The 54940-nt window shown below is 48.8% G+C and carries 53 protein-coding genes and 1 pseudogene; 45 read left to right on the top strand and 9 right to left on the bottom strand.

What is annotated here, in order from left to right:
* Positions 1 to 87 precede the first annotated feature (87 nt).
* Positions 88 to 621 (bottom strand): DUF2937 family protein, encoded by a 534-nt coding sequence (locus C2M35_RS05010; RefSeq protein ID WP_105264741.1) that lies wholly within the window; start codon positions 619 to 621, stop codon positions 88 to 90.
* Positions 622 to 635: 14 nt separating this feature from the next.
* Positions 636 to 1334: a lytic transglycosylase domain-containing protein gene (locus C2M35_RS05005; RefSeq protein ID WP_158677917.1), complete on the bottom strand. Its 699-nt coding sequence runs from the start codon at positions 1332 to 1334 to the stop codon at positions 636 to 638.
* A gap of 416 nt (positions 1335 to 1750) precedes the next feature.
* Here C2M35_RS05005 and C2M35_RS05000 point away from each other — a divergent pair, with 416 nt between their 5' ends.
* From C2M35_RS05000 to C2M35_RS04915, 17 genes are all read left to right on the top strand, one after another.
* Positions 1751 to 2050, top strand: a complete 300-nt coding sequence (locus tag C2M35_RS05000) for an isoamylase early set domain-containing protein (protein WP_105199862.1) — start codon at positions 1751 to 1753, stop codon at positions 2048 to 2050.
* Positions 2051 to 2054: 4 nt separating this feature from the next.
* Positions 2055 to 4088 carry a 4-alpha-glucanotransferase gene (malQ, locus tag C2M35_RS04995; protein ID WP_105264740.1) on the top strand — a complete coding sequence of 678 codons (2034 nt, stop codon included), beginning with the start codon at positions 2055 to 2057 and terminating at the stop codon, positions 4086 to 4088.
* The gene (glgB, locus tag C2M35_RS04990; RefSeq protein ID WP_105264739.1) at positions 4078 to 6312 is read left to right on the top strand and encodes a 1,4-alpha-glucan branching protein GlgB; all 2235 of its coding nucleotides are present in this window, start codon (positions 4078 to 4080) and stop codon (positions 6310 to 6312) included. Before malQ ends, glgB begins: the two co-directional genes overlap by 11 nt.
* Positions 6293 to 8395 carry a glycogen debranching protein GlgX gene (gene glgX, locus C2M35_RS04985; protein ID WP_234000022.1) on the top strand — a complete coding sequence of 701 codons (2103 nt, stop codon included), beginning with the start codon at positions 6293 to 6295 and terminating at the stop codon, positions 8393 to 8395. Before glgB ends, glgX begins: the two co-directional genes overlap by 20 nt.
* A complete protein-coding gene (locus C2M35_RS04980) occupies positions 8392 to 10881 on the top strand; it encodes a glycogen/starch/alpha-glucan phosphorylase (protein ID WP_105264744.1) in 2490 nt (829 codons plus the stop codon). The genes glgX and C2M35_RS04980 overlap by 4 nt, the downstream gene beginning before the upstream one ends.
* Before the next feature lies 1 nt (position 10882).
* Positions 10883 to 12175 (top strand): glucose-1-phosphate adenylyltransferase, encoded by a 1293-nt coding sequence (gene glgC / locus C2M35_RS04975; protein WP_105199866.1) that lies wholly within the window; start codon positions 10883 to 10885, stop codon positions 12173 to 12175.
* A 5-nt stretch (positions 12176 to 12180) separates the two neighbouring features.
* The gene (locus tag C2M35_RS04970) at positions 12181 to 13746 is read left to right on the top strand and encodes a glycogen synthase (RefSeq protein WP_105264737.1); all 1566 of its coding nucleotides are present in this window, start codon (positions 12181 to 12183) and stop codon (positions 13744 to 13746) included.
* A 432-nt stretch (positions 13747 to 14178) separates the two neighbouring features.
* Positions 14179 to 14997: a hypothetical protein gene (locus C2M35_RS04965; protein ID WP_105264736.1), complete on the top strand. Its 819-nt coding sequence runs from the start codon at positions 14179 to 14181 to the stop codon at positions 14995 to 14997.
* A gap of 35 nt (positions 14998 to 15032) precedes the next feature.
* The gene (locus C2M35_RS04960) at positions 15033 to 15440 is read left to right on the top strand and encodes a GFA family protein (RefSeq protein ID WP_105264735.1); all 408 of its coding nucleotides are present in this window, start codon (positions 15033 to 15035) and stop codon (positions 15438 to 15440) included.
* Between the two features lie 162 nt (positions 15441 to 15602).
* Positions 15603 to 16016 carry a hypothetical protein gene (locus C2M35_RS04955; protein ID WP_105264734.1) on the top strand — a complete coding sequence of 138 codons (414 nt, stop codon included), beginning with the start codon at positions 15603 to 15605 and terminating at the stop codon, positions 16014 to 16016.
* 80 nt (positions 16017 to 16096) lie between these two features.
* A complete protein-coding gene (locus C2M35_RS15645) occupies positions 16097 to 16645 on the top strand; it encodes a hypothetical protein (protein WP_158677916.1) in 549 nt (182 codons plus the stop codon).
* 760 nt (positions 16646 to 17405) lie between these two features.
* A complete protein-coding gene (locus C2M35_RS04940; RefSeq protein ID WP_105264732.1) occupies positions 17406 to 17675 on the top strand; it encodes a hypothetical protein in 270 nt (89 codons plus the stop codon).
* Positions 17676 to 17798: 123 nt separating this feature from the next.
* The gene (locus C2M35_RS04935; protein WP_105259220.1) at positions 17799 to 18029 is read left to right on the top strand and encodes an Imm32 family immunity protein; all 231 of its coding nucleotides are present in this window, start codon (positions 17799 to 17801) and stop codon (positions 18027 to 18029) included.
* Between the two features lie 111 nt (positions 18030 to 18140).
* Positions 18141 to 18566 carry a lysozyme inhibitor LprI family protein gene (locus tag C2M35_RS04930; protein WP_105264731.1) on the top strand — a complete coding sequence of 142 codons (426 nt, stop codon included), beginning with the start codon at positions 18141 to 18143 and terminating at the stop codon, positions 18564 to 18566.
* A gap of 94 nt (positions 18567 to 18660) precedes the next feature.
* Positions 18661 to 19299 carry a class I SAM-dependent methyltransferase gene (locus C2M35_RS04925; protein ID WP_105264730.1) on the top strand — a complete coding sequence of 213 codons (639 nt, stop codon included), beginning with the start codon at positions 18661 to 18663 and terminating at the stop codon, positions 19297 to 19299.
* A gap of 102 nt (positions 19300 to 19401) precedes the next feature.
* Positions 19402 to 20736, top strand: coding sequence for a Na+/H+ antiporter NhaA (gene nhaA, locus C2M35_RS04920; protein WP_105264729.1), 1335 nt, complete (start codon positions 19402 to 19404; stop codon positions 20734 to 20736).
* Between the two features lie 204 nt (positions 20737 to 20940).
* Positions 20941 to 21156, top strand: a complete 216-nt coding sequence (locus C2M35_RS04915; RefSeq protein WP_105264728.1) for a TIGR02450 family Trp-rich protein — start codon at positions 20941 to 20943, stop codon at positions 21154 to 21156.
* 102 nt (positions 21157 to 21258) lie between these two features.
* Here C2M35_RS04915 and fur read toward each other — a convergent pair whose 3' ends face one another.
* The 5 genes and pseudogenes from fur to C2M35_RS04890 all read right to left on the bottom strand — a co-directional run bounded on the left by fur (position 21259) and on the right by C2M35_RS04890 (position 23785).
* Positions 21259 to 21702: a ferric iron uptake transcriptional regulator gene (fur, locus tag C2M35_RS04910; RefSeq protein WP_105199873.1), complete on the bottom strand. Its 444-nt coding sequence runs from the start codon at positions 21700 to 21702 to the stop codon at positions 21259 to 21261.
* A gap of 138 nt (positions 21703 to 21840) precedes the next feature.
* A pseudogene (gene fldA, locus C2M35_RS04905) lies at positions 21841 to 22367 on the bottom strand (flavodoxin FldA).
* A 14-nt stretch (positions 22368 to 22381) separates the two neighbouring features.
* A complete protein-coding gene (gene ybfE, locus C2M35_RS04900) occupies positions 22382 to 22660 on the bottom strand; it encodes a LexA regulated protein (protein WP_105264727.1) in 279 nt (92 codons plus the stop codon).
* Positions 22661 to 22662: 2 nt separating this feature from the next.
* Positions 22663 to 22884, bottom strand: a complete 222-nt coding sequence (locus tag C2M35_RS04895) for a DUF2788 domain-containing protein (protein WP_105199876.1) — start codon at positions 22882 to 22884, stop codon at positions 22663 to 22665.
* Positions 22885 to 23008: 124 nt separating this feature from the next.
* Positions 23009 to 23785, bottom strand: coding sequence for an alpha/beta fold hydrolase (locus C2M35_RS04890; RefSeq protein WP_105264726.1), 777 nt, complete (start codon positions 23783 to 23785; stop codon positions 23009 to 23011).
* A gap of 188 nt (positions 23786 to 23973) precedes the next feature.
* Between C2M35_RS04890 and seqA the strand changes: the two genes are divergently transcribed.
* From seqA to C2M35_RS04855, 7 genes are all read left to right on the top strand, one after another.
* Positions 23974 to 24546, top strand: a complete 573-nt coding sequence (seqA, locus tag C2M35_RS04885; protein WP_105259216.1) for a replication initiation negative regulator SeqA — start codon at positions 23974 to 23976, stop codon at positions 24544 to 24546.
* Between the two features lie 10 nt (positions 24547 to 24556).
* The gene (gene pgm / locus C2M35_RS04880; RefSeq protein ID WP_105264725.1) at positions 24557 to 26194 is read left to right on the top strand and encodes a phosphoglucomutase (alpha-D-glucose-1,6-bisphosphate-dependent); all 1638 of its coding nucleotides are present in this window, start codon (positions 24557 to 24559) and stop codon (positions 26192 to 26194) included.
* 92 nt (positions 26195 to 26286) lie between these two features.
* On the top strand, positions 26287 to 27321 hold the full coding sequence (astE, locus tag C2M35_RS04875; RefSeq protein ID WP_199774388.1) for a succinylglutamate desuccinylase: 1035 nt from the start codon (positions 26287 to 26289) through the stop codon (positions 27319 to 27321).
* Between the two features lie 289 nt (positions 27322 to 27610).
* Positions 27611 to 28828 (top strand): thiamine pyrophosphate-dependent dehydrogenase E1 component subunit alpha, encoded by a 1218-nt coding sequence (locus tag C2M35_RS04870; protein WP_105199880.1) that lies wholly within the window; start codon positions 27611 to 27613, stop codon positions 28826 to 28828.
* The gene (locus tag C2M35_RS04865; RefSeq protein WP_105189631.1) at positions 28828 to 29805 is read left to right on the top strand and encodes an alpha-ketoacid dehydrogenase subunit beta; all 978 of its coding nucleotides are present in this window, start codon (positions 28828 to 28830) and stop codon (positions 29803 to 29805) included. Before C2M35_RS04870 ends, C2M35_RS04865 begins: the two co-directional genes overlap by 1 nt.
* Before the next feature lie 9 nt (positions 29806 to 29814).
* Positions 29815 to 31389 (top strand): dihydrolipoyllysine-residue acetyltransferase, encoded by a 1575-nt coding sequence (locus tag C2M35_RS04860; protein WP_105264724.1) that lies wholly within the window; start codon positions 29815 to 29817, stop codon positions 31387 to 31389.
* Between the two features lie 234 nt (positions 31390 to 31623).
* Positions 31624 to 31917 (top strand): DUF805 domain-containing protein, encoded by a 294-nt coding sequence (locus C2M35_RS04855; protein ID WP_234000021.1) that lies wholly within the window; start codon positions 31624 to 31626, stop codon positions 31915 to 31917.
* A 66-nt stretch (positions 31918 to 31983) separates the two neighbouring features.
* Here the strand turns inward: C2M35_RS04855 and C2M35_RS04850 are convergent, their stop codons facing one another.
* Entirely contained in the window at positions 31984 to 33612 is a 1629-nt protein-coding gene (locus C2M35_RS04850; protein WP_105264723.1) for a M28 family metallopeptidase, read from the bottom strand.
* Positions 33613 to 33719: 107 nt separating this feature from the next.
* On the opposite strand from C2M35_RS04850, the gene C2M35_RS04845 reads away from it, so the two are divergent.
* The 3 genes from C2M35_RS04845 to C2M35_RS04835 are packed head-to-tail and all read left to right on the top strand — an operon-like array spanning position 33720 to position 36512.
* Positions 33720 to 34532, top strand: coding sequence for a DUF3025 domain-containing protein (locus C2M35_RS04845; protein WP_105199884.1), 813 nt, complete (start codon positions 33720 to 33722; stop codon positions 34530 to 34532).
* A complete protein-coding gene (locus C2M35_RS04840) occupies positions 34529 to 35320 on the top strand; it encodes an ABC transporter ATP-binding protein (protein ID WP_105199885.1) in 792 nt (263 codons plus the stop codon). The genes C2M35_RS04845 and C2M35_RS04840 overlap by 4 nt, the downstream gene beginning before the upstream one ends.
* Positions 35313 to 36512 (top strand): ABC transporter permease, encoded by a 1200-nt coding sequence (locus tag C2M35_RS04835; RefSeq protein WP_105264722.1) that lies wholly within the window; start codon positions 35313 to 35315, stop codon positions 36510 to 36512. Before C2M35_RS04840 ends, C2M35_RS04835 begins: the two co-directional genes overlap by 8 nt.
* A gap of 46 nt (positions 36513 to 36558) precedes the next feature.
* Here the strand turns inward: C2M35_RS04835 and C2M35_RS04830 are convergent, their stop codons facing one another.
* Positions 36559 to 37404, bottom strand: coding sequence for an OmpA family protein (locus tag C2M35_RS04830; protein ID WP_105264721.1), 846 nt, complete (start codon positions 37402 to 37404; stop codon positions 36559 to 36561).
* Between the two features lie 186 nt (positions 37405 to 37590).
* Here C2M35_RS04830 and C2M35_RS04825 point away from each other — a divergent pair, with 186 nt between their 5' ends.
* From C2M35_RS04825 to C2M35_RS04735, 18 genes are all read left to right on the top strand, one after another.
* Entirely contained in the window at positions 37591 to 38292 is a 702-nt protein-coding gene (locus tag C2M35_RS04825) for a hypothetical protein (protein ID WP_158677915.1), read from the top strand.
* Between the two features lie 49 nt (positions 38293 to 38341).
* Positions 38342 to 38857, top strand: a complete 516-nt coding sequence (locus C2M35_RS04820; protein ID WP_105199889.1) for a response regulator transcription factor — start codon at positions 38342 to 38344, stop codon at positions 38855 to 38857.
* A 108-nt stretch (positions 38858 to 38965) separates the two neighbouring features.
* Positions 38966 to 39241: a Flp family type IVb pilin gene (locus C2M35_RS04815; RefSeq protein ID WP_105199890.1), complete on the top strand. Its 276-nt coding sequence runs from the start codon at positions 38966 to 38968 to the stop codon at positions 39239 to 39241.
* Positions 39242 to 39273: 32 nt separating this feature from the next.
* Positions 39274 to 39582 (top strand): Flp family type IVb pilin, encoded by a 309-nt coding sequence (locus C2M35_RS04810; protein WP_442792746.1) that lies wholly within the window; start codon positions 39274 to 39276, stop codon positions 39580 to 39582.
* A gap of 78 nt (positions 39583 to 39660) precedes the next feature.
* Complete coding sequence (locus C2M35_RS04805; RefSeq protein ID WP_105199891.1) at positions 39661 to 41040, top strand: Tad domain-containing protein; 1380 nt, start codon at positions 39661 to 39663, stop codon at positions 41038 to 41040.
* Complete coding sequence (locus tag C2M35_RS04800; protein WP_158677914.1) at positions 41040 to 41945, top strand: hypothetical protein; 906 nt, start codon at positions 41040 to 41042, stop codon at positions 41943 to 41945. The genes C2M35_RS04805 and C2M35_RS04800 overlap by 1 nt, the downstream gene beginning before the upstream one ends.
* Positions 41935 to 42609 (top strand): hypothetical protein, encoded by a 675-nt coding sequence (locus C2M35_RS04795; protein ID WP_158677913.1) that lies wholly within the window; start codon positions 41935 to 41937, stop codon positions 42607 to 42609. Before C2M35_RS04800 ends, C2M35_RS04795 begins: the two co-directional genes overlap by 11 nt.
* The gene (locus C2M35_RS04790) at positions 42596 to 42832 is read left to right on the top strand and encodes a DUF4244 domain-containing protein (RefSeq protein ID WP_105259204.1); all 237 of its coding nucleotides are present in this window, start codon (positions 42596 to 42598) and stop codon (positions 42830 to 42832) included. The genes C2M35_RS04795 and C2M35_RS04790 overlap by 14 nt, the downstream gene beginning before the upstream one ends.
* Positions 42833 to 42853: 21 nt before the next feature.
* Positions 42854 to 43756: a Flp pilus assembly protein CpaB gene (gene cpaB / locus C2M35_RS04785; RefSeq protein ID WP_105264717.1), complete on the top strand. Its 903-nt coding sequence runs from the start codon at positions 42854 to 42856 to the stop codon at positions 43754 to 43756.
* A gap of 25 nt (positions 43757 to 43781) precedes the next feature.
* Complete coding sequence (locus C2M35_RS04780; RefSeq protein WP_105264716.1) at positions 43782 to 45077, top strand: type II and III secretion system protein family protein; 1296 nt, start codon at positions 43782 to 43784, stop codon at positions 45075 to 45077.
* 8 nt (positions 45078 to 45085) lie between these two features.
* The gene (locus C2M35_RS04775) at positions 45086 to 46822 is read left to right on the top strand and encodes an ATPase, T2SS/T4P/T4SS family (protein WP_105259202.1); all 1737 of its coding nucleotides are present in this window, start codon (positions 45086 to 45088) and stop codon (positions 46820 to 46822) included.
* Positions 46815 to 47666, top strand: coding sequence for a type II secretion system F family protein (locus tag C2M35_RS04770; protein ID WP_105199898.1), 852 nt, complete (start codon positions 46815 to 46817; stop codon positions 47664 to 47666). Before C2M35_RS04775 ends, C2M35_RS04770 begins: the two co-directional genes overlap by 8 nt.
* A gap of 9 nt (positions 47667 to 47675) precedes the next feature.
* A complete protein-coding gene (locus tag C2M35_RS04765) occupies positions 47676 to 48539 on the top strand; it encodes a type II secretion system F family protein (protein WP_105199899.1) in 864 nt (287 codons plus the stop codon).
* Between the two features lie 2 nt (positions 48540 to 48541).
* Positions 48542 to 48880, top strand: coding sequence for a DUF192 domain-containing protein (locus C2M35_RS04760; protein WP_105199900.1), 339 nt, complete (start codon positions 48542 to 48544; stop codon positions 48878 to 48880).
* Between the two features lie 3 nt (positions 48881 to 48883).
* A complete protein-coding gene (locus C2M35_RS04755) occupies positions 48884 to 49360 on the top strand; it encodes a tetratricopeptide repeat protein (RefSeq protein ID WP_105199901.1) in 477 nt (158 codons plus the stop codon).
* 25 nt (positions 49361 to 49385) lie between these two features.
* Positions 49386 to 50105, top strand: a complete 720-nt coding sequence (locus C2M35_RS04750) for a hypothetical protein (RefSeq protein ID WP_105199902.1) — start codon at positions 49386 to 49388, stop codon at positions 50103 to 50105.
* Positions 50106 to 50134: 29 nt separating this feature from the next.
* Entirely contained in the window at positions 50135 to 54412 is a 4278-nt protein-coding gene (locus C2M35_RS04740) for an IPT/TIG domain-containing protein (protein WP_199774387.1), read from the top strand.
* Between the two features lie 49 nt (positions 54413 to 54461).
* On the top strand, positions 54462 to 54917 hold the full coding sequence (locus C2M35_RS04735) for a hypothetical protein (RefSeq protein ID WP_105264713.1): 456 nt from the start codon (positions 54462 to 54464) through the stop codon (positions 54915 to 54917).
* The last annotated feature ends 23 nt before the right edge of the window (positions 54918 to 54940 follow it).

Raw genomic sequence — 54940 nt, 5'->3', positions numbered from 1 at the left:
ATGTAGAATAACTACACCACACATGTGCCGCCTTGTATAAATACACTACAAACTGCTGCAGAAACAAACAACAAAGGTCAACAGACCCTAGGATTGGCTCCGCGCAGGGCGGAGCATACGTCCGACACGCATAAGTGCCAGCACCATTAACACAAACAAGGCCTCAATCGTCCAACTGACTATTAGGGCAAAAATAACCGCGCTGGCCAGGGCTTCAAGATTAAGCTGGATTTGCGGCGTGTAATTATGCCAGACCTGAGTGCCTATGCTTTGCACCGGGGAGCGAACCAGGTGCAGGTAGGGGTGTTGGCTAAACTCTTCAAGGGCCAATTCCAAGGTGTTACTACGCTGTAACAGTGTGGCAAGATTATCGCCACCTTTGGCATACACTGGGTCGTTGCTTTGTTGATAATGCGCTAACAACTGGGAGAGGGAACCGCCAAAAAATTGTACGGCATCTTCCTTAAAAGGCGCTACGGCGGCGTTGGTTTCAACCATTGCCGCGCGCAGCGCATGTCCATAATCATCTTTAAATCCTGGCACCTGTAGGCCAACCAAGGCGGCAATAAAAAACACACATAAGCGCAGGTAATTACGGCACCAACGGATAATCTTTAGCATAGGTTTACGAGAACTTAAGGTGAAGTAACAGATTGCTCCAGTGTGTCATTTTTCACCATTAATTGCGAGGCCAGCAGCTCTTGCTCCTCAGAATACTGTCGGTAGCGATTACGCAAAATATCTATGCGCTGAACAAAAGCGCGGGTTTGTTTAAACGGTGGCACGCCGCCATAGTGCACCACTCTGCTGGGGCCAGCATTATAGGCTGCGGCCGCGAGTTTGGCGTTGCCCTTAAAACGTTTTAACAAATGGGCAAAGTAGGCGCTGCCAGCGGCAATATTTTCTGCCGGATCGAAAGGGTCGTTAATATTGAACTCTTTTATCAGCAGGGGCATAAGCTGCATTAAGCCCTTGGCTCCCCTGTTGGATTCGGCCTTGGGGTTAAAGTTAGACTCGGCATGTACTATGGCCTTGAGCAGCGCCAGGTCAATGCCGTTCTCTTTCGCTGCGGCGACTAGGTGCTGATGATATTTATCTGTATACAGTGGGGTTCTGTGCCAGGCTGCTAGTTGCTGATCGCACTGGTCACATTTTAATTCTACAACCTCAAAGCCTTTAACCTTGGGCTTGGCATCGGTGAAAACCGCGATCCCTTGTTGGTTGTAGTAGTGATAGATGGTGGATTGTGCCTGAACTGCAAATGTTGTCCCTAATAAGGCAAATAATACAAACACTTTCAAGGCATTAAGTTTTGACAAAAGTGGTCTTTCCATGTGGTGTGCTCGCATTTTGATTCACCTTTAAGCCTAGCACAGGGTCATGATTTAGGATGAGAATTTGTAGTATAAATGAATTTTCACTTAACGGACATAGAGTTAGCTTTTTACCCACCTTGCTTTTAAATGCTATCTACGGGGCTAAAACACATTTTGTGTACATTTATCTAACAAAGGTGTTCTGCGCTTGCTAACAGTTGGCATTGTTTATGCGGTGGTTCTGCTAGGACGCAGTAAATTCGGGGTTAACAACCAAAATTGCACTATTTTGGCGCTCGGCTTGCACTGTAATAAAGCGTCCATATTAGGCTGCTAGCCTAATTCAAACTTTGCAAAACACACCGATTTGCTTAGCAGTATCCATGGCACATTGATGTGGCGATCGAATATTCAACCTTATTTGGAGCCCAGCTATGCTAAAAAAACGCTTTTTTAAAACCAAAGAAGAAGCAGAAGTCACCTTTGAATATATGCATCCGGATGCCGAAGCTGTGGCCTTAGTCGCCGAGTTTAATCAGTGGCAACCGCTGGCGATGCAATATTCGAAGAAGGATCAGTTATTTCGTACCAAGCTGCGCTTACCGAAAAACAGCGAGTTTCACTTTCGCTATTTGATCAACGACGAGCAGTGGGATAACGACCATCAGGCCGATGCCTATGTTGCCAATGATTTTGGCACTGACAATAGCGTTGTTTCGACTTACTTAGGTTAGTGCCGTGGATGTCTTCGCGCAAGCCTGTTACCTCATGGGTGTTGGCTATGAATACCATAGCTATGAAGGCGAGTTGCTGCGCTTTAGTGATGCGGTGCGCAGCCAAGCCCTGACGGCCATGGGTGTGGACGGCGCGGATTTAGCGGCGCTGGCCGAGCTTAATTTTCGCCTGGACGCCGCGCCTTGGCTGCAATTGGTAGATAACACCAGCCTGGTGCATGAGCAGCGGCCGCGCCTTTTGGTGCGGTTGCCTCAGTCTTTGTATCAAGACAACCAGGCGAGTGTGCATTTGCTGTTAAGCGACAGCGACAAACACCTGGATTGGTCATTGGCCAAGGGTGAGATTGTCGGCGACTATTGCCTCGACCATGAGATTTATGTGCAACTGGCCTTTAGCTTGCCGCAAAACTGGCTCGCACCCGGGTTTTATGATGCCCAGGTGACAATAGGCGAGCAAGTTGCAGATACCCAATTATGGTGGGTGCCCACAAACAGCTATCAGGTTCCTTGTTTTACAAAGTCCACAAATGTGGCGGCGCCAAAGCTGCTGGGTTTGTCCTTTGGTCTGTATACCCTGACAAGCGAGCGCGGTGTCGGCATCGGCGACTTTTCTGATTTAGCCGCCATAGTTGTTGCTGCCGCAGAGCAGGGGATAGATTATTTGCTGCTCAACCCGTTACACCTGCTCGACACCAAAGACGCAAAGGCCGCCAGCCCTTATAGCCCTGTGAGTCGGTTGTTATTGCACCCCCTTTATATCAGTATCGAACTCAGTGAGGATTGCGATCAAGGGCTTCGCCAGGCCTTGAGCGAGGCGCATGAACAATATCAAAGCCTTGCCAGTGCCCCCTGGCTCGATTACGAGCAGGTGTATGCCTTGAAATGGCCCTTGCTACAGCATCTCTATACGAATTTTTGTGCATCCGCCTGTGATGAGCGTCGTCGCGCCTTTAAGCATTTTCAAGACGCCCAGCGCGATGCTCTGGATACTTTGCCAACCGACAGCAGTGAACAGGATGAATATTGGCAGTGGCAGGCCTGGTTGCAACGCAAACATTGCCAGCAACTGGCCATCACCAGCGGCATGCGCATAGGGCTTATTAACGACTTGGCCGTGGGTGTTACGCGCGCTAGCGGCGAATATCGCCAGTATCAATCGCACTTTACTCAGGGCGCCGAGATAGGCGCGCCGCCGGATCCCTTTGCCCGTCATGGACAAAACTGGGGCATGCCCGCACTTCATCCCAAACGCATGGCAAGGGAGCACTTTGGCTACTTTAAAAGCCTGCTTGGCGCCAATATGCGAGATGTTGGGGCGCTGCGTATCGACCATGTGATGGCGCTGCGTCGTTTATGGTGGTGCCTGTCAGAGCAAGCAGGAAAAGAGGGCGAGCAACAGGGCTGCTATGTGTATTACCCCTTTGAAGAGTTGCTGGCGGCGGTGAAAATCCTCAGTCATCAATATCGCTGCGCTGTGATTGGCGAAGACCTGGGCGTGGTACCGCCGCAGGTGCAAACAGCGCTGGCCCAATCGCAAGTGCTTACCAATACCGTCTTCTATTTTTGTCGCGACCAGCATGGCTTTTGGGCGCCTGAGCATTTGCCCGAGCAGACCTTGCTGATGATAAGCAATCACGATTTGCCGCCCTTTGCCGCCTGGTGGCAAGGTGGTGATATCGAACAGGCGCAAAAACTGCAGCTCGTTAGTGAAGAGCAAGTACAAAATTTATATCGCCAAAGGCAGCTGCTGCGTGAGCAATTATTAGCGCTGCTCGCTAAGCATAACCAGGTTCACAGTCAAGAATCCACAAGTGAGGAAGTATATGCGGCCTTGTCTCAGGTGTTGGCCAAAGGGCCTAGCCGCTTGCTGACCCTGCAACTGGACGACCTGGATAACCAGCAGGTGGCGGTTAATGTTCCCGGCACCCATACTCAATATCCCAATTGGCGGCGACAACTAAGCACCCAGGGCGGTGCGATTTTGGCGCGTCGGGCGTCCCTTCTTCAGCAATTAGGTAGAACTAGAAATGGCACGTAGCGCAAAAAAAGTAGAGTTTCCGGTTAATTTAGATGCAGCCCTCGCGGCCCTTGAGCAGGCTAAAGTGGGCGAGCCTCGCCAGCTATTGGGTCATCAGTGTATCGAGGGTGCCTGGTTTATCCTTGCCTATAAACCCGGCGCCGAATCTGTGGCTGTGGTGTGTGCATCGGGCACAATTCAGGCGCAGCGTTATGGCGATTCGGATCTGTTTTTGGCGCCCAGCCAGGCGCAATTCGAACCTTATGAGCTGCAAGTTCGTTACCCGCATTTAGAGCGCCAGGAAGCGGATGTGTTTAGCCTGGGGCTGGGATTGAGTGCCGCCGACCTTTTTTACTTTCGCCAGGGCCAAGAGCAGCAGGCGCAGCGTCATTTAGGCGCGCACCCCATGGATATCGACGGAATTAGTGGCGTACGCTTTAGTGTCTGGGCACCTAATGCTCAGGCGGTCAGCGTGATTGGCGATTTTAACCATTGGGATAGGCGTCAACACCCCCTAAGCCGTGTTGATGACAGCGGCGTATGGGCCATTTTTATTCCCTCAGTGCCAGTGGGCAGCTGTTATAAATTCTCCATTCACAGCGCGCTGGGCGAGCACCTGGTTAAGGCCGACCCTTATGCGCTGGCCATGGAAAAACCGCCGGCCACCGCTTCGGTAGTTGCGCAAATACCAACACTTGTGCCGCTCAGCCCAGATTATTATCAGCAGCGCAGCGAGCGCAATGCCATTGATGCGGCCATTAGCATCTATGAGGTGCACCTGGGCTCCTGGCGCCGCGGCGAAAACAATGAGTATTTAACCTATCGTCAACTGGCGGAGCAGTTGCTGCCCTATGTAGAAGAAATGGGCTTTACCCATATTCAATTGATGCCGATCAGCGAATATCCCTTCGACGGCTCCTGGGGCTATCAGGGTATAGGCCTGTTTGCACCGAGTGCGCGCTTTGGCAGTGCCGAGGACTTTGCTTACTTTTGTGCCCAGTGCCGCGCTGCGGGTATCGGCCTGCTGCTCGACTGGGTGCCCGGTCACTTTCCCGGTGACAGCCATGGTCTGGCTCGTTTTGACGGCACCCACTTGTATGAGCATGCGGACACCCGCCAAGGCTTCCATCCGGATTGGCACACCTATATTTACAATTATGACCGCCAGGAGGTGCGCAGCTTCTTGGTGTCGAATGCCACTTACTGGCTGGAGCAATTTGCCGTGGATGGCCTGCGTGTAGATGCCGTCGCTTCCATGCTATACCTAGATTACAGTCGGCAAAACGGTCAATGGCTGGCGAATAAATTTGGTGGTCGCGAAAACCTCGGCGCCATAGATTGTTTGCAGCAGATCAACAGCGTTTGCTATGCCCGCAATCAGGGGATCATGATGGTCGCTGAAGAGTCCACCGCCTGGCCCGGGGTCACTAACAGCGTAGAGCATGGAGGCCTGGGTTTTGGTTATAAATGGAATATGGGCTGGATGAACGACTCGCTCAAATATATGCAGCTTGACCCCATCTATCGCCAATATCATCACCATGAAATGACCTTCTCGCTGGTCTATGCCTTTAGCGAAAACTTTATTTTGCCGCTGAGCCACGACGAGGTGGTACACGGTAAAGGCTCGTTGTTACATAAGATGCCCGGTGATCTGTGGCAGAAATTCGCTAACCTGCGCGCCTATTACGGCTTTATGTGGGCTCACCCGGGTAAAAAACTTCTCTTTATGGGCGGTGAGTTTGCTCAGCATGACGAGTGGAACCATGACAATTCCTTGCAATGGGATTTACTGGTGCACGCCAGTCATCAAGGTATCCAGGACTGGGTGCGTGATTTAAACCTGGTGTATCGCCAATACCGGGCCTTGCATGATAACGACCGCGACCCCAGCGGCTTTACCTGGCTTGATGGCGATAACAGTGCCCACAGTATTTTCAGCTTTGTGCGCACGGCTAAGGATGGCGGCCAAAAGGTGATTTGCGTGCATAACTTTACTCCTCAGGTGCACCATGATTTTCGCTTACCCGTGCCTGCAGCGGGCAAATACAGGGTGTTACTTAACAGCGACGACCAAGCCTATGACGGCAGTGGTGTAGCCGTTATTGAGGATGAAAATACGTTTATTGAGGCCGAGCCCGTGCCCTGGTTGCAGGAGTCTTATTCGCTGCAATTAAGTCTGGGGCCTCTGGCCAGCATTTATTTGTTGTGGGAGTGCGATGCGGATGCAGTGGCTAACCCGTAACGGCAACACAGATATCTTGGGCGCCTCGGTCAACGCCGAAGGCGTGAATTTCTGCGTCTTTGCCGAGCATGCCGAGTCCGTGTCCCTGTGCCTGTATGATAATTCCGGCCATAGCGAAGTGGCTCGGGTGGAGCTGTATCGCGGTGAAGCCGGACTTTGGTGCGTGCAAATCGATGGGATTTATGAAGGTCAGCTCTACGGTTACCGGGTTCATGGCCCATTTGCGCCCCACAAGGGGCAACTCTATAACGCCAATAAACTCCTTATCGACCCCTATAGCTACGCGCTTTATGGCGAGTTTCAGCCCAGTGTGCGCCATCGTGCCATAGACGAGCAGGGGGTATTGTGCCCTTTGGATAACGCTCATCTTATGCCTAAATCCAAGGTCTTTCAGGGAACTCCCTATGCCGGGACGCGCCCGCAGATCCCTTGGTCGCAAACCGTTATTTATGAGTGCCATGTTAAGGGCTGGTCAGCGCGTCACCCGGGTATCAGCGCCGCCAAAAGGGGCACCTTTTCGGCTCTGAGCGAAGATGCCTTTATCGAGCATATAAAGGCGCTTGGCGTCACCTCTGTTGAGCTGATGCCGGTGCAGCAGTTTATTAGCGAGCCATTTTTAGCGCCCTTGGAGCTGAGCAATTATTGGGGTTACAACACCTTAAGCTATTTTGCGCCTCATAAGGGGTATGCCCTGGATAATCCCACGCATGAGTTTACTGAAATGGTTGCCACCTTGCATCGCCATGGACTGGAGGTGATAGTCGATGTGGTTTACAACCATAGTAGTGAAGGCGCCTTACTCGGACCTTGTTGCCATTTGCGCGGTTTTGATAATCAGGTGTACTACCGTCTTGATGCTGAGGGTCAATACATTAATGACACCGGCTGCGGCAACACCCTGGCGCTGGAGCGTCCACAAACCTTGCAATTGGTGCTCGATAGCCTGCGGTACTGGTATCAGGTGCTGGGTGTTGATGGTTTTCGCTTTGATTTAGCGCCCATTCTTGGTCGCGATAAACGGGGGTTTAAAGCCGCCCACAGTTTCTTTCAATGTCTAGCTCAAGACCCTGTATTGCGCCGTGCCAAGGTGATTGCTGAGCCCTGGGATATAGGCCCGGGTGGCTATCAGCTCGGTGCTTTTGCGCCGCCCTGGCGGGAATGGAACGATCAGTACCGCGATGTGGTTCGCCGCTTTTGGCGCGGTGATGCGGATATGCTGGGGCTGCTGGCCAAACGCCTGCATGGCTCAGCGGATATTTTCGTCAATCGCCCCCCGAGCAGCAGCATTAATTTTATCGTCAGTCACGACGGTTTTACCTTGGCCGACTTGGTCAGTTATGAACACAAACATAATCAGGCTAATGGCGAGCACAACCGTGATGGCCACAGTGCCAACTACAGCTGTAATTATGGTGTTGAAGGTCATAGCCAGGACCCGCAAATCAAGGCACGCCGCCTTAAGGCACAAAAGAACCTGCTGCTTAGCCTCTTACTTTCTAAAGGCGTGCCCATGCTCAGCGCCGGCAGTGAGCTAGGCCATACTCAGGGCGGCAACAATAATGCTTACTGTCAGGACAACGCCATTAGCTGGTTGGCCTGGCACGACTACAACAGCCATCATCCCTTGGCGAGTTTTATCAGCGAACTACTGACGGTGCGCCGCTACTTCGCCATTTTCACGCTCGACAGACATATCCATCCGGATGATCCCCGCTTTACTGTGCTTTGGTATCGTCCCGATGGCCACCAGATGCAAACCCAGGATTGGCACGATACCAGTTTGCATACCCTGATCTACACCCTGATCGACAATGACCGCCAGCAGTGTCTGACCTTAGTGTTGCACCGTGGTGGCAGCGAGTGTGAGTTGTGTTTGCCGCCCTTGGGCTTGGGCTCAGAGGCGCTTACGGAGGAGCGCGGTCGTTGGCACTGTGTGCTCAGCAGTGACTGTGATACCCAGGGTTACGGCGACAGCCGCGCCATGCAAGCTCTGCATCAAGGCGACAAATTTACCTTAAGCCCCGGCTCCAGCTGGGTGTTTAGCAATATTCCATGGCCGCAAATAGTGAGACCTTCAGCATGACTAAACCTGCACCCCAATGCCAACCCTATGATTGGCAAGAAGCCCCCTTGCTCGACAGCCAAACCCTGGCCGTTGATCTAGCCCGGCATCTGCATTACACCCTGGGCCGTGACAAGGTCGGCGAATCCCAGCATTATCTCTATCAGGCATTGGCGCTGACCATACGAGATAGATTGGTGGCTCGCATGCGCCATACCCGCAATGATAATGCCGATAAACGCAGCGTGTCTTATTTATCCTTGGAATTTCTGATTGGTCGCAGCCTCAATAACGCCATTTTAAATCTCGATTTGGCCGATGAGGTCAGAGCCGCATTGGCAAACTATTGCGCCGAGCTTGAACATGTCGCCGATGCCGAGCATGACGCAGGCCTAGGAAATGGTGGCCTGGGCCGCCTTGCGGCGTGTTTTCTCGATAGTTGTGCGGCCATGGCCCTGCCGGTCACCGGCTATGGCATTCGCTATGAATATGGCATGTTCAACCAGCGTTTGGATAATGGCTATCAGGTTGAGCAACCAGATCACTGGCTGCATGAGGGCCACCCCTGGGAGCTGCCGGCACCGGATCAAACGGTGCGGGTGAAGTTCTTCGGCCATGTTGAGGTATTTAAGGATGCCAAGGGGCGCAGCCATCGCGTGTGGGTAGACACCCATGATGTGTTTGCCGTGCCTTATGATGTGCCTGTGCCCGGCAATGGCAATGATGTGGTCAACACCCTAAGGTTGTGGAAAAGTGAAGCCACCGATGAATTCGATTTAAGTGAATTTAATGCCGGTGGTTATGCCGAGGCGGTGGCGAAGAAAAACCTGGCCGAACAAATCTCCATGGTGCTGTACCCCAATGATGCCTCGGAAAACGGCAAAGAGTTGCGCCTGCGTCAGCAATATTTCCTCTGCAGTGCGTCCTTGCAGGACAAAATAAAACAATGGGTTGAGCGCCGCGGCGATGATTTCACCGAGTTTGCCGATTATCACGTATTCCAGCTTAATGACACCCATCCCAGCATAGCCGTGGCCGAGCTGATGCGTTTGCTGATTGATGAGCACGAGCTCGACTGGCAGCAGGCCTGGGACATCACTACACAAACCATGGCCTACACCAACCACACCTTGCTGCCGGAAGCCTTGGAAAAATGGTCGGTAGCCCTGTTTGCCCGTCTATTGCCGCGCCTGCTTGAGATCATCTATGAAATCAATGCCCGTTTCTTAATAGAAGTGGCAAAACGTTGGCCCGGCAATAACGACAAGCAAAGGGAAATGTCGTTAATCGAGGAGGGCACAGAGCCACAGGTGCGAATGGCGTATCTGGCCATTGTTGGCAGCTTCTCGGTCAATGGCGTTGCGGCGATGCACAGTGAGTTACTCAGGCAAAACCTGTTTAAAAACTTCTACGAGCTATGGCCACATAAATTCAATAACAAGACCAATGGTGTGACCCCCAGACGTTGGTTGATGCACTGTAACCCGCAATTGGCGGCGCTGATCACCAGTAAGATTGGCGCGCACTGGCAGGATGACTTTAGCGAGATCAGTAAACTGCGCCGTTATTACGATGAGCCACAGTTGCTGGCCCAGTGGCAAGAGGTTAAGCAAGCCAATAAGCAGCGCCTGTGCGCCCTGGTGCAGTCGCAGTGCGGCGTGGAATTTGACGCCAATATGCTGTTTGACGTTCAGGTTAAGCGTATTCATGAATATAAACGCCAGCTGCTTAATATCCTTCATGTTATTCATCTGTATCGGCGTATTTGCGATGGCGATACCGACAATATGGTGCCGCGTTGCGTACTCATTGGCGGTAAGGCGGCGCCGGGATATTTTATGGCCAAGCAGCTTATTAAGTTGATCAGCAATGTAGCGGCGACCATCAATGATGATGCCAAAGCCAAGCCCTGGCTCAGGGTGGCATTTTTGCCTAACTACAATGTTACCGCCATGGAAACCATCTGTCCGGCGGCGGATCTGTCCGAGCAAATCTCTACCGCAGGGAAAGAGGCATCCGGCACCGGCAATATGAAATTTATGATGAACGGCGCCATTACCATAGGCACCCTGGACGGCGCCAATGTGGAGATGCGCGAAGCCTTGGGCGGCGAGCATTTCTTTGTGTTCGGCGCCGAGGTTGAGCAGGTTGATGCCATTCGCAAAAATTACAATGCACGCGACATTATCGCCGGTGATAAGAATTTAAGTGCTGTATTAGCGCTGCTGAAAAGCGGTCATTTCAATGTCTGTGAGCCGGGGATTTTCGACTCGATTCTGGCGGCGCTCTATAGCGACACCGACCCTTGGCTCACCTGTTACGACTTTGCCGATTATTGCCAGGCGCAGGAGCGCGTCGCCAAGGCTTACCAGGATAACCAAGGTTGGACGCAAATGAGTGTGCTCAACACCGCCGCATCCGGCCCGTTTTCCAGCGACCGAACCATTGCCCAATACAGCCAAGAGATTTGGCGCCTAAACCCGATTACTACACCCCAAGGAGAATAGTATGCCCAGTTATGCCAATCGCTATATTAGTAATCTGACCCGTGATACCTATGCGCTGATCCTCGCCGGTGGCCGAGGCTCGCGTTTGCACGAGCTAACCGACTGGCGCGCCAAGCCAGCGGTGTATTTTGGCGGCAAACACAGAATTATCGACTTTCCGCTGTCAAACTGCATAAACTCGGGTATTCGTCGCGTGGGGGTAGCAACACAATATAAGTCGCACTCGCTTATTCGCCATGTGCAGCGCGCTTGGGGGCATTTTAAAAAGGAACTGGGTGAGTCGGTGGAGATTTTACCTGCATCGCAGCGTTATGGCGACGAATGGTATTGTGGCACCGCCGATGCGGTATTCCAGAACATGGATATTATTCGCCATGAACTGCCTCGCTACGTGATGATTTTATCCGGCGACCATGTTTATCGCATGGACTACGGCGCACTGATAGCCAAGCACGTTGAAACCGGCGCCGATATGACTGTTTGTTGCATCGAGGTGGACAGCCAGGACGCTGCCAATACCTTTGGGGTGATGACGGTGGATGAACATAATCAAATTCGTCGCTTTGATGAAAAGCCCCCGGTGCCCAATGAAATTCCAGGTAAACCGGGTCGCTGTTTGGCTTCGATGGGTAACTATGTGTTTAATACCGAGTTCCTGTTTGAGCAGTTGCACAAGGATGCGCAAAACTCGGGCTCGGGCCGTGACTTCGGCCATGACATTATCCCCGCCATTATCGACCAGCATAAGGTATTTGCCTTCCCCTTTACCGACCCGAATATGTCTGGTCAGCCTTACTGGCGTGATGTGGGTACATTGGACTCTTTCTGGGAGGCGAATATGGAGTTGGTATCGCCTGAGCCAAAGCTTGACCTTTACGACCCTAGCTGGCCTATTTGGACGTATCAGGAGCAACTGCCACCGGCAAAATTTATTTTCGATGATGACGAACGCCGCGGCATGGCGGTTGACTCCACGGTTTCAGGCGGCTGTATTATTTCCGGCTCAAGGGTGCGTAAATCCCTGTTGTTCTCCAATGTCTATGTGCATTCTTACTGTGAAATTGAAGAGGCCGTGGTGCTGCCCGGAGTTGTGGTAAACCGCAATTGCCGGATCAAAAGGGCGATCATCGACCGCAGCTGTAAGATACCGGCGGGCTTACACATAGGCCTGGATCACGAGCAGGATCGCGCCAACGGTTTCAGGGTATCAACAAACGGCATCGTGCTGGTGACCAGAGATATGCTCGCGGCCTTGGCGGCCAAAACCAACAGCGGCGCGCAGCAAAGGGCCTAGTTGTTATGAGTGCAGTATTATTTGTAAGTAGTGAAAGCGCCGCCATCAGCGGCGCCAAGGTGGGCGGCGTTGCCGATGTGGTTGCCGAGGTATCAACAGCCTTGGCTCGTATCACGAGTGCATCAGCTACGTCGGTGCAGGTGGTGCTTCCTGAGTACGCCTGTCTGACACTGGCCGAGCGCACGCTTTGCGGTCAATACTCGGTGAACTTTGCCGGCCATCAATTGACCTTAAGTTTATATCGGGTGCTGGTGGCGCAGGGGGTCACTCACTATGTGCTCAGTCATCCTTGGCTTAATAGCGCCGAGGTGTATCACAATGACACGGATAATCGCCCTTTTGCTGCAGATGCCAGCAAGTTCGCATTATTTTGTTTGGGGGTGGCCGAGGCGATAAAGCAGGGTGCCTTTGGTGAACTGGATGTGCTGCATCTGCATGACTGGCACAGCGCCACCTTGGCGGTGCTAAGGGCGTTTGCGCCTCAGTATGAGTGCTTGCAAGGGTTGCGCACCGTTTATACCGTGCATAACCTGGCGCTGCAGGGCACAAGGCCATTTAGCGGCGATGAGTCATCGCTGCAAACCTGGTTTCCTTGGTTGGGTTACGACGGACAGCAAATCTGCGATCCTCACTATCAGCATTGCTATAACCCGATGCGTGCGGCCATTACTTTGTGCGATAAAATTCACCTGGTGTCGCCAACTTATGTTGAGGAAGTATTGCAACCGAGCGATCCAGAGCGGGGCTTTATCGGCGGTGAGGGCTTAGAGGGTGAGTTGCAAAAGGCCCATCAACAAGGTCGTTTGGTTGGCATATTAAACGGCTGCGATTATGAACAAGAAGCCGCTTCTTATCCGCATAAGGCGCTTTGGCCATTAACGCAGCAGGCGCTGTTTACGGCCATGGCCAAGCTGCCACAGCTGAGCAGCGGCCACTATATAGCCCATGTGCGCATGCAGCAATGGCAGCAGTTGCAAATCAAACCCTGGCTTGGTTCGGTGGGACGGGTGACGTCGCAAAAGGTCGCCTTGTTAGCGCAGCGCTTGGCGAAGCCTATGGCATCGTCAGATGGAACTTTAGTTATCGATGCGGTGCTCGATGAACTAGCCAAAGAACAAAAGCATTTTATTATGCTCGGCTCTGGCGACTCTTATTATGAGCAGCTCCTGACTCAAGCCATGGCCAGACATGATAATTTCCTTTTTATCAACGGCTTTTCCCTGGCGCTTAGTGATGCTATCTATGAGCTGTGTGAGCTCTTCTTTATGCCCAGCTCGTTTGAGCCCTGTGGTATCAGCCAGATGCTGGCCCTGCGCAGCGGTACTCCTTGTCTGGTGCACGGTGTTGGTGGCTTAAAGGACACGGTCAAAGAAGGAGAGAGCGGCTTTGTATTTAATGGCGACAGCCCAACAGAGCAAGGTGAGCAACTACTGGCGTGCCTTACTCGCGCTCTGGACATGCACAAAGATCAGCCCCAGGATTGGCAACAGCTATGCGCAAATGCCAGAGAATGTCGCTTTAGCTGGCATGAGGCCGCCAAAGCCTATTTAAGCGAGCTCTATGGCGGTTAAAGCGCTTTAGTATTGCGCAGCCATATCCTTTATTCCCGATTCTGACACCGGGGCGAACATATGCTCGGCTCGGTGTCAGAAAAAGACCTTCATCCCATATCCTCAAAAACACGGATAAGTAAAAACGTGTCAATTATGTCGTTTTGGCACGCTATGTAATACACAAAAACGGCTCGATTATGTGGTAATAAGAGATAGATTGCTGATTTTAATTGGCAAAAATAAAGTACATAGGGAGCCACGCAAGGCTCGAATAAGTGAAGGCTCGTTTTTTCTGGTTCGTTTCTAGATTGCGTGTTAACAAAACACCTGATAACTTATTGCTATTACTGAATAAAAAAGTTTATTGGTGGGCAAGGTTGAGGTTGTGGATAACTTCCTTAACCGGGAATTCGCACTAATAAGCTGTTGGGTGTTGGAAAGGAACCGTCGATGGAAATTGATGAAATCGTAAAATTAGTGCTACTTCCATTTGGCGGAGTATCTGTTGTACTCGTTGCGATGGTCGGTTGGCTTGCTCACATAAGCACCAAGAGGATTGTAGAAGGCGAACTGGCGGAACATAAATTGCAACTTGAATCATTTAAATCAGAAAGCAACAAAGAGCTCCAGTACGTAAAAGATACCGGCACCAGAGAAATTGAAGCGCTGAAAAACCAGTACACCGCGGACATTGAACGAATTAAGGCTCAGCTGCAATCAGAGTTTTTGAAATACGAAACATACACCACAATTTCAAAAGAAATTTATCAGGGGCTGTTTGCAAAAAGAGTTGAGGTATACGGCCAACTATTGAATCTAAAAAAAGAAATTGATAAGTCGATTGTAGATAATGCGGATTTTCTGGAAATTCATGATGATGATCCGTCTCCTTTTACAGATGCGGTAAAGAAAATCGGAGACGCATCTCAAGATAATCCAATGGTGCTATCTAATGAATTAGCGGAACTGTCTTCGGAGCTGGTTGAAAAGTCCAATCGCGTTTTTTCAAACGCAAAGGTGCAGTCATTTTACGCAGAAGCCCATAATCACGATGCCCAGTATGTGCATGAGATAGTCATGGAAGCTGAAAATGACGCACTAAGAAAGATGTTTGCTGAGTGTGGCGACGTTTACGAACGATGGTTTGTCCAGCTTAACGATGACGTCTCTAAAATCCGTTCCGTACTTGATTTGGCGGGTGATTTTTTAGAGAGCAAAACACTAACAAATAGCTCCAGCGGACGCGCCAAAGGCGCGCCGCTGAGCTAGGCGGTAGGCAAATATTTACATCCCACGGAGGCGAAATGTACAAAGGAAGTTGTTTGTGTGGCTTTATTCAGTTCGAGTTACATGGTGGAATTACAGATCCTATTTATTGTCATTGCTCACTATGTCGAAAAGCGAGTGGCAGTGCTTTTGCAACGAATGGATATGTAAATAAGCCAGATCTCCACCTTAATGACGCGAAAGGTACTCTTACGTATTACGAAAGTAGTGAAGGGAAACGTAAATACTTTTGTTCGACATGCGGTGCGCCAATCTATAGTTCAAACTCAGCTAAGCCGGAGAAGCTTAGAATCCGTTTAGGTGTAATCGACAGTGATATAGTTGAACGACCAATCTCGCATAACTTCAGCACATCAAAAGGGAACTGGGAAGAACTAGAAATAAACTTGCCAATGTATGAAGGGCACGAACCATCGAGAAGATAACTGGAGCAAGAAAATTTGCCTAACAAAGCGTTCAAGGCGGATTCACAACGCTTGGCATTTTTAGTTTGAATCAGCTTAAGTGTTTACGGCACAATGGCTTAGGTTGGGTGGTGGCGTTGTTCACCACTTAATGCGGCGTTAGGCAAAACAAGGAGAAAGTAGATGGATCAAATCAAAAATCGAGTAATTGCCGTAATTTTAGGTGTTGCCCTAGCTTATGCGTCGATTGCTATTGCAGGCATTGGTGCTGCAGTAGCAATACCGGCTCACATTTTAAAACCGGTTGCACAAGTATCAAGCCTCCTTGCGTTTATGCTGGTCGACTTATTCACTATCGCAGTACCGTTGGCAGCAGCATTTTTTGTGGTGGCTTTCGCCAGTAAGTTGGTAATCAGAAAGCCAGACTTTACTTTTTACGCGTTGTTGCTCGCGCCTCTGGTGTTATTGCAGCTTTATTTTGTTGCACAATCACAGCCACAGATGCTCTTTAACATAGTTACAACGCTGCCACGTTATCTGTTATTGGCTGTGTGCTTTTACTTTTTGGTTCGCAGCAGTAAGCAGGCAAATGCCTAACAAGGCCAGTCAGCAACGCCCCAACAAGTTGGGGCTTGACCTCGTTTCACTCGGCCGCTGCTGGCGGCGTTAGAAAGCCTATGAAGAATTTGAGTTACCTTTTAGCTTTGTTTTTTTTATTTGGTTGTGGAAAGAAAGAGCCTGACCCCGTTTGGGATTGGGGGTATTTACCTACGTCAGAAATATCAAACTCTAAACTGGAACAATGCGCTCACGAGTATTATCAGTCTTTTCCAATTTCGACAGATAGTGGAGAAAGTCTTAGGGTTGGACAAAGTTCTATTTCAGGCCGTTCTCATAAACACTATATTGGCTCTGGTTGTATGGTTGCTACTGTAAGCACAAGAGTCTATTTAGATGCTGGCAAACAAGCTAATAATTTTTACTCTGTTTCTGTCTTAATGCCAACTTTAGATGATAGGTGCAGGAGTGACTCTGACCTACCAGCGTGTAAGGAAAGCTCAGTTAGTCACACAGTCTTATTTTCTAGAGATATTTCAGCTAATGAGATTGGTGACTATTTTAAAAGCAAGACTATGAATCAGGTCGTAAGTTATGACGAATATAGTCGAGTTGTATCTTTTCGACTCAGAAATAAAAGCCTTGAGTATAGGATGCAGGCTTTCTAACAAAACAAATTAAAAGTGCGGACAAATAACAGTTGGCTTTGTTCGTGCCTCACAATTTTAGCCAACTATTATTAGCCGGTTACAACGGTGTTAAGTGCAAAGGAAGATCATGCACACTGAAGATTCGATTATAAAAATTTCTGATATATGTAAGGGGAACCGTATTCACCTCCCAGAGGACGCTGGAGTCTATGCGTTCTGGTGGATTGGGGATAAATCAGAACTTATGGGGGCTAACCGACATATTTCACTGAAAGGTCCGGGAGGACGATTTGTTGACGTGGAGTTAATGGACTGGTGGCCGGCTGAACTCAAGTACCCCTGTCTGTATGTGGGCAAGAGCACCAATATCAAAAAGCGCTTTTCTTTGCATTTAAAGAGAGGCTCGGCTGGGCGTCTACACAATATCCCCCGAAATAATAGAAAGCAAAGGCCCGTAACGACATCGTGCCAGGTTCGCTATGGAATAGAGCACACGTTCAAAGCCCATCAGGCGCCACTAGATATCATCAATATAAAGCTAGGCTTTTCCTATTCTACTAACTTCTCGCAAAATGCTATTGCTGAGCGGTTTTATACGGAGGATCGGTTGATCGGAATATGGAGGCCTTGGTTTAACGTTGATTCTGAGCGTTAGCGCACTTAACAATCGGCTGCACCGGAAAAATTTCCGCTGTCATCTTTTGTGCATGAAAACGCACAAAAGTCGCCATCACAAAGTTACCCGGTGAGCCGGGCGTTATATGCCAAGGGGGATGGCGTGAAAAATTTCATTATTGGTTGTTTTGTTGGAATTCTATTTTGCTCTATTGCTTTCTATTTCGTGCTAAAACAAGAGCAAGAAAACAAATTCAAGCTAGGTCAAACTCATGGGTTTGTTCATGGTCAGTCGAAAACAATAGAATTGTTATCACCATATTTGCCAGCCGTTTCCTCAGCAGAAGAAGTTCAGGTACTTTTCTCAGTCAAAACTACAGATATAGTGTTGTATAAGGAAAGCGGTAAACAAACCATCGGTATCCGCGAGTAGTTGGCATATAGCAAGGCAGTTTAACAAAGGACACAAAACAGCAGGCTTGTGCTCCTTCGTCGCTAATTTTAGCCTGCTATTTTGTGCCGTTTACGGCAAGCGTTATATAGCTAGGAAGCATTGATGAAAATTTATGGATATGCGAAAGCAAATCAAAATGAGCTATTAGAATTATCTGAAGTCACAATAAGCTCAAACCCTGAAACATTAAGAACGATAGCTTCATTTATAAATAAAATGGCTCAAGAAATCGAAGAAAAAGGAGTCGATTTTGAGCATGAGCATTTTAAGGATTATATAGAAGAACTTAACCAAGAATCTCCAGATATAATTGTACATTCAAACGCTATATAACAAGCTGTTTGTGGATGGGACTCGTACTGGTTTGCTCGGGTTCGTTTTTCACCAAGTATGGCAAGCCAATACTCGCCCCATAGCAAGGCGTTATACGCACATGGAGAAGCAATGAAACAATTAGTGCCCCTGTTACTTTTTATCCCTTTGTTCGCTTTCGCTGAGGAAGCAGTAGACTGTGAAAAAGCGTGGACGACACTCGCGATTAACCAGTGTATGCATAAAGCTCTGGTGGCGGCTGAGAAGGCAATGGCTAAGTACTTGGCGAAGAGTCTAGAGAGATATGCACAAGACAATGTATCAGCAACAGCAATTCAAAAAGGCCAGGACGCCTGGTTGAGTTATCGCGAAGCACATTGTGGAGCAGTTTATGACACTTGGCGTGATGGCACCATAAGGACTGCTATGGGACTGGGTTGCAAATTAGAATTAACTCATCAAAGAACGGCTGTTTTGTGGCAATCATTTTTAACTTATGTTGATTCAACCCCCCCTTTGCTTCCCGAGCCTAACTCATATGAACCAAAGTCATATTAAAAGTGCACATAACAGGTGCCGAAACCAAAGGACGCCAAACAGCGAGCCTGTGCTACTTTTGATGGGGAAGACCAATTTCATTCTGGAGGGGTAAGTGCAAGAGTTTGATAGAAAGGCTCATTGGCAAAACGTCTATGAGCACAAAGAAGCGACTGAAGTCAGCTGGTTTCAAGCAAAGCCGGTCCTCTCCCTTGAGCTCATAGCCAACAGTCATCTCGAACTCTCTGCTCCGATCATAGACGTAGGTGGGGGAGCGTCGGTGCTGGTCGATCAACTGCTTGATCAGGGGTACACAAATCTTACCGTACTGGATATATCCGGTGCGGCATTGGCTAAATCGGCAAAGCGTCTGGGAGAAAAAGCCGGCGCGGTCAATTGGTTTGAGTCTGACGTTACCGCTTTCTCGCCGGATAGTCAGGTTGCACTTTGGCACGACCGGGCGGTGTTCCACTTCTTAACGGACGCTGCAGAGCGTCAGCGTTACGTGGGGGCGTTGAAAAAAGCGCTGCGCCTGGGCGGTCATCTAATTATTGCTGCTTTTGCAATCGGTGGCCCTGAAAAATGCAGCGGATTGCCTATAGTTCAATATGATGCTGCAAAGCTGATAGCCGAGCTTGGGCCGGAGTTCAGGCTGCTTGAGGAGCGAATAGAGGAGCATATCACCCCGGCCCAAAGGGTGCAGAAATTTGCCTATTTCCGCTTTGAGCGTATCGTAGAAAACGAAATATATTAAGTGCTTGCAGGCGAAGTTTGACCCGCTGCGCATCCTTACTTTCACAAGGGCAGATCGCCTCTGAACCTCGGCGTTGGCCCTTGACAGTCGGAACGACTTCTTATGGGTACAGGTAAGCAAGACAATTCAGGAGTCACCCGATTACCGAAGGAATTTGCTGATCGGCTGACCAACCCCTTTGCGCGCTTCTTGCGTATTGAGTCAGCGGGTGGGGCCATTCTTCTATTTTTCACTGTTGCCGCACTCATTGTATCCAACTCACCGTGGGCTGACTCGTTCGAACACGTATGGGAGACACAGATAGGTCTTCAGCTTGGTTCATTCGAGTTTGCCCGTTCACTGCGGGAATGGATCAATGATGGCCTGATGACGCTGTTTTTCTTTCTTGTCGCATTGGAACTTAAGCGGGAGTTGGTTCTCGGCGAGTTGAGCAAGCCCCGCATGGCCGCGTTATCCATAGTCGCTGCGCTGGGCGGTATGATCGTTCCCGCTGCGATCTATCTGGCACTGCAATCAGGACAACCCGGCCAGCATGGATGGGGCACTGTCATGGCAACTGACACAGCGTTTGTTATCGGTTGCCTCGCCCTGCTTGGCTCACGCGTTCCTCAAAGCTTAAGGGTGTTTATGCTGTCGTTAGCGATTGTTGACGATATCGGCGCCATACTGGTCGTCGCAATCGGCTACAGCAGTGATATTGCCTGGTGGCCCTTGGTGATGGCTGCGCTTGGCCTAGTGAGTATCCGCGCAATTGCAATGCTCGGTTTTCGTGGTTTTCCTCTGTACTTTCTCGTGGGCCTGGTTATCTGGCTTGCCGTGGATGCATCCGGGATCCACGCTACCATCACAGGCGTGATGCTCGGCCTGATGACGCCGGCGCGTCGATGGGTCAGCGATAAGCGGTTGTACGCGATATTGGGTCAGGTTATTGCGCATCCAGCAAGCAGTGAAAGCAGCGGCGATACCAAGGATCGACAAACATTACAGATGGCCGAAATTGCCGTGCGTGAAACGCTATCTCCAGTGGAGCGTCTGGAGATGGCGCTACATCCCTGGGTTGGTTTTTTCATCATGCCCCTGTTCGCATTTGCGAACTCTGGATTGCCACTCACGTTCAGCGAAGTAGAAAGCTTGCTCGCAGTGGCGATTTTCCTAGGCTTCGTGCTTGGTAAGCCTATTGGTATCCTGTTGTTCTGTTGGCTGGCTATACGTTTGCACATCGCCATTCGCCCGCCTGAACTTAGCTGGAGGGTATTGGCCGGGGGGAGCCTGCTCGCCGGGATCGGCTTCACCATGGCGCTGTTCATTGCGAACATAGCTTTCGATAAGAGCCTGATTGACAGTGCTAAGCTGGGAATCTTCCTCGCATCCGTTTTCTCTGCGGTGGCTGGGCTTGCTCTTTTGATGCGGTTGCCTGTACGTGTAGAAACTCCTTGAGTGTGTCACAAATGGCAGCGCTTTATACCCGTTTGGAACGGTGATAAAGGATGCAGTTTATGTTGTTATTGGCGCTGAAAAAGACGTGAAAAATATCGCGCCTTTTAACTTTAACTTTCTGTGTCCTCAATTACTGAACTTTATTCTTAAGACCTTCGTAAAACACGTTGTTTGCAAATACAGTCACAATGTTATGGAGTGGGCATGAATCGCATTAACCCGGCTAAATTACACCATAGTAAGTGGACAGCAGTTAAGCCGATGAATCGAGAAAAGCATTTCTTAGTATCAGAAATTGAGTTCGACGAGGAGGGTTCTGTGATTTCCTGTAAATTGGAAGCGGTTCTGTCCAAGAACGAGTATTTAATAGACTGGACTGAATTGAAAAGCCAAGAGCAATGGCTTCAGGGTTGGAAATAACCGTAACCCTCGCAAAACACCTTAATGCCGCATTATCAACATCTTAAAAGCAGGCACAAAAAAGCCTGCGTTGGGCAGGCTTAATGTGAGTGAAAAGGGCGTTTAGCCGTTTTCTAACGCGTATTGCTTACAGGCATCCGTGTCCACACATTCGCCATACAGGTAAAGTGAGTGGTTGGTCAATTTAATGCCATTGCTGTGGGCGATTTCAAGCTGACGCTGTTCGATCATCTCGTCTTCGAATTCGATTACGCGACCACATTTTAAACACACCAGGTGATCGTGGTGGGTCGAGCCGGCAAGTTCAAACACTGATTTGCCGCCTTCAAAGTGGTGGCGGGTAACGATGCCGGCATCGTCAAACTGGTTTAGGACGCGATACACAGTTGCCAGACCGATTTCTTCACTGTTATCGAGCAGGATTTTATAGACATCCTCGGCGCTGATATGTTGGTTATCAGGGCATTGGAGGATCTCCAAAATTTTAATCCGCGGAAGCGTGACCTTGAGGCCTGCTTTTTTGAGCTCTAGGTTATGATCAGTCATTCAACTTGTTCTCAATTATGATTCTTTTTTGTGCACCTGAGGCGGACTTTGCCTTGGTGCGCGCGACGCATTTAAAAATTAACAATAACGTGCTTCGAGGGCAAGTGTAAAGCCAAGTTAAACTTGCCCAGCAAAGACTTAGTCAGCTAATTCGGCCAGGCACATTTCTTCATGAATTTGTGCGCACCACTGCTTCACGCGTTGCTCGGTAAGCTCTGGCTGGCGGTCTTCGTCGATACCCAGGCCCACAAAGTGGTTGTCATCAATCATGCCTTTTGACGCTTCGAAGTCATAACCTTCGGTAGACCAGTGACCGACAACGATGGCACCACGCTCGGTGATGATGTCGTTGATCATGCCCATGGCGTCAAGGAAGTACTCGGCATAGTCTTCCTGATCACCACAACCGAAGATGGCGCAAAGTTTACCTTCAAAGTCGATGGCTTCTAGTTCAGGGAAAAAGTCATCCCAGTCACACTAGCTTCACCATAGTACCAAGTAGGGATACCAAATAGCAGCAGGTCAAACTCTGCGATCTCTTCTTTACTACTTTTTGCGATATCGTGCACGGCGACCAATTTCTTGCCGAGCTCTTTTTGGATCATTTTTGCTACGTGTTCAGTGTTACCCGTGTCGCTACCAAAAAATATACCTACACTTGCCATGAATAAATAACCTTTTATGTATCTATAGCCAATCGTTCTTGCAAAATGGTTTCAATCAACGCACTGCGGCTAATATTTTGCGCATCCGCCATATCGTTTAGTGCTTGATACAGCTGTGATGAAACTTTAAATTCGACGCGTTTTAAGCCTCGCGCTTTATCGCGCTTAAGCTGATTTCGCTTATTTACTTTTAACTGTAACTCCCGTGGGAGCGGGTTTGTTTTCGGACGACCCGGACGTCGCTCGTACTCGAATAAATCAAGTGTCGTTCTATCTAGCTCTGACTTGGCCATGGTTAACCCACACCTGCTCCTTGCCAAAACACCTGGATCAGGCCCTTAGCGATAAAGCCGGAACAGCCTAAAAATAATACAAGCCATACCACGTAGCGGCCAAATTTAGGCACATTGCCTTTTTTCAAAACGTCTTGAATAGCCATGCCGATAAAGAAGAAGATGCCAGCAAGGCCAAAATATAACCCAAGGGTATCCAGTCCATTTATAAATTGGTCGACCATTTACTGCTACCTATTTGGAAAACGGCGCGCATTGTAGCACATAAAAAATGAATAATTTAGGCATAATGCGCGTTTCGACTCACATCAGTATAGTGCCTTTAGCACTTTAATTTATTGATATGGATTAACGAGTTAAAAAATCAACTATGGACTTATTAACCGCCACCGGTTTTTCCGCGTGCAACCAGTGCCCAGCACCTTGAATCACCTTGGCCTTGGCCTTGGGAAACAAGCGCATAATCTCATCGCGGTGCGCGGCTTCGATATAATCGGAGTCACCGCCCTTGATAAAGAGTGTATCGCACAAACAAGAATCATTTGCAACTGGAGTTCCGAGGATTTGTGGGTATTCTGCACTGAGAACTGGCAGGTTAAATTGCCAGTTCAGCGTCCCGGCGTCTGTTTTACTTAAACTCTTGGCCAAAAACTGGCGCACGCCCATGGCATCTATATATTCGCTCATCAGTACATCGGCTTCACTGCGCGAGTGTACGGCGCTGTTGGCCACCGCCTGTAATGCTTTAAAGATGGCGTCATGACGGGAGTGATAGGCAACCGGCGCAATGTCTAAAACCACAAGCTTATCAACGCATTCGGGTTTAGTGAGCGCGACCTGCATGGCGACTTTACCGCCCATGGAGTGGCCAACCAAATGCGCTTTTTCAATGCCCAGGTGTGCGAGCAGGGCGATAATGTCATCGGCCATGGCCGGATAATTCATATCCTTGCTATGGAATGAACGGCCGTGGTTGCGCACATCCACATTAACTACATGAAAGTGTTCACCCAGTGCCCGGGCAACCACCTTTAAATTGTCGAGTGAGCCAAACAGGCCATGGATAACGATAACGCTCGGTGCCTGTGTGGCACTTAATCCGCTTTGTTCATAATTAAGTAACATAGATATGCCAATTTGGGGTTAGAAAAACGCAGGAATTGTGCCCGAGCTAAGGGCCTTTTTGCAACCTTGATGGTGATTCAACAGGCATGATAATGCCGATATGATGATCTGTATGCCCTAGCTTATTCACTTAACTTGGGTATAATTCTGCCATGCGTGAAAGACACGGCAGTAATGACAGGAATATCATGAAAAAAATAGAAATAGACGACGAGCTATATCAATATATCGCCAGTAACACCCAAAGTATTGGCGAGAGTGCCTCCACTATTTTGCGTCGTTTATTGAATCTGCACAATGCCGGTGCCGACTCGGTCCCAGCGCCCGCAACGCCAGTTGCCTCGACAGACAAGCCATCTATGGCAACGACCGAAACAGCCTCACCTGCACCAAGTGCACCAGCAAAAGAGCAGGCCAGTGATCAGGGCTCTGTATTCGATATTCTGAATAAAGAAGAGCTGGCGATGCAAAAAGGTGTGGTGGGTCGCTTCTTATTTATTCTGGCAGCGTTTCATCGCAGTCATAAGGGCACCTTTGAGCGTGTTTTGAATATCAAGGGTCGTGATCGTCGCTACTTTGCTACCAGCAAAGAAGAGCTCCAAGCCAGCGGCAGCAGCCTGAATCCAAAGAATATAGACGACAGCCCCTACTGGGTCATGACCAACTCCAACACCACGCGCAAGAAAATGATGCTGCATGAAGTGGCGTTGGAACTAGGTTATAGCAAAGAACAAGCTGAAATCATTCGCGACTATCTATAAGGAACCAAGCATGGCCGTTCACCCAAACGCTGGAAAAACCGCTCCTCAGTCAGAGCTAATTAATGTGCCTAAACTGATGAGTGCGTATTATTTGCACGAGCCCGATGTTGAGCAATACCCTGAACAGCGTGTGGCATTTGGTACCTCGGGCCATCGTGGCTGCTCCTTAAATACCCAGTTTAATGAATCGCATATTCTCGCCATTACCCAGGCTATTTGCGATTACCGTAAACAAAACAATATCTTTGGTCCCTTGTTCCTAGGCAAAGACACCCATGCCTTGTCAGAGGCGGCGTTTAATTCCGCCATTGAGGTCTTGGTTGCCAATGAAGTGCAGATTATTACCCAGGAAGGGGAAGACTACACGCCAACGCCGGTGATAAGCCACGCCGTGGTCAGCCATAACAATGCGCACCCAAGCGAATTAGCCGATGGCATAGTGGTGACGCCGTCACACAATCCTCCTGAGGATGGTGGCTTTAAATACAACCCGCCTAACGGCGGCCCGGCGGACACAGAAATCACCAAATGGATTGAAGACAGAGCGAATCAACTGCTGGCGGAAGACCTGGTTGAAGTCGAGCTGTTTCCTTATGTAAAGGCGGTGCGTTCCGGTTTTATCAAGTATGTGGACCTGCAAACCCCGTATGTCGAAGATCTTGTCAACGTTGTGGACATGCAGGCTATCGCCAAATCTGGCATTAGCTTAGGCATTGACCCGCTGGGTGGCTCGGGTATCAATTACTGGCCGCTAATCGCCAAACACTATGGTCTGAACCTGACCGTAGTGAACGATGTAGTTGACCCGCGTTTTGCCTTTATGCCGCAAGACAAGGACGGCAAAATCCGTATGGATTGCTCGTCACCTTACGCCATGACCAATCTTATCGGCCTTAAAGATAAATTCGATATCGGTATAGGCAACGATCCGGACTATGACCGTCACGGCATAGTGACCAAAGATGGTTTGATGAACCCTAACCACTTCCTGGCGGTGGCTATCGACTACCTGTTAACGCACCGTGATTGGCCGGCAGACGTTAAAGTGGGTAAAACCCTGGTATCAAGTGCCATAATCGACAAGGTGGTGGCCAGCCATGGCAAAGAGCTGGTTGAAGTGCCGGTGGGCATGAAATGGTTTGTAGAGGGTCTGCACAGCAGTGCTTTATGTTTTGGCGGTGAAGAAAGTGCCGGCGCGGCGTTTTTACGCATCGACGGCTCGGTGTGGTGTACGGATAAAGACGGCTTTATCATGGGCCTGTTGGCCGCTGAGATCTTGGCGGTAACCGGCAAATCGCCGTCGCAGTATTATCGCGACTTGGTCGCCAAGTTTGGTGAGCCGCTTTACAAACGCATCGATGCTCCTGCAAATTCTGAGCAAAAACAAAAACTTAAAGAACTTAGTGGGGATGATATCAAGGCCACCGAGTTGGCTGGCGAACTTATCATCGCTAAGTTGACCGAAGCGCCGGGCAATCATGCCGCTATCGGTGGCCTTAAGGTGGTCACCGAAAACGGTTGGTTTGCGGCGCGACCTTCGGGCACCGAAGATATCTATAAAATCTACTTTGAATCCTTTAAGGGTGAGCAGCATTTGGCGCAATTAGAACAAGCGGCCGTTGAGCTGGTTAACGCCAGCATTGCTTAATCCCAATTTTTATATAAAGCCAGTCGTTTGACTGGCTTTTTGCTATCTAAACTTTGCCACCAGGCGGTGGCAGCACATCGAGAAGGTGTATTATGTATTTACAACGTCTTCAGCAAAGTGGCGACTTCCTCGGCATTACCCGAGAAAATGAATTCACTTTGGCGCCAGAGCAGTTCACTCTTGATAATGGCACTCATGTAAAGGTCCTTGACACTGGGGTGATCCAATTCGAGCCGAAGGACTATGGCCACAAGGATTTTATCTTCTCCAGCGCCGTGCACGGCAACGAAACCGCGCCCATTGAAATCTGCGATCAGCTGATCCGCGCCATTATTGACGGTACCTTGGAATTGACTCATCGCGTAATGTTTATCTTTGGCAATCCCAAGTCCATTAATATTGGCGAGCGTTTTGTTGATGAAAACCTTAACCGCCTGTTTTGTGGCAAACACAGTGTTGGCGAGGAAACCAACCCAGAGCGTGAGCGTGCGAAAAAGCTCGAAGAATATGTGGAAGGGTTTTTTACAGCGCCAGGCGAGGGCCGTTATCGCGCCCATTATGACCTGCATACCGCTATTCGCGACTCAAAAAATGAAAAGTTTGCCGTTTACCCCTATTTACACGGCAAACCGCACAAGCGCGAACAGCTGCAGTTCTTACTAAGCTGTGGCGTACAAACAGTATTGCTGATGGCCGAGCCAGCCTCTACCTTTAGCTATTTCTCATCGCGTCACTTTGGTGCCGATGCCTTTACCATTGAATTGGGTAAGGTGCGCCCATTTGGTGAAAACGATATGGCCCGCTTTGAAAAGACCAAGGTGACCTTGGCGAACTTGATCAGCCAAAATGAGGTGAGCTATCCGCCACTGCGCGCAGAAGACGTTGAGCTATTCTCTGTGTATCGCACCATTAATCGCCATCATGAAGACTTCTCCTTCACCTTTTCTGACGATGTGCCTAACTTCACGGGCTTTGCTAAAGGTGAGTTACTTGGCCACGACGGTGGTGAAGAAATACGCGCCGAAGTTGAGGGAGAAGCCATTATTTTCCCTAACGCTAAGGTGGCCATGGGGCAGCGTGCTTTGCTGACCGTTATCCCCACCGAATTGTCCGACGAATTTATCTGATCTGACCACTTCGCCTCATAATATCCAACTATTACAGTGTGTTATGAGGCGTACACCGAACTTGCCAACCCCATGTTATGAATGATGCAATTATTCGACTATGATTAGTTGAATAAGCCTTTACGTTGACGTAAAGTGGCGGCAGCATAATTTAAACTAGGCACCATGTGTAGAAATATTATTCTGCATATTCACTGCGGTTGAATTGTTTATTTCAATTTTTCGCCCACGCAGAAGCCACAATAACAAACCTGTGCCTAGTGACATGACAACAAGAGAAGGGAAGGTTATGACTAACCCCAATAACGTTTCGTTGAATATCAGTCACGAACTAGCGTTCATTGACAGCCACGCGCTTAATATACCCACTTACCGTGTCCTTAATGAACAAGGTACTGTAAGCGAAGGCGCCACCGTGCCTGAAATCGATCAAGATACGGCACTAAAAATTTATGACACCATGCGCTTTATCCGCGCCCTGGATGAGCGTATGCAAGCGGCACAACGTCAAGGTCGTGTTAGCTTCTATATGCAGTGTCTAGGTGAAGAAGCGGCGGTTACCGCCAGTGCTGCGGCTTTGGATGATAACGACATGATCATGGCGCAATACCGCGAGCAAGCGGCGCTGCGTTACCGTGGTTTTACCCTAGAACAGTTTATGAACCAGATGTTCTCTAACGAGCTGGACCTGGGTAAGGGCCGTCAGATGCCTATCCACTATGGTTCAAATGAACTGAACTATATGACCATCTCTTCGCCGCTGGGCACACAAATTCCGCAAGCGAGCGGTTATGCTTACGGCCAGAAAATTAAGCATATCAATAAGCAAAGTGGCGAGCTTGATAGCGAAATCGATAACATCACCATTTGTTACTTTGGTGAAGGTGCGGCCTCAGAGGGCGACTTCCACGCCGGTCTGAACATGGCGGCGGTACATAAAGCACCGGTGATCTTCTTCGCCCGTAACAATGGCTATGCGATTTCTACGCCTGCGGAAGAGCAATTTGCCGGTGACGGTATTGCCTCACGCGGTGTCGGTTATGGCATTAAAACCATTCGTGTTGACGGTGGTGATGCCCTTGCCGTGTATGCAGCGACTAAAGCGGCGCGCGATCACGCCACTAAAACCGGTGAGCCTGTGCTTATCGAGTCTTTGGCGTATCGTTTGGGTGCACACTCAACGTCGGATGATCCAAGTGGTTACCGCTCGAAAGATGAAGAAGCAAGCTACCGCGAAAATTGCCCGGTGGCCCGTTTCCGTACCTGGCTTGTGGCTCAGGGTTGGTTAAACGAGCAAGAAGACGAGCAGGTGAAAGAGCAGGTACGTGAGCAGATTCTTGATGCCCTTAAGGTTGCAGAGAAAGTAGCTAAGCCACCGCTTGAAGATTTGATCAGCGATGTGTATGACACGCCAATTCCAAGCCTGCAGGCGCAATATGAGCAATTAAAATCTCATATTAAGAAGTACCCGGACGCTTACCCAATTACAGCAGGGAGAATCAAATAATGAAAACAATGAATATGCTCCATGCCATTAACTCAGCCCTGGATATCACCATGGCCGAGAATGACCACGCCTGTATTTTTGGTGAAGACGTGGGTTATTTCGGCGGTGTGTTCCGCGCCACTTCTGGCCTGCAGGAAAAATACGGTAAGCACCGTGTTTTCAACACACCGCTAACCGAGCAGGGTATTGCCGGTTTTGCCAATGGTTTGGCCGCATTCGGTGCGCCGGCCATTGCCGAAATTCAATTTGCCGATTATATCTTCCCGGCCTTTGACCAAATCGTTAACGAGTCGGCTAAGTTCCGCTACCGCAGCGGTAATGAATTTAATGTGGGTAACCTGACCATACGTACTCCGTACGGCGGTGGTATTGCCGGTGGTTTGTACCACTCGCAATCACCTGAAGCGTATTTTGCCCATACTCCGGGTCTGAAAATCGTTGTGCCACGCGACCCGTATCAGGCCAAGGGCCTACTGCGTGCGGCCATTAAAGACGATAACCCAGTGATCTTCTTTGAGCCTAAGCGCCTATACCGTGCTTCGGTAGGTGAAGTACCGGAAGAGGATTACAGCATCGAACTTGGCAAGGCCGAGGTTGTGCAAGAAGGTAAAGACGTAACCGTGCTGGCCTGGGGTGCACAGATGGAAATCATCAGTGCTGCTGCCGAGAAAGCCAAAGAGCAGGGCATTAGCGTTGAACTAATCGACCTTCGCAGCATCTTGCCTTGGGATGTCGAAACCGTTGCCAACTCGGTGAAGAAGACCGGCCGTTTGGTGGTCAGCCACGAAGCGCCTATTACCAATGGTTTTGGTGCCGAAATTGTTGCCACCATCCAGCAAGAGTGTTTCTTACACCTGGAGTCGCCGATTGCGCGTGTATGTGGTCTTGATACTCCATATCCGTTGGCATTAGAAAAAGAATATATCCCAGATGCCTTAAAGGTATTCGAGGCGATTAAAAACGCGGTTGAGTTTTAAGGGGCTGACATGGCTAAAGATTTTATCCTACCAGATATCGGCGAAGGTATCGTCGAGTGTGAAGTGGTTGAATGGCTTGTTGCCGTGGGCGATGTGGTTAAAGAAGACCAGCCAATTTGTGACGTAATGACGGACAAGGCGCTGGTTCAGATCCCTGCGGTACATGATGGCGTGATCACAGAGCTTTACTATGCCAAGGGCGATATCGCCAAGGTGCATGCCCCCTTGTTTGCCATGGATGTGGCCGGTGAGGAAAGCAGCGCAGCTGCAGCACCGGTTGCCGAACAAGCGACTGAAGCAGCACCTGCGGCTCAAAGCGCTTCCCAAGGTGGTCACCAAGGTGGCGCCCTTGAAGACTTTATTCTGCCGGATATCGGTGAAGGTATCGTCGAGTGTGAAGTGGTTGAGTGGCTTATCAGCGAAGGCGATGAGATCAAAGAAGACCAGCCCGTTTGTGACGTAATGACCGATAAGGCTTTGGTACAGATCCCCGCCAAGTACGATGGCAAGGTGATGAAGCTGTATTACCAAAAAGGTGATATTGCCAAGGTGCACAGCCCATTATTCCAGATGGAAATCGCCGGTTCATCAGCGAATGCTGCAAACACTGCTGCGGCTCCCGCTGTTCAAGCAGCCGCACCAGCACAAACAGCCAATGCCGATAAGCCATCAAGCGAACCTGTAGCCCAAGGTAAAGCCCTGGCTTCACCTGCGGTGCGCCGTCGTGCGCGTGAACTGGATGTGGATATCAGCACGGTTCCTGGCTCAGGCAAAAATGGTCGTGTATTCAAAGAAGATATCGAGCGCTTTATTGCCGGTGGTGCATCCGCTAAGCCTGCAGAGCAAGCAAGCGCAGCGCCTGCAGCTGTGGTAAGCGGTGGTACACGGGTCGAGCCGATTAAGGGCATGAAGGCGGCAATGGCCAAGCAGATGGTGCGCTCGGTGTCGACTATTCCGCATTTCACCTACAGTGATGAAATCGATTTGACCGATCTGATCGCCCTGCGCGGTGGCCTAAAAGATGAGTATAAGCAACAAGGTGTGAAACTCACCATGATGCCATTCTTCATCAAGGCATTGTCATTGGCGATGAAGGAATTCCCGATCCTCAATGCCCAGGTGAATGATGATTGCACCGAATTAACGTATTTTGACGATCACAACATTGGTATGGCCGTTGACTCTAAATTGGGTCTATTGGTACCAAACGTGAAGCAGGTACAGAACAAGTCTATTGTTGATGTGGCTAACGAAGTAACGCGTCTTACGGACAGCGCCCGTGAAGGTCGTGTAGCGCCGGCGGATCTTAAGTCTGGCACCATTTCGATTTCGAATATCGGCGCCATCGGCGGTACTACGGCGACGCCTATTATCAACAAGCCTGAGGTGGCGATTGTGGCCCTGGGTAAGCTGCAGCATTTGCCGCGCTTTAACGCCAAGGGCGAAGTTGAGGCTCGTGCCATTATGCAGGTTAGCTGGTCTGGCGACCACCGCGTAATCGATGGCGGCACCATTGCCCGCTTCAACAACTTGTGGAAAGACTACCTAGAGCAACCGACAAAAATGTTGATGGCGATGAGTTAAAACTGGTCTAACCAGTTGTTCCTGTTATGAAAAACCAGCTTCGGCTGGTTTTTTTTATGCGAGGATTGAATTATCATCTCATAAGCCTTTGTTCTTAAGGTAAATATGCGAGCTAGAAACTAATTCGCACATTGGAATTAACAATAATATATAGGATCTGCTATGGAATATTTTATGGAAGCGCTAAAGCGATACGCTGATTTTTCTGGCCGTACTCGCCGTAAAGGCTATTAGATGTTTATCCTTTTCTACCTTATTTTCTCTATCGTTACGGTAGTGATTGATGCCGTACTTGGCACTGCGTTTGTCGGTATGATTTACTCGCTTGCGCTATTGATCCCAAGCTTGGCAATCGGTGCGCGTCGTCTTCATGACACTGGCCGCTCAGGTTGGTGGCAGTTACTTTACTTCCTACCGCTTATCGGTTTTATCGTACTTCTTATCTTCTTCGTACAAGATAGCCAAGACGGTGACAACGACCACGGTCCAAATCCAAAAGATGCTGCTTTAGAAGGCGCTGCCATCTAATCTTAGCGAATGAAAAAAGCCGGTTTTAAAACCGGCTTTTTTTATGTCTTTGGTATATCAGCTCACCTATTTGGCGCGCTGGAACTCAGAATTAGCATACCACTTTGGCCATTGCTCTTGTTGTGAGATATCAAAACCCACCTTGTAGAACAATTGCAGGTCTTGTACCGCGCCGGAAAGATCCCACTCATCGCGGTAACGGTCGCAAGGCTGATGATAACAACCACGCAGTACCAGGCTCATGCGCTTACGGTATTGAGCGGTTTCTTCGTCGCGGGCTTCACTGCCGCCGCCAGCGTACATGGCTGGAACACCCAGGTTGGCAAAAGCGAAGTGATCCGAGCGGTAGTAACCACCGGAGCTTGGCTTAGGATCGCCGGAAATGGTGCGTTCCTGCATTTTCGCGGCTTCACCTAGCATATCGTCGAGCTCAGATTTACCCATGCCAACGACGCTGACATCTTTAACCTTACCAAGCAGGTTTAAGCTATCCATATTGATATTGGCCACGGTTTTGTCTGTGGCAATAATCGGATTAGCGGCATAGTATTTGGCGCCCAGCAGGCCTTGCTCTTCGGCGGTGACCGCCAAGAAGGTGATGGAGCGATCTGGGTGGCGCGGTAACTTAGTGAAGGCTTCGGCCACTTCAATCATGCCGCCTGTGCCGGTAGCGTTATCGTGGGCACCGTTATAAATCTGGTCGCCTTTACGGTTTTTATCCGTACCCAGGTGATCCCAGTGGGCCGAGTAGATAATGTGCTCGTCCGGCTTTTTACTGCCCGGGAGGGTGGCGATAAAGTTGTACGAGACCGACTTTTTGATTTCGCTGTTTACCTCAACGCTGGCAGTCAGGTCACCCATATCCACATGGTAGGCGCCCTCGGCGGCACGTTGCTTGGCCTGCTCGAAATCAAGACCGGCCTTGGTGAATAGCTCCTTGGCCACATCTACAGTAACCCAGCCCTCAACGGCAACGCGGTCCATATTGTTGTTGTCTTTTTGGAAGCCAAACTGTGGGCCACTCCAAGAGTTCTCAACCACGGACCAAGGGTAGGAGGCCGGTGCGGTTTCATGCACTATGATGGCGCCGGCGGCACCTTGACGGCTGGCTTCTTCAAACTTGTATGTCCAGCGGCCGTAGTAGGTCATGGCATCGCCGGTAAAGAGTTCCGGATTCTTGGTGGCAAAGCCAGGGTCGTTCACCAGCATAACCACGGTTTTGCCTTTCACATCCAGGCCTTCGTAGTCGTTCCACTTGTATTCTGGGGCATTCACACCATAGCCAACAAACACTAGCTCGGAATCTTTAATGCTTTCTTTGGCACTGATACGGCTGGTGCCCATCACCATGTCTTTTTTGTATTGGTAGTCTTTGCCACCAATGTGCAGGGCCATATTGGCATCGGCTTCGATAGAGACCAAAGGCACTTGTTGTAAAAAGCTGTCACCGTTACCCGGCTGATAACCCAGAGCTTTAAATTGCTCGGTTAAATAAGCCAAGGTTAGCTCTTCGCCTTTAGAAGAAGGGGCACGGCCACCGAATTCATCAGAGGCTAGAGTTTTGACATGAGTGGCCAATTGCTCGGCATTGATACTGTTCCAACCAGCCATTACATCCTGGTTGCTGATCTGTGTGCTCGCACAGCCGGCAAGAATAGCCGCGCTGACTAGAGTCAAAGGAAAATAGCGTTTCATAATTATTGGTTTCATTGCTATAAGACCCAGCCAGTATAAGGATAGCGGTAAAATTAAACCAGTTTTTGCGCTAAACTACGCAAAATTTACGCCTAATAATCGCAGTAATGAAACGTTTTACCCCTTTTGAACACTGGCAAACCGCCTGTTTGCAAAGCGGCGCCTTCGCCCATTTAAATGCGCTTTTTGCTCTGGACCAATTTACGGATTGGCCGACCTTGGACCAGCTTAATCGCCACACTCTAGTTAACGCTAATAAAGTGCCTCTTAAGTTTATTGATAACGCTGAGTTTGAACAGGATGGGCGTTATTACGAGTCTTTTATTTACGAAACCGGCAAGGTGCCGACCCGTCAGCATAACTGGCACGACCTTTTTGGTGCCTTTATGTGGCACCTGTTTCCAAAAACCAAGGCCTTGTTGAATCGTTTGCATATCGATGAAATGGCGGCGCAGCAGGGCACGCAGCGCAGCAAGATGCGCAATGCCCTGACGCTGTTCGACGAATGTGCGGTGATCTTAGCGGTGACGGACTCAAGTTGGATTGAGGCATTTCGTGAGCACCAATGGCATGAGGTGTTCGTGACGCGCCGCGAGCAGTGGCAGCGCGAAATCCGTGCTTACACCTTTGGCCATGCGAATTATGAAATGCTGACCCAGCCCTTTATAGGCTTAACCGGCAAAGCCCTGTTTGTGCCTGTGAGTCCTGATATATTTTGTAAAGATTTAGCGAGCCAATACAACTACCTAGATGAGCGCCTCTATGAGATGATAGCGACAGATAGGGTGTTGGCGGATAACTCAGCCATGTCGCCACTGCCATTACTGGGGGTGCCGCAATGGTATGAAGACAATAATAACGCCGATTTTTATGCCAATACCGACTACTTTAGGCCAAAACGAAGGAAGAATAACAAATGATAAGCGTGAACGGGCTTAAGAAGAAGTTCAAGCTCACCAAGGATCATAAAAAAGGGATCAGCGAGACACAGCAAGACCCACGCGAAGAAAAAGATTATTTTCATTCCGTCCGTGATGTGCATTTTCATTGCGAACAAGGTGAAGTCTTGGGCCTGCTTGGACCTAACGGCGCCGGTAAAACCACCACCTTGCGTATGCTCTCTACGGCGCTTAAACCGGATGAAGGCAGTATCGAAGTCGGTGGCGTTGATTTAGTGAGGAAACCTTTGGCCGGGCGTAAGGCTATCGGATTTTTATCCGGCTCAACCGGGCTCTATGGTCGTTTGACCGCCAAAGAAAATGTCGAATATTTTGCCAAATTGCATGGCATGAAAGGGGCCGAGCTTAAGCAACGATGCGATGAGCTGTTTACCCTGCTTGATATGCACAGCTTTTTGGATAAACGTGCCGATAATCTCTCCACCGGCATGAAGCAAAAAACCAATATTGCCCGCGCCGTGGTGCACAGACCTAAGGTGGTGATCTTGGATGAGCCGACCACGGGCCTGGATATTATGACCACGCAAACGGTGATCAATTTTATTAAAAGCCTAAAAGAGCAGGGCACACCCGTGGTGTTCTCAACTCATCACCTCGACGAAGTAGCGCTGCTGTGTGATCGCGTTTCTGTGATTGACCAGGGGCTCACCTGTTTTGATGGCACCTTGGCGGCCTTTAAACAACAAGGCCGAAGTGAGGAGCTAAACCAGGCGTTTATGAATATTCTTGAGGAACATCGTCATGTTTGAAGTATTTTTAAAGGAAATAAAAGAGCTGTTACGTGACAGAAAAACCCTGATGTTTGTTGTCGCTTTGCCGCTACTGATCTTCCCTGTTATTTTTGCCGTGGTTGGCTACATGATGGCTATGGCTAATCTGGAGGCGGAGCAGGAAGTTCATAAGGTGTATATCATAGGCGCTGAGGCGGCACCGGAGTTTACCGACAGCGTCAAATACCATAAGAACTTTGAACTGGTAAGCGCCGACTACGCAAATAAGAATGACATTATTCAGGCAATCCAGAATGAAGAGCTGGATGTGGGGATAGTGCTCCAAGCCAAGGCGCAACCGGCGAGTCGGGAACAAACCACCTGGCAGGTGATTTATAATGATTCTGCGCGCATCAATTATCTGTTTAGGTACATCGAAGAGTTAAAAGAGCAATACCAAAGCAAGGTGCAAACTCAGTCCTTTAATGAACTTGGTGTGAGCAAGGAAAGTGAGATGGAGTATCTTATATCTCCCATCAAACTGGAGAAGGTAGATACGGCAGATGCACGTGAAAGCTGGGGTGAAAAAATTGGTGTGCTGCTGCCATACCTGTTGATCCCCATTGTACTGACAGGTGCAGTCTACCCAGCCATAGACCTGGGCGCCGGTGAGAAAGAGCGCGGCACGCTGGAAACCCTGTTACTTACTCCGATCTCCAGAACCAACATAGTCTTGGGTAAGTTCTTGACCGTATTGTCCGCGTCCCTGGCAACCGCCAGTCTCAGCATACTCAGTATGGGGCTATGGCTATTCGTGGCGCGTACCTTTGTCAATGTCAGTGAGTTCACCATAGCGCTATCGCATATAACCTTTGTTGAGCTTCTCGCTATGCTGTCATTGCTTATCCCCTTAGCGGCGATGTTCTCAAGTGTTGTGCTGTCTATTTCTATCTATGCACGCACCTTTAAGGAAGCGCAAAACTACATGGGCCCCTTGTCTATGCTGGTCTTTATTCCTGTGATGATCTCGGTGATGCCGAATATGGAACTCACCTATAAAACCGCATTTATTCCGGTGACTAATGTGGCCTTAGCAATCAAAGAGCTGTTAAAGGGCACCAGTGAGATAGGCATACTGGCGGTGATCGTTGGCTCTAGCATACTGCTCGCAGTCGGACTGTTAGCCTTTTGTGTGCGCTGGTTTAATCAAGAAAAGGTATTGTTCAGATAACAAAGGTATGGCTACGGTGGGCTTGCCACCGTAGCAACTCGTTCAACTACATAATAAGCGGAGAAATGTCGACGCGGCGATTCTTCTCTTTTCCCGCCTGTGAAGTGTTTTCAAACCTAGGATTGCGCTCTCCCACCGATTCATAGCTTAAAACATGCGGCATAACCCCTTGTGCTAACAAATAGGTATACACCGACCGAGCTCGTGCTAAGCCCAGGCTGTGATTATATGGTGCTGAGCCGCTGTTGTCGGTGCCACCTGTAATTCTAAACTTAAGCTGTGGATGTGAGTTAATTACAGTAATGAGGTTATCTATACTTGCTCTGGCCTGTTGAGTGAGTACCGCACTGTCGATATCGAAGTGTAAGGATGCGCCAGTAGGCAGGTCGGTTAAATCAAAGTGCTGTAAGGCGATAAAGTAGTTGTCCGCAAAGAAGGTCATTTTCCCCAGGTACAAAGAGTAGTATTGCTGATCCTTTACCCAAAGTTCGTGAAACTGATCGTCTTTGGCAACCACAGTGTTACTAATGCCCAATTTACGCTGCAGGCTATTGGCATTGCCGCACTCAGTATTATTGCAGCTAAAGACAGCTTCATAGCCCATGGAAGACAATTTTTGCCCATAGCCTAGCGTTAATTCTCGGGTTTTATTTGTATTTCCGCGCAACTCAATACCCGATACAAAGGCATAGCTTACCGAGCCTTTATCTTTTTCTAACGCATAACTCAAATCTATAGCTTGGTATTGTTGTGCATAATCGTACGGCGAGTCAAATCCATTAACATCTAATATTTCATTAATGTTTTTATCACATTTATTGCCGGTTTCTGCTAAGGCTATGTGACTAGAAAGTAAAAATGACATTGTTGCTATAAATTCATTTATTTTCATTATGTTCCTTCATAAATACAAAATTAAATTGATCTAGATTTGGTTTTTATTTTTCCATAGAATGATTTTAAAAGTACCTTTTTGATGCTAGCACGTATGAATAAAATCGTCATTCCTATATCTTTTCTATTGTTTTTTAATTTTAATGCAAATGCAGATTTAATACTTAATTATGATTTATATTCATTGGGCGAAAATAATAGAGTCGGCACCGCCGTGCTCAAGGTGAGTGATAAAGTACTGCGCACGGATTACCAACTTGAGGGTGAAAACCGCTCTTACATGACCGAGAAATGGACGGGTCGTTATGTCATAGATCATAACCTCAAGAATGCTTTTCTCACTAACTACCAGGTTATGACAGAGCACTATGCGCCGCAGTTGAAAATGATGGCCACACAGATGCCTAATCTAAGCGAGCGCGATATCTATGAATTGGCGTTCGACCCCCAGTCTGATCCCAGCGAGTACCTTATTTATACCCCTAGCGCAAAGCACCAGCTGATAGGCCATAAACCCGAAGACCCCAGCGATATTCGTTTTCGAATTAGTACGTCCCCGACGGTGAGCGGGGTCACCCCCTTAAGTAGTGAGGAGTTTAACTGGCTATTGCAGCGCGTTCGAGAAGACATACGCTTTGGCCTTTCCGGTACGCAACTCACTTATCAGATGAGCGAGTTATTTCGTCATATCAATTACCAACACCATGCCTTTCCATACCGAACTGAAGATATTGATGCTGGCTTTACTCTTGAATTGACAGAAATTATTCGTGGGCCAATAGATGAGCAGCAACTAAAGGTTAACAAAGGCTATATCATTCAGGACGCTACGAAGAGCTATCTGGAAGCACTTGATGCCATAGCCGATGAGCTAGACCTAGAATAAGCGGGAAAATACCTATTGGTTAATCTCGATAGTTGAGAGGGATTTTACATTGCATTGCGATACAGATTGGCGGCAAACACTGCGCCGAGAAAATATCAACTTCATCGACCTTGATGAAATGACCTCCCGCCTTGATGAAGAGGCGTTGACTGGCGCTGTGGTCGTTTATGGTTGTGGCTGCGATTGTCCACTGACGTTTGAGCTCGAGGCGCTTGGTAAGGGTGCCAGAGGAGTGATTTATAAGGACATGGGTGCACAAGAGCTGAATGAAGCCATTAAGGCGCTCAATAACAATATCCGCTGGTTTTCTCGTGCCGCCATGTCGACCTTTATCGATCAGGTACAGAAAAGCCAGGCGGAAAAATGCCAGTTGCAGTCGCTATTAACCCGTCGAGAACGTGAGATAGCTCAGCTGATCATCCAAGGCCTGTCCAATAAAGAAATCGCTTTAGAAAAGAAAATTGCCGAGACCACCGCCAAGACCCATGTGCAAAACTTATTACGCAAATTAGGGGTGAAAAATCGCACTCAACTCGTGGGTTATCTCTCAGATTTTAATTTTTAGTGGTTATTTAAAATATTAAATTTGAGTTAATACTCCAATCGGATGATTGGTCGTTCGTTTTTATTAATCTAGAATGATTTTGTTTTATTAATTATGCATGGAGAGAAAATGAAACAACGTCAATTAGGCCAGGGTATGGTCGAGTACATTATTATTGTTGCTCTTATCGCTGTATCTGCAATCGGTGTATACAGTTTGTTTGGTCAAACAATTCGTAACCAGGTATCAGGCTTGGCGACCGAAGTAGGTGGTCAAAATTCATCTGCACAAATTAAAGCAGCACAGGATTCTGCAAAAGATGCGCAGGATAACGCCGATCAAGAGTACAACCTGGGCAACTACAACGAAGGTGCGGCTCAAGAGAGCGGTGGCTCAGGTAACTAATAACTCCGAACGCTAAACATGGGGAAGTTGTCATGATGCTACAACTACGAAAACAGCTGGGTCAGGGCATGGTTGAGTACATCATCATTGTTGCTTTGATCGCCGTTTCTGCGATTGGTGTTTACAGTCTTTTCGGACAAACCATACGTAATCAGGTGTCAGGCCTGGCTACGGAAGTGGGTGGCGAGAACTCGTCGGCGCAAATTGATGCGGCACAGAGTTCTGCTGATAAGGCAACTACCAATGCCGATAAAGAATATAACCTGGGTAACTACAACGAAGGAGCCGCACAAGAAGGTGGTTCTGGTGGTGGCTCGGGTGGTTCCGGCACCGTAGACTAACCTCGTTTTATTAGCGCTAGGCAATTAAAAGAAATAGGGGGCCTGGCTCCCTATTTCTTTCTTTAAAGGAATTCGATAATGCACAAGGAAAAGGGTCAGTCCCTGGTGTTGGGGCTTATATTTTTATCGATAATCGTCTTATCTTTGCTGTACTTATTTAATGTCTCACAGCAGAACTTGCATAAAACCCGGCTCCAAAACTTCTCCGATGCCGCAGCATTAAGCGGGGCTCAGTTATTGGCCCGTGATTTGAACTACAAGGCCTACACCAATCGCGCCATGGTGGCCAATCATGTGTCCGTGGCCCAATACGTGGGCTTAGCGTCTTGGGGCAATATGACCGAAGAAACGACGCGCAATATATCCCGTATTATGTATTTTATCCCCCCGGCGGCTGCCATCGCTTCGGCGATAGAATCTGCCGTGACCCAAATCAATCAGTATATGCAGCCGGTGCTTGAATATGCGGTGATGTTTACCGATGGCGTCAATCGCCTGCTTTCAAGATCGCAACAGCTGATGAGTTCCGCAACCATGGTCGCGGCGGTCGATACCACCAATAAGGTATTAAAAGAAAACAATCAAAACGCCGATATCGATACTATCTCTGCGCTTGGCGTTGCCAATTATGTGGCGAGGGACTGGGTGAGTTTCCAGGGGCGTTTTGACAGGCGAGATAACACCGGCCGTTACGATGACCATTTTAATTTGATCGTCGATTCTCGCGATCCTTTCAGTAAAAAGCGTTCGTTCAATTGGCCTTTTCCTTTTTCGGCTCATTTGTTCCCGGTGAAATATAAAGCCAAGCAAGCGGGTGGAACCGAGCTATTTAACAATGGCGAACGTGACGCGGAAACCTGGAGTGGTATGGATACCTTCAGCTTTCATTTTCATAGATTCAGCTGTAAGCGATTTCGCTGTAAGTGGCGTGGTGGTGAACGCCCGGTAGGTTGGGGCGCAGCTCATGCGGGTGATGATCAGGATACAACGAATTATACCGCGCGCCATTATTATGGCCGCTCTCGGGCCATTAACCGCAAGGCATCGCGTTACGCCTATACCAATGAAAGCGAGATGAATAATGCCTATTCCGGATTGCAGCCTTTTTACGACATCAAACAAAGTCAGAATAAAAACGTGGCACCAAAATTCACCATCGCTGTGTCGCAAAAGCGAAAAAATATTCGCACCTCGGAGCAGCTAAATATTGGCACTGGCGGACCGGCGCAGACCAACGTCAACTTAGAAGAGCATACAGCCACTCCAGACGGTGAATTGTTAGTGCTCAGTAAGGCGAAAATTTACTATTTTCGTGACCGTGCTCTGTGGGGGCGCTCCGACTCTAAATGGGAATACGGTAACCTATACAACCCATACTGGCAGGTTACCCTGGATGACACCACCAATGGTGAGCGGGGCATGGTTGCTGCGCTCGCCTTTGCGGCGCAGGAGAAATAGTGATGAACAAGCAAGCCGGTCAATCCCTGGTAGAAATGGGCATCTTTGTGGCCTTTATCGTCGCCCCTTTAATGTTACTGGTTCCGTATTTTTCCAAGTTGATTGAGGCCCGTCACTATAACGATATGGCCGCCCGTTATGTTGCCTGGGAACGCACCGTATGGTTTGAACGCGCACCAGGCAATTGGTCGCGCAGCAGCGGTAATCTGGCCATTAAGAGCACCCCCGAGGTGGTTGCTCAGGTACCCCATCGCATTATTAATGGTCATGAGTCGATGATTTTTTCCGACGCCAGCGCGCAGACAAAGAAGTGGCACGAAGATAAGGCGGCGCAGCACTACCGCTTTAATCAAGCCGGCCAGGATGAAAGCCAGTTTCTGTTAGCCGACTATAATGACGGCAAGGACCAAAACTATAAGCAATACCTGGTTCATACGCTCAATAATGAGCGCGTGCCAGGCAAAGTCACCTCGTTACTTAATTCGGCTATGTCGGTATTGAAAATAGGCGGACTGTCGTTGGAAACCCGCGGCATGTATTCGGGCAGCAGCAAGATTAAGGTAAACAGCCATAAGTTGCTGGAAAACGTCAATGGCGATCTACTCGCCAGTAACACCCAAAATAATAAGCGCCTGGGTCAGTTTGAAATAGAAATGGTGTCTAAAAACTACATAGTCGCCGATGGCTGGAATGCCGGCAGCCAAACACACAACAGAAGACGGGTTCAATCCCTGGTGCCGGCGAACCTGTTGAACATATCCTTGTTAAATAATTTACGAAGACTCTTGTCGAATATTCCTATTGCTCGGCCTATTCGCCCAAGTAGCTTGAAACTCGGCCACACGGATGTTGAAAAACTGCCTGCGCACAGAACAGGAAATAACACGGATGCTAATGATGAATAAATCGCTACTTATATCGGCGCTGTTCCTTTTCAGTGCCAGCGCCTTTGCAAAGATAGACTTTCCGGAGCAGGCGATGGTCACGACCGTCTCCGATGGCATGTTGGTTAATGGTAAAAAGGTCAAGGCCTGGACATTTTCGGCGCAGCTGTCGAGCACTGACATTGCCGCCTATTACACCCAGCTATGGCAAGGGCGCAGTGATAAGTTCGACGATCAGACCCTTAGTGGCTGGCGGATCATCAACGCCCTCATAGACGATACGCTCTACACAGCTAAAATCCCCGAGTTTAATGCCGAGGACAATCTGACTTATGTCAGCTCGATGCAAGAGCCTGACTCCGAACTGCTGAAATTGGACAGAGCCCTGGAGAATTTCCCCAAGCCCTTGGGCACCTATGTAGTGACAGATGTTAAAGCTAAGGACGGGGTTAAGCTTTCTAACACCTTGTTGATGCGCAATAGCCTGTCTATTGCCGAAAACCTGAATTTCTATGACAGCTATTTTAAAAAGTACGGTTGGGATATAGAGACCTCGGCCTACACCCAAGACCAACAAAGTGGCGTGTTTATGGCCCGTAAAGGTCCGGAGAATATCAACATTACTTTTGATAGAGAGCGTCAGTATTCAATCATTACGGCGGTACGAGTCGATGTACAACTTTAAACGAACTAAGGGGCAGTCAACGGTTGAATACGCCATTGTCACGGCGGCACTTGCCGGCGCGTTATTGACCCCGGTTCCGCGTTCGGAGCTGATAGAAAACACTTGGCTCAAAGATTATCAGGGCAAAAATGTGATGACTATTCTAAATGACAGGCTCAAGCGCGCATATAACGCCTACAGCTACGCAAAATCTTTGCCACCATTGCCAAAAACAAGTCGGTAGAAAATAACAAGGAAGTAATCGATGAAGAAGCTTAAGTTTCTGGATAAAAACTGGGTGATCCTGCTCATTTCCCTGCTCCTCGGCGGGGTGGCTGCCTGGTCCGTGGGCAACTATATGAAAGCAAAAGAAACGGAAATGCAGGAGCGTTATAGCCGTAACAACATAATAAAAGTGCCGGTGATAGTGGCAACCAGGGAGCTTAATAAGGGCGACATTATTGACCAGTCCGCCGTTGCCGTACGTGAAGTACCACAAGATTATCTGGCGCCAGGCGCTATGCACCCGCGCGACTTTGCCGAAGCCGACGGGCAAATGTTGCTTGACCATGTGGCAAAAGGCCAACCCATTTTACGCTCGTTTTTACCAGGTAAAGGGGTGGAGCAATTTTCTGACATCATAGCCGATGGCCGCCGGGCGGTGACCATCAGTATCGATGAGCGCAATTCAAACGCCGGTATGCTGGTTGCGGGGGATAAGGTTGACCTGTTCTTACTACGCGAAAATAAGGATGAGGCTAGCCATGAGGCCAGCCGTTTGGATCTCTTGATTGAACGTGTGACCGTACTTGCGACCGGTAAGGTGACCCTGGATAAGCATCGCGAGCTGGTCGACGAGATTTACTCCGATCCGTCCAACTACAGCACGGTCACCCTAGACTTGAGTGCTTATGACGCCGCTCGGGTGACCCTGGCCAAAAAGCATGGCGACTTTGTCGCACTGTTGAGAAACCGCCGCGATGCACTTGAGGTTGAACATCAGTCGGTGAATTCCGATGTTCTTTTTAATAACGGGGGGTCCCAGCGCCAGGTTGAGATCATTATTGGCGGGCAAGGCGCTGTCGCAAATGGCGTAAACACCTTGGTCGAAGAGCCGTCACAGTCGCCTTCGGCGCTAGATTACGCATCTAAGAACAAGAACTTATAATTGAAGTACAGATAAGGGAATATTTATGAAGGCGTCACTGAAGACACTTGCAGTCTTGGTATTGTGCTTATATCAAGGTGTGGTGTTCGCTACCGTTCAGACCATTGATATGCAAGTTGGCACCATGGATTTACTGCCAATTGAAAAAGTTAACCGTTTGGCCATTGCCAAGCCCGGCGTGATCAGCGCCAAGGTGCTTGATGATGAGCATGTCTTGGTTATCGCCGAAGGCGAGGGCAATACTGAGCTCCAGGCCTGGGATGGCGTAGGCAATATTATCAAGATTCAGATTAAGGTGTCTGAGTTCAATAGCGACGAGCTTGAAACTCGAGTTCGTGCGCTGCTTAAAGGGATTGATGGCGTTGAGGTGCGACAGGTCGGCTCCCTGATTGTATTAAACGGCAAAGTGGACGAGCCCGAACTTGAAAAGATCAACACCATAGCCTCGAGCATCCCCAATGTGACCTCGCTGGTTTCGTCCAAGGTGCTGTCGATGCAGCAAATGATCCGCATGGATGTGGACATTGTTGAATTAAGAAAGCGCAACTTAAAAAACCTCGGCGTGCGTTGGGATAGCAGTGCCGCAGGTCCGGCGTTTGGCGCTATCAGTAACTGGACCAGCAATGATTTGTTTTCTGTCTCATCTCCCTCGGTGGTCAGTAACTCCATCGTTGACCAACTCGGTGAGACCCTGGTTGGATCAACGAGTTTCGCACATTTTGGCATTGTTTCCGGTTTAACGTCGCAAATTCAGTTGTTATCGGAGCAAGGTGACGCTCGCATGCTGGCACAGCCAACGTTGAGCACCCGAAGCGGTGATAAAGCACGATTTTTGGCCGGCGGTGAAGTACCCATTCCGCTACTTTCTGCCAATGGTGCCGCGAATGTCGAGTTTAAAGAATATGGCATTAAGTTAGAAATCGAGCCCGTTGCCGATGAGCAGGGCAATATTGTCTCTTTTGTCAGTGCCGAAGTCAGCTCCATAGACCAAGCGGTACAGGTCAATGGCGTTCCGGGTTTTAAAACCCGAGAAACGGAGTCGGTTGTCAATGTTAGCAGTGGCGACACCATAGTTATTTCCGGCTTGGTATCAAGCGAGATGGCCAAAGCGGTAAACAAGGTTCCCTTCCTTGGCTCCATTCCCATCTTGGGGGAGTTATTTAAGTCTCGCGACTTTACCGACAATAAAACCGAGTTGGTTATTTTAGTCACACCCAAACTGGTGCCTATCGAAGGGGAAGATCATCAAAATCGCCTCAAACGCGCTCAGGAAATGATTTCCGAAGCCGATAATCTCGAAGCTTTTTATATTCTTGACTAGGAGCCGCTATGTTTGAAGTGATTGTAAACACGGCCAAAGGCACTAAAGTCGGCACCATAAAATGCAATGAGACAACCTGTGTTATAGGTAAGGATAAGCGCCATCCCGTGGTGTTGCATGGCTTTAAGGTGTCCCGTGAACATGCAAAATTGTATTTGCGCGATGACGGCATCTATTTGGAGGACAGGGCGAGTCGAACCGGCACCCTGGTCAATGGCAAAAGCGTTGAATCCGCAGGCCCCTTGCATGTCGATGATGTGATTGAAATTGGCGGTTATCACCTCAGTGTTATTGCCGCAGAGAGCACCAAAAAGACGCAGCAAGAGCCGCAACAAAGTGTGAATACATCAATTCGCCCCGAGCTTGCCGAGGCTCCCACCTCAGTTACGCCAAACCCATCCGTAAGTGTCAGTAGCCTAGCCGCTAATGCCTCGGTGGCAGCCAATGACACCGAACAAAAGCGCGAAGAAATAAAGCTGCGCAATACCTGGCGAAAGCAGGTACATAAGGAGTTGATCAAACAAATCGACCTGCGCCGCGTTAATGTCTCGGAAATGTCCGATGATGAGCTGCGTACGCAAAGTAAGGGCTTAATTGATGCCATTATCGACAAGTTTGAATTGCCGGCGACTATTTCCAAAGCATCACTCAGTAAAGAAGTGCTCGACGAGACCATTGGTCTTGGGCCTTTAGAGCGTCTGGTAGCAGATCCGGACGTGTCGGAGATCATGGTCAATTCCCACGATGAAATCTTCTTTGAGAAGGCCGGTAAACTTTATCTTTCGGATATCGCCTTTACCGATGATCAGGCGGTACTCGGCGCCATAGAGCGGATTGTGACGCCGCTGGGGCGACGCATCGATGAAGGTCAGCCCATGGTTGATGCCCGCCTTAAAGACGGCTCCCGGGTGAACGCCATTATTCCTCCTTTGGCGCTAAAAGGACCCTGCATCACCATCCGAAAGTTTATGGCCAATAAGCTAGAGGCCGAAGATCTGGTGCGCTTTGGTTCATTATCGCCAGAAATGGTGCGATTTTTAGAAATGGCCGTGGTCAATAAGCGTAACGTGGTGATCTCAGGTGGAACCGGTTCGGGTAAAACCACCTTGCTCAATGTGTTATCGAATTTTATCCCAGATGATGAGCGCATTATCACGGTGGAGGACGCCGCCGAGCTTAAGCTCTATCAACCTAATCTGGTGTCCCTTGAAGCCAGACCGCCAAACCAGGAGGGTAAAGGCGCCATTGAAATTCGTGACCTGGTTAAAAACTGTTTGCGGATGCGCCCAGACCGCATCGTCGTCGGTGAGTGTCGCGGTGGTGAAGCCCTAGATATGCTCCAAGCCATGAACACAGGCCATGATGGCTCACTAACAACCGCGCACGCCAATACGCCGCGCGATTGTATTTCTCGTTTGGAAGTCATGGTGATGATGGCGGGAATGGACTTACCTATACAGGCGATTCGCGAGCAAATCGGCTCGGCGGTCAACATGATAGTGCAGCAATCTCGCTTTAGCGATGGTTCACGTCGTGTCACTTCAATCTGTGAAATCACCGGCGTTGAGTCCAATACCATACAATTGTCCGAAATTTTTAAGTTTAAACAAACGGGATACAGTGAGTCGGGCAAGGTACTGGGCGAGTATGTCGCCACCGGCATGATCCCTGAGTTTTACGAAAAATTGCGCGAGCAGGGGTTGGATGTGGATCTGGGCATTTTCAAGGTTAGCGGTAATGACTAGTTCACTGATCCTGATGATCTTGGTCGGGGTGTCGGTGGCGCTGCTGGTCTATGGCGGCAACTATATTTCCCGTGACCTTGCGGTTAAATACAGAGAAACCTTTACTCACTCGGCTCGGCACAATTTGTCGGATATGTTCTTGTTTATTGAGCCGCAGAAGCTTTTCGCCATGAACATAGTGGGCATGGTGGTGCTGTTTCTACTTATCTGGGCGTACACGGGCACGATTTTTGTCGCTTTCTTAATGGTGGTGTTGCTGTCGTTTGTGCCGCCGTATTTGTATAAGTTTTTACAAAGGCGCCGACGTAAAAAGTTTATCTCTCAACTGCCGGATGCGCTGAATATGATCTGTGCCTCAATGCGCTCCGGTTCAAGCCTGATCAACTCAATTGAAGCCATGGTTAAGGAACAGGAAGCGCCGATCAGCCAGGAGTTTTCGCTGTTTTTACGTGAGCAACGACTGGGCGTCGACTTTAACGATGGCTTGAACAATATGCTGGCGCGTATACCCGAGCAGGACTTTAAGTTGGTGGTGGCGGGCATGCAAATTTCTAAGGAAATAGGCGGTAACCTTTCTGAAACCCTGGAGCGTTTAGCGGACACCCTGCGCAAGAAACTGGAAATGGAAGGAAAAATCGACTCCTTGACGGCACAAGGGAAAATGCAAGGGGTGGTGATGACTGGCTTGCCCTTGTTTGTTGGTTTCGTGCTCTATCACATGGAACCCACCCATATGGCGCGCTTGTTCAGTGAGCCAATAGGCTGGTTGGTGTGTTTTGTCGTCGCGGTGATGTTGTTCATCGGTTACAAGTTCATCAAAAAAATCGTCACAATAGATGTATAAGGACAGTACATGTTTATAGGGATAATCGCCTTATTTGGCCTTGCCATTATGATGGGCTGTTACAGCGTTTATGCGATTAAGAAATCCATTCCCGATGAGAATAGGGACTTTATGGATCCATTGCCTTCATCGCTTCGCACCATCTGGCCCTTGGTGCGTATCGCTGCATATTATATTGGTGAGCGTTTACCCGTGGATTATCTGGAAAAAGTCGCCAAAAAACTGCAGGTGTCAGGCGTATCCTATATTTTGACGCCGGAAGAGTATGTGGGTGTGCGCGTCGTTTCCGCCGTGTTCTTCACCTTACTGGCTTATGCGGGGATGGCGCTGCTTGGGCCTATCGACCCATTAAACCTGTTGATTGCCGCCGTTTTTGGCTCTTTTCTTCCCCTTATTACCCTAAATGATCTTAAAAAGAAGCGACATATGCAGATCTCGAAGGCACTGCCCGTGTATCTGGATTTTATCACCATGGCGGTGGAAGCCGGTTTGAACCTGACCGGAGGCTTGGCACAGGCCGTTGATAAGGGGCCCGAGGGGCCACTTAAGGTCGAGTTTGAAAAGGTGATCCGCGATCTGCGCGCCGGGGTAACGAAAATCGATGCCTTTAGAGCCATGGCCGAGCGGGTGCAAACATCGGATATCAATAATCTTGTTAGTGCCTTAGCGCAAGCCGAGCGCACCGGCGCCAGCCTAGGTGGGGCGTTGAGGATTCAGGCCGATCAAAGGCGAGTGGAGCGCTTTCAGCGTGCGGAGAAAAAAGCATTGGAAGCGCCTATCAAGCTTATCTTCCCGTTAGTGGCCTTTATATTCCCCGTGACCTTTATCATCTTGTTTTTCCCAATTGTGATGAAGTTTATCTACGAGTTATAGCCATGAAATCAGTATTCATACCCATAGAAGGAAAAGGTGAGTTAGAGCTGTTTATTGCCAATAGCTGGTGGCTGCGCTTTAGAGGTTTACTGGGCAGGGTCATCAAGCCAAACCAGGCCTTACTCATTACTCCGTGCAGCTCTATTCACACCATGTGGATGAACTACAGCATAGATGTTTTGTATTTAGATAAAGAAAAACGAATCGTAGCAATAAAAAGAGATTTAAAACCCTGGAAATTTAGTGCCTGTTCCGAGGCTTATAACCTGATTGAGTTATTGTCAGGGCAGGTGGATTACTGGGGTTTTAAGGAAGGAAATATCATTGAGATATCGGGGTAAATAATGAGGTTCTATTTAGTTTTACTATGCGCCTGTTTGCTGCTGACTGGTTGTGCAAGTTCTCAAAGCAAGGGTGACGCCGAGAAGCTAAACCTAGTGCAGCTGGAAAATCAAGCGGAAACGGCGTACGTCGCCGGTCACTTAGATATGGCTGAGGGCATGTACAGACAATTACTTACGGTGAAAGAAAGTTATGCTCCGGCATGGTTCCGTCTTGGCAATATCTATGCCCGAACTAACCGTCTAAATGCCGCCGTGAGTGCGTATCAGCGCTGTATCCAAATTGATAATGAGCATGAAAAAGCCTGGTTCAATTTGGCGGTTACGCGCATGCGCCAATCCACCAATGTGATTATACAAGCGCAAGAGCATGTAAGCGGTGACAGCCAGATCAAAGCGCAAATGGACGAACTTTTTATACAACTAATGAAATTGCAGACAGGGAAGGCAGACAATGGGAAGGCGCACACAGATACCTAGTATCAGAGCCGTTCAAGGGCAGGCCATGGCGGAGTTCTCAATATCTCTGCCTTTTTTAGCGCCTTTTATTCTGGTGCTGATCATGCTGTTGGTGCAGTGGCTTTTCATTTACAAAGAAAAAGTGACCCTAAATGGTGCTGTGTTTGAAGCCGTTCGTGCCGGTGCTCTGAACCATGGCAGTACCGATGCAATGAAAGACGCATTGGCGCAAGGCATGTTGCCTTTATTTATGCAAGCCGATACCGATGCCCCCGGCGCCGCCGATGTAGCCACAGCCTATGCAAAGGCGAAGGCATACACGGAAGTTGGCTCGGACATTATTATTTTAAACCCCACGCCCGCTGTTTTTAATAAATTCAAGCAACAGCGCGAATATAAAGGGGTTGGCAAACTTTATGAAATACCTAACGACAACCTGATGTATCGCAGTAGTGCAGCAGTGAGGGTGTTCGATGATGTAAAAATCAATATTCAGGACGCGAATTTATTACAGATAGAGGTTAATTGGTGTAAGCGCTTGGAGGTGCCTATTGCCAATTGGGTTATCGGCGAAATCTTGACATTGAAAAATGTCGACCCCAATCCGCTATCGGATAATTACGTAAATTATATTCCAGGAAAAGAACAATTAAAGTGCAATGCCCTGGGAGCCGCCGCAGGAAATGCGCAAAGCGGCCAAACAGATTACTACATAACTCTTAAGTCCTATGCGTTAATTCGAATGCAATCGCCGTTTCGAATGTAATGGAATTCAATTTTAAAAGGGTAAGGATAATGAACGCAAAACAACTTCTCGCCATTCTCTTGGCAGGAACCATGAGCTTGACGCTCGCTGGGTGTAATGAATCACTCGATGAATCGACTCCTACTGAACAACCAGATTCCGGCTCGGGCGACGGCTCGGGCGACGGCACCGGTGACGGTTCCGGCGATGGTTCGGGTGATGGCTCAGGCGATGGCTCAGGCGATGGCTCAGGCGATGGCACAGGCGATGGCACAGGCGATGGCACAGGCGATGGCACAGGCGAAGACGAGCCGCCGGTAGGCACCTGGGAAAATCAAGACGAGGATAAGGATGGTGTGTTAGATGCCGATGATGATTATCCTTTTGATCCAGGCAAAAGTACGTATCCCGTGTATGAGGAAGAAGAGCCAAACGATAACCCCTCGGTGGCGACGCCAGTAGAACTTGAGCAGGGTTTTAGGGTAAAGGGCACCATCTCTTCGCGCACGGATAAAGGGGATCTGTTCGGCTTTGATGTTGATGAGGTCACCCTGATAACGGCGGTATTTGAGAGTCCGGCTGAGCGCTTTAGTCCTCAGGTCTATATGTCAAACTCCGAAGGGCAGGTAATAGACAGTTTTGTGCTCAATGAATTTACCAAGGGTGGCAAACATATTGTTAATTTCCAACTGTTTGAGCCTGGTCGCTATCAACTGAGTGTGATGGATAATAACTATGCCGGTGGAACGGATCTCACCTATGAAGTCGTGGTTTTTCATGATCAAGATGTAGATGCCTTTGATGATGCTAAAGAGCGTGCCTTTGCCAGTGACTTGATAAAAAACGACCAAGATGAAGACGGTATTTTGGACGGTCTGGAGTTCACCTTACTCTACACCACGGAGCACATTGATTTTGACGAAGACGGCTTGGCTAACTGGCAAGATACGGACTCGGATGGCGATTCTTTTTCAGATAAAATCGAAGGGATTGAAGACCTAAATGGTGATGGCTTTGCCAATTATCTCGACCGCGACGCCGATGGCAATACCATAGATGACAAGATAGAAAGTGGTGACCCTCTGGCTCCAAACGATTTTGATAATGACAATATTATCGATCACCTGGACTTAGATGATGATGGCGATGGTATCTTTGATATCAACGATATGAATCGCCTAAAGCAGGCACAACGCGTTGTTCCAAGCAGCCCTGATGATTTCTCTATTGAGTGGCTATACAACCTGCATAATGCCGCGTTTACCGTGCGTTCCTATGTGCGCGCCGGCGACCCCGCCGAGCTAGCGGTACGCAATCTACCACCAGAGCAAAACCTGGTTGTTGTTTACACCATTAATGGTCAGGTGTTTAACAGTCTCCCTGCGATAACAGAGGTAGTCGGCAATGAAACGCGTCTGTCATTGGCATTACCAAATCTGGTTGGCACAGGCTCGATTAAGCTGGCTTTTGGTGAAAAAATCTCAGACGAGCTGCCTATCGAGATAGTGGCACCAGAAAGACCCTTAATCCATAGCGGCCCATCGAGCTTCCAAGTCGGTGACACCATCACCCTCAAGGGAGATAATTTTGACCTAGACGATACCGCCGTCGTTTTCCAAGGCACACCCGTGATGCCCTCGGTAAATAATGGCAGTGAGATAGTGGTAGAAGTTCCTGAGGGTATAGCCGCAGGGCGGTATTGGGTGGCCAACGCCGAAGGTAGCAGTAATGAAATGAGCTACTTCCTGGAGCAAAATATTGCCTATAGTGTCGCTGTTGCCGGAGCAAGCCCCATTCACTCTATTGGTGGCATAGTGCCTAGCCATGCGACTGAAGTTTCAGGAAACACAGTGCAGTTTAAAAAGCTAGGTAACAGCGCCGAGGTTCTCTACTCGTTCGTGTTGAACAGTAATGGCCAGCCAGAAATGTATCTTAGCTCCATAATTGGAGCGGGCGAACAGCAGGTTGAATTTAGCTATCATTCTACCGCTATTGCGAACATGGCTTCACACCTGATTTTTTTCATTGAAAGCAAAGGCATGGGTCTTGAAGAGGCCGCGGCTCTTATTGTCCAAAGCCCAGAGTTTGCCAATTACTTACAAGAAGTCACTGATGCACTTGAAGCCGATAAGGGGTTCTTCTCATTCTTAAATGCACGTCAAGGCAGCGCTGAGTTATTGAGTAAATACAGCGAGCATTTTAAGGCGTATCTCGATAATAGCCATAATCAGGGGGGCCTTGAGAGCCTTCAATTTAGTCCTGCTAAATATTCAATGGCGCGCGCAATGCGGGGTGTCCAGTTAAACTCAGCGTCGACGGCACAGGTAGATACCGACATAGAGCCCAGTATTGTGTCTTATCCTGAAACCAATGGTACCTGGGACCTGTTCGATATGAGTATGGAAGCCACTAGGTTTTTAGACAACTCTGTGGAGCTTGCCAATAAATGTGGTGAAGGTGTCGATCCCAAATGGTACGAGGTACTTGGCTATGATGGTTGCGTTCGTTTAGAAAACCGCAGTCAGTTGTATCTAAGTTACCGAGTTTATGAAGTAGATCCGGCAACGGGCGAAATCCCGGCTGAGGCCATCAACTCGCCCTTAGCGGAACACATAGATACGCCGTATCATACCGCCATGGCATCTCCTACCTCTGGCACCTTCCTGGTGTTTGAGTTTTGGTCTAACGATAAATTGATAGATACATGTGTCTACAAAGATTGTGCCTATCAGATCCTAACGCCAGGTGTGGACGGTATTTTTGGTCCGACGCCATTTAATCTAACGGGGACAGAAAGCCATAACCAAATTGCGCAAAAAGCAAGACGCATGCTCACCATTCGCACCATTATCGATAATATCATCATTCGATTTTATTCAATCTTATTTGATGCCGCAGGCCTTAATATAGATAAGGGAGCGCTTAAAAAGCCGGAACAAGCTCGCGCCGTTATTAAGGCCGTGTATGAGTATATGCCAGCGCTTACTGCCGAAGTGGAGAAACTGGCGAGTAAAGAAAAGGTCACCGAACAAGAGTGGGTCGACCTAAGTCAGGCGATAGGGCTTGAAATCTATAACAAAGAAATTAAACCCATAATGACGGATCTGAGTAACTTCCCAAATATCAAACTCGGTCCTGCAACAACCGCATTATTAAAGGTCTTCGCTTATGATCAGGCTGACTTTATCCAAGCCCTGGGTCAAAAACTGGCGAAAAAGTTAATTCCAGGCTTTGGTGCCGTAGAGACGGCCTATGAAGCAAGTCAATTGGCGACGGCCATGGTGGATATGGGTAAAACCATTAAAGATCTAGCCACGGTACCGAGCAAACTGGATTATGTTGTTTCCTGGGGATTACAACTGGCCGATATCACCCCAAGAAGTATCCAGCAAAATGGCCAAACCAAAACCTTTACTCTGGTTGGCAGTGGCATGGCCATTCAAAAAGGCGTCTTCAGTGATGATAAACCTAAAGTCATAGTGATTGATTCGCAAACCAAGGCGGAGCTCGATGTCACCTTCCTAGGCGTTAACAAGCAAGGTACTGAGCTGGAATTTATGCTTTCGAACATTAGCCAGATAGACGCTGCTAAGGGGCCGTTGGATGTTTATGTAGAGCACCGTGATGATAAGGCTAAGTTACCCTATCAAATACTGGTAGGAACCGAACTAATGATTTCTGCCCTTACCCCGAATCGCGCAAAAGCGGGTGAGCAGATCACCATCAGCGGGATTGGTTTTAGTGAACAGCTAGTGGGCAATATCGTGCGCTTTGTCAGTGGTTCCGGTGAGGTGAAGCGAGCGAGTGTCACCGCAGCGACTACGGAATCCCTTACGGTTACCGTACCGGACTCGCCGGGTGCCGGGTATGTCACAGTGGAGGTCGGCGGCGAGGTGAGTAATCAGCTGCCATTCTTTGGCCCGGGACAGGTGAATATCACCTTTGGTGATAACGGTAACTTTAATGACGACGTTTATAAACTGGCCGTAAATGGCAAGGTTATTTATGAAAATGGTACGCCAAAACGAAAGGTGGGCCCCTTGGCTATTGCCTTGGATGAGGGTGAGCACACAGTGGAGTTAACCGGTATTCGTGCCGATGATGGTATAGGCACCTATTATATTGAGTTTGCCGGGGATGTTGTAAATGTCAGCGGTGATGCGCAATCGGGTCGGGATCTTTGCCCCGAAGTGGTCAAGACATTTACCATCACAGTTGGCCCAAGTGGCGCCAATTCAGTGCCAAGTCAGCGTAGCTATGTTATTGATCCTCTGTCTATTTTACAGGAAGAAAGTAGTTCTTCACCCAGTGAGTGTGCGGGTCAATAACTACAAACACTAGATGGCCCTGACTACAGGGCCTTTTTAAGGAGAAAATATGAAGTTATCACCTTTGCTAATCGCAGCATCCATCCTCTCTTATAATGTCAGTGCCGCAGACTACAGTGTGCCAATTGAAAACTGCGTAAAAGCAGCCGAGGCGGTTAAGAATAATGATGCAGCCTTGTTAAAACCGCTGGTGAGAGATTTGAATCCAGAAGAAGAACAGGCCATGACGCCATATCTGGCAAAAATCCACACCTATTACACCAAGGGTAGCTATCAGGGTATTAGAAATTTTCGTACCAAAGACGTACAAGTGATCGAAAATGCGAAAACCAGCATCTATCAAGATACGCGCGAAAATGCAGAAAAGTATAATTACGACGAAGAGATTTGGGTCAATTATTCGTTTGATACCAGCCGCGTCGATAAAAAGGATGCTGTTAAAAGCGGGCAGTGTAAGTTTGCGCAAATCGGTGGCCGTTGGGTCATGATGAATGTCTTAAATTAACTGTTAATTCAATTATGAAGCTT

The organism is Pseudoalteromonas sp. T1lg76 (genome assembly GCF_002964725.1).
Classification (GTDB): domain Bacteria; phylum Pseudomonadota; class Gammaproteobacteria; order Enterobacterales; family Alteromonadaceae; genus Pseudoalteromonas.
Note: the sequence above shows the minus strand (reverse complement) of the source record. Positions and strands in the feature narration are given on the sequence as shown.

What these genes read in the sequence shown, in the direction of transcription:
- C2M35_RS05010 (WP_105264741.1), bottom strand. Translation starts at nt 621, where the DNA reads ATGCTAAAGATTATCCGTTGGTGCCGTAATTACCTGCGCTTATGTGTG.
- C2M35_RS05005 (WP_158677917.1), bottom strand. Translation starts at nt 1,334, where the DNA reads ATGGAAAGACCACTTTTGTCAAAACTTAATGCCTTGAAAGTGTTTGTA.
- C2M35_RS05000 (WP_105199862.1), top strand. Translation starts at nt 1,751, where the DNA reads ATGCTAAAAAAACGCTTTTTTAAAACCAAAGAAGAAGCAGAAGTCACC.
- glgB (WP_105264739.1), top strand. Translation starts at nt 4,078, where the DNA reads ATGGCACGTAGCGCAAAAAAAGTAGAGTTTCCGGTTAATTTAGATGCA.
- glgX (WP_234000022.1), top strand. Translation starts at nt 6,293, where the DNA reads ATGCAGTGGCTAACCCGTAACGGCAACACAGATATCTTGGGCGCCTCG.
- C2M35_RS04980 (WP_105264744.1), top strand. Translation starts at nt 8,392, where the DNA reads ATGACTAAACCTGCACCCCAATGCCAACCCTATGATTGGCAAGAAGCC.
- glgC (WP_105199866.1), top strand. Translation starts at nt 10,883, where the DNA reads ATGCCCAGTTATGCCAATCGCTATATTAGTAATCTGACCCGTGATACC.
- C2M35_RS04970 (WP_105264737.1), top strand. Translation starts at nt 12,181, where the DNA reads ATGAGTGCAGTATTATTTGTAAGTAGTGAAAGCGCCGCCATCAGCGGC.
- C2M35_RS04965 (WP_105264736.1), top strand. Translation starts at nt 14,179, where the DNA reads ATGGAAATTGATGAAATCGTAAAATTAGTGCTACTTCCATTTGGCGGA.
- C2M35_RS04960 (WP_105264735.1), top strand. Translation starts at nt 15,033, where the DNA reads ATGTACAAAGGAAGTTGTTTGTGTGGCTTTATTCAGTTCGAGTTACAT.
- C2M35_RS04955 (WP_105264734.1), top strand. Translation starts at nt 15,603, where the DNA reads ATGGATCAAATCAAAAATCGAGTAATTGCCGTAATTTTAGGTGTTGCC.
- C2M35_RS15645 (WP_158677916.1), top strand. Translation starts at nt 16,097, where the DNA reads ATGAAGAATTTGAGTTACCTTTTAGCTTTGTTTTTTTTATTTGGTTGT.
- C2M35_RS04935 (WP_105259220.1), top strand. Translation starts at nt 17,799, where the DNA reads ATGAAAATTTATGGATATGCGAAAGCAAATCAAAATGAGCTATTAGAA.
- C2M35_RS04930 (WP_105264731.1), top strand. Translation starts at nt 18,141, where the DNA reads ATGAAACAATTAGTGCCCCTGTTACTTTTTATCCCTTTGTTCGCTTTC.
- nhaA (WP_105264729.1), top strand. Translation starts at nt 19,402, where the DNA reads ATGGGTACAGGTAAGCAAGACAATTCAGGAGTCACCCGATTACCGAAG.
- C2M35_RS04915 (WP_105264728.1), top strand. Translation starts at nt 20,941, where the DNA reads ATGAATCGCATTAACCCGGCTAAATTACACCATAGTAAGTGGACAGCA.
- fur (WP_105199873.1), bottom strand. Translation starts at nt 21,702, where the DNA reads ATGACTGATCATAACCTAGAGCTCAAAAAAGCAGGCCTCAAGGTCACG.
- ybfE (WP_105264727.1), bottom strand. Translation starts at nt 22,660, where the DNA reads ATGGCCAAGTCAGAGCTAGATAGAACGACACTTGATTTATTCGAGTAC.
- C2M35_RS04895 (WP_105199876.1), bottom strand. Translation starts at nt 22,884, where the DNA reads ATGGTCGACCAATTTATAAATGGACTGGATACCCTTGGGTTATATTTT.
- C2M35_RS04890 (WP_105264726.1), bottom strand. Translation starts at nt 23,785, where the DNA reads ATGTTACTTAATTATGAACAAAGCGGATTAAGTGCCACACAGGCACCG.
- seqA (WP_105259216.1), top strand. Translation starts at nt 23,974, where the DNA reads ATGAAAAAAATAGAAATAGACGACGAGCTATATCAATATATCGCCAGT.
- pgm (WP_105264725.1), top strand. Translation starts at nt 24,557, where the DNA reads ATGGCCGTTCACCCAAACGCTGGAAAAACCGCTCCTCAGTCAGAGCTA.
- astE (WP_199774388.1), top strand. Translation starts at nt 26,287, where the DNA reads ATGTATTTACAACGTCTTCAGCAAAGTGGCGACTTCCTCGGCATTACC.
- C2M35_RS04870 (WP_105199880.1), top strand. Translation starts at nt 27,611, where the DNA reads ATGACTAACCCCAATAACGTTTCGTTGAATATCAGTCACGAACTAGCG.
- C2M35_RS04865 (WP_105189631.1), top strand. Translation starts at nt 28,828, where the DNA reads ATGAAAACAATGAATATGCTCCATGCCATTAACTCAGCCCTGGATATC.
- C2M35_RS04860 (WP_105264724.1), top strand. Translation starts at nt 29,815, where the DNA reads ATGGCTAAAGATTTTATCCTACCAGATATCGGCGAAGGTATCGTCGAG.
- C2M35_RS04855 (WP_234000021.1), top strand. Translation starts at nt 31,624, where the DNA reads ATGTTTATCCTTTTCTACCTTATTTTCTCTATCGTTACGGTAGTGATT.
- C2M35_RS04850 (WP_105264723.1), bottom strand. Translation starts at nt 33,612, where the DNA reads ATGAAACGCTATTTTCCTTTGACTCTAGTCAGCGCGGCTATTCTTGCC.
- C2M35_RS04845 (WP_105199884.1), top strand. Translation starts at nt 33,720, where the DNA reads ATGAAACGTTTTACCCCTTTTGAACACTGGCAAACCGCCTGTTTGCAA.
- C2M35_RS04840 (WP_105199885.1), top strand. Translation starts at nt 34,529, where the DNA reads ATGATAAGCGTGAACGGGCTTAAGAAGAAGTTCAAGCTCACCAAGGAT.
- C2M35_RS04835 (WP_105264722.1), top strand. Translation starts at nt 35,313, where the DNA reads ATGTTTGAAGTATTTTTAAAGGAAATAAAAGAGCTGTTACGTGACAGA.
- C2M35_RS04830 (WP_105264721.1), bottom strand. Translation starts at nt 37,404, where the DNA reads ATGAAAATAAATGAATTTATAGCAACAATGTCATTTTTACTTTCTAGT.
- C2M35_RS04815 (WP_105199890.1), top strand. Translation starts at nt 38,966, where the DNA reads ATGAAACAACGTCAATTAGGCCAGGGTATGGTCGAGTACATTATTATT.
- C2M35_RS04810 (WP_442792746.1), top strand. Translation starts at nt 39,274, where the DNA reads ATGATGCTACAACTACGAAAACAGCTGGGTCAGGGCATGGTTGAGTAC.
- C2M35_RS04805 (WP_105199891.1), top strand. Translation starts at nt 39,661, where the DNA reads ATGCACAAGGAAAAGGGTCAGTCCCTGGTGTTGGGGCTTATATTTTTA.
- C2M35_RS04795 (WP_158677913.1), top strand. Translation starts at nt 41,935, where the DNA reads ATGATGAATAAATCGCTACTTATATCGGCGCTGTTCCTTTTCAGTGCC.
- C2M35_RS04790 (WP_105259204.1), top strand. Translation starts at nt 42,596, where the DNA reads ATGTACAACTTTAAACGAACTAAGGGGCAGTCAACGGTTGAATACGCC.
- cpaB (WP_105264717.1), top strand. Translation starts at nt 42,854, where the DNA reads ATGAAGAAGCTTAAGTTTCTGGATAAAAACTGGGTGATCCTGCTCATT.
- C2M35_RS04780 (WP_105264716.1), top strand. Translation starts at nt 43,782, where the DNA reads ATGAAGGCGTCACTGAAGACACTTGCAGTCTTGGTATTGTGCTTATAT.
- C2M35_RS04775 (WP_105259202.1), top strand. Translation starts at nt 45,086, where the DNA reads ATGTTTGAAGTGATTGTAAACACGGCCAAAGGCACTAAAGTCGGCACC.
- C2M35_RS04770 (WP_105199898.1), top strand. Translation starts at nt 46,815, where the DNA reads ATGACTAGTTCACTGATCCTGATGATCTTGGTCGGGGTGTCGGTGGCG.
- C2M35_RS04765 (WP_105199899.1), top strand. Translation starts at nt 47,676, where the DNA reads ATGTTTATAGGGATAATCGCCTTATTTGGCCTTGCCATTATGATGGGC.
- C2M35_RS04760 (WP_105199900.1), top strand. Translation starts at nt 48,542, where the DNA reads ATGAAATCAGTATTCATACCCATAGAAGGAAAAGGTGAGTTAGAGCTG.
- C2M35_RS04755 (WP_105199901.1), top strand. Translation starts at nt 48,884, where the DNA reads ATGAGGTTCTATTTAGTTTTACTATGCGCCTGTTTGCTGCTGACTGGT.
- C2M35_RS04750 (WP_105199902.1), top strand. Translation starts at nt 49,386, where the DNA reads ATGGCGGAGTTCTCAATATCTCTGCCTTTTTTAGCGCCTTTTATTCTG.
- C2M35_RS04740 (WP_199774387.1), top strand. Translation starts at nt 50,135, where the DNA reads ATGAACGCAAAACAACTTCTCGCCATTCTCTTGGCAGGAACCATGAGC.
- C2M35_RS04735 (WP_105264713.1), top strand. Translation starts at nt 54,462, where the DNA reads ATGAAGTTATCACCTTTGCTAATCGCAGCATCCATCCTCTCTTATAAT.